The organism is Hominenteromicrobium sp. (genome assembly GCF_046974225.1).
Lineage (GTDB): Bacteria > Bacillota > Clostridia > Oscillospirales > Acutalibacteraceae > Hominenteromicrobium > Hominenteromicrobium mulieris.
Genome location: NZ_JBKWAE010000010.1, coordinates 57502 through 99404, shown reverse-complemented (window position 1 = coordinate 99404; position 41903 = coordinate 57502). Strand labels below are relative to the sequence as shown.

The window sequence follows — 41903 nt, the reverse complement described above, 5'->3', positions numbered from 1 at the left end:
CGGCAGCACGCCGCGGGCTTTCTCCGTTTTGAGCTCGAACGGCGGGATCATCACCGCAAAGCTGATCTTGCCGGAAACCGGCACGGAAACGCTGTACACGCGCTTGCCCTCCATGGCAGAAGCGACAAGACCGCCGGAGATTGCCGGGCTCGTGTTATCCGGGTGCCCTTCAATCTGCGCCGCAAGGTTAATGAGGTCGCTCTGCGACATCGGCGAGCCAAGCATGCGGTTCGCGCCCAAAATACCGGCCACGATGCACGCCGAAGAACTGCCGAGGCCACGCGCCATCGGAATGTTGTTTTCCTGAATGATATGCAGACCCGGCAGCGTTTTGCCGCAGATCTGGTACAAATGCCGCGCCGCCCAGTAAATGAGGTTCGTCTCATCGGTCGGCACTTTGATCTTGTCCGTCGTCGTAATCTTCAGCTCGTCCGCTTCTTCCATCCACACGCGGTTGCACATGGTCAGCGCAATGCCGAGCGAGTCAAAACCGGAGCCAAGGTTGGCACTGGTTGCCGGAATATCGATTCGGATCATAAAGCTTTCCCCTTTCCGCTTTTATCAATAATCGGAGATGCGAATACGGCCTTCAACCTTTACGCCGCGCGCTTCCAGCGCTGCCAGCTTATCGCTGAGTTCCTTCTCCGTAAGGTTTTCCACCGTAAAGCCCGCCTCACCCTGTACCGGTCTTTTCGCGAGCAGCGGCGTAATCTTACCGAAGACGTCCGCCGCCGTGTTCAGCGCCGTATCGCTGTCCTTGGCGGAAACGCGCACGAATGCGGACGTTTCCATGCTGCCGAAATCCGCCACGTAGTTCGGCTTTGCATCCTCCCAGAAGAGGTACTTGCGCGCCTTAAAGTGCTTCACACAGTCGATGACGTCCGCCACAACGGCACTCGCCGTGGGCAGCTTGCCCGCGCCTTTGCCGTAGAACACCACGTCGCCCGTCGCGTCGCCGCGCACCATAATGCCGTTGAATACATCGTCCACGCTCGCAAGTTGGCTGCCGCGGTGCACGAACATCGGGCAAACCATAATATGCACCTGTCCGTTTTCGAGCTTTTTCACAGAGCCGATGAGCTTAATAACACCGCCCCAAACGTCTGCAAAATCGACGTCCTGCAGCGTGATCTTCGTAATGCCCTCTGTGTAAACGGAATCCGGGTACACGTGCGTGCCGAACGCCAAAGACGCCAAAATGCAGATCTTGCGGCAGGCGTCCAGGCCCTCCACATCGGCGCTCGGGTTGCGCTCCGCGTAACCAAGCTGCTGTGCAAGCTTCAAAGCGTCTTCAAAGTTCATCTGCTCGCGGATCATCTTCGTCAAAATGAAGTTCGTCGTGCCGTTCAAAATACCGGCAATCTCCGTTACATCGTTTGCGGCAAGGCACTGGCTGATGGGGCGGATGATCGGAATGCCGCCGCCGACGCTCGCCTCAAACAGGAAGTTGAGGTTATTCGCCTGCGCGATTGCAAGGAGCTCCGCGCCCTTTTGTGCCACAAGCTCTTTATTGGAGGTCACAACGCTCTTGCCGTTTTCCAGACACGCCTTCACAAAGTCATACGCCGGGTGCAGGCCGCCCATCACTTCCACGACGATTTGCACCTCGGGGTCATTTAAAATGACGTTGAAATCCTTCGTAAAGCGGTCGCTGTACGGCAGGCCCGGGAACTCCTTTAAGTCCAGAATATATTTAACATGGATCTCTTCCTTCGCGCGCTTCGCGATGCTCGCCGCGTGAGAGGTAAGCACCTCCAAAACGCCGGAGCCGACCACGCCGTGGCCGAGAACTGCTATGTTTGCCATTTCCATTTTCCTTTCCACGCGGATTTAACCGACGATGCTGTCAATCTTAATAACGCCCTGCACCTCAAAAAGGCGCTTCAAAAGCTCATCAATCTCAATGCTCATGTTTTCGCTTCGCGCCGAGACCGAAACGAACGCTTTGCCCTTCACCGGAATATTCTGGTTAATGGTCAGAATGTTCGCGTTCGCCTTATAGAATACCGTCAAAAGGTTCACAAGCACGCCGGGCTTGTCGTTTAACACGACCTGCACCGTCATAATGGAGCCCGTTTCCTTTTTTGTATACGGAAAAACGGCGTTTTTATACTTATAATATACACTGCGGGAGATGCCCGCCATCTTGACCGCCTCTGAGGTGTTTGAGGCTTCGCCGGTCTCCAGAAGCTGGTTCACGCGGATGACCTTCTGGTATACCTCCGGCAGAACGGATTCGTCGATCAAAAGAAACGATGTATTTTCCATTGTCCACCACCTAAGTACGTTTGTATTGCGTCGATAAACAGTGTAGCACACTTTTCGGCAAAATTCAACCCAAATTTCTTTCCTTTCCCCCTTTTTCTTATTTTGATCTATCTCGTACAAAAAGCAACAGGACCCACTCTTAAAATGAGTGAGTCCTGCATAATACACGTTAAATTTTTATCATGGTCTGCATTCTGCAAACCGCTTTACGCCGCCGGTGTTTCCGGCTCTGTCGGCGGTTCCGGGGTAGGCTCTACCGGCGGTTCCGGGGTAGGCTCCGGCGTCGGTTCCGGGGTAGGCTCCGGCGTCGGGGCCGGCGTTGCGGTCGGGGCCAAGGTCGGCGTGGCCTCCGCCGTCGGCGATGCCGTAGGCTCCTCGCTCGGGGACGGGCTCGGCTCCATGCTCGGCTCTATGCTCGGCGACGGCGTTGCCGTGGCGCTCGTCCTTGCAATGTGGTCGGATCCTCCGTCACACGTCCTCGGAATGTTGTTCTGTGAATACCAGCCGTTTGCAATGTGCACGCAGTTCGGGCCGGGGCGCAGGCCGCTGTCGCGGCAGTAGGAAAGCTGCACCACATTGTCGCTCAGCACATAGCTGCCGCTGTGGAGGAAGTCGTAGTAGTTCGCTTCCATCCAGTCGATGATGCCGTTGTACATCTTCTTCGCGCTGTTCGTGTCGTAAATCTCTTCCTTATATTCGTGGCCGTTCCAGATGCCGCACACGAAAGCGGTCGTGCCGCCCATGTACCACACGTCGTTGCTGTCTTCGGTCGTACCGGTCTTGCCGATCTGGTCAAGGTCGTCGCGGCGCACCATATTTGCCGTGGGGTATGCATCCGTGTCCGTACCGTTGATCGGCAGGTGCAGCAGCTTATTCATAATGGTCGCCGTATCAAACGAGATTGCCTGCTCCTCGCTGTGATTCTGCTGGTAATCGTAGATCACGTTGCCTTCGTTATCCTCAATGCGGTACACGGTGTACGGGGTGTAATACTTGCCGCCGTTGCCGAAGATCTGGTACGCGCCGGTCATCTCGCGTACAGAGATACCGTTTGTCAAACCGCCGATGGCCACGCCGCCGACGTTGTAGGAGTCTTCCTCCGAAAGCGACGTGATGTGCAGGTTCTGCGTGAGGAACTGGTAACTTACAAGCGGCGACATCTGGTTGATGAGCTGTGCCACCGGGGCGTTCAGAGATTCCGTAATGGCCTGATCCACATTCACCGTACCGGCGAACGTACCTTCAAAGTTGTTCGGGCCCGCGCTGCCGTCATCAAAGTAGTTCGGCAGCGGCTCATCCTTCAGCACGGAGCCGTACGTGATGAGATTGTTCTCCAACGCCGGCGCATACACGCTGATGGGCTTAATGGAAGAACCCGGCTGGTTCGTGGAGTACGAAACGTTGTTCTGCACGCGGTTGCCGGTCTTTTTCAAAAGCTCGTTGTCATCGTTTGCCTGGTTCGTGTTCACGCAGAGGATTCTGCCGTCATACTCCATCAGGCACACGCCGCTCCAAATGCCGCTGTCGCTCGTAAACTCCTGCCAGTTGTTTTTCAGGTAGTTTTCAAACGCCTCCTGCATCGGCACATATTCGGCGGAGTAGATCTTGAGACCGCCGTTATAAATGAGGTCGATTGCCATGTCGCGGTCGAGGTTTGCATACTGCATAAGCAGGTCAACGGTGTCGTTGAACACCTCTTCCTCATACCAGTTCCACACCTCGGTGGAAACGCTCTGGGTATCGGTCTCCTCTTCTTCGTCGTCCATTTCAAAGTCCACGCCGCGCAGCTTCAGGTTTGCGGATTGCTCCATCGCCTCGTCGTACTCCGCGCGCGTGATACGCCCTTGGTCGTACATTTCGGAGATGACAAGCTCGCGGCGCTTGCGGTTCGCCTCCGGGTGGTAGAACACGCACAGCGCGGCCGGGTTTTGCGTCGTCGCGGCAATGGTCGCACACTCCGCAATGTTGCAGTCCCAAATGTCCTTGCCGAAGTAGCCCTTTGCCGCGGCTTCCACGCCGTAATAGCCGTTGCCGTAGTTGACAAGGTTCAGGTATGCTTCGAGAATTTCATCCTTAGTATACTTCTTTTCAAGGTTCAGCGCCATGAAGATTTCCTTCACCTTACGCATGACGCTCACCTGATTTTCACCCGTCAGGTTCTTGATAAGCTGCTGCGTGATGGTGGAGCCGCCGGCGGTATCGTTGCCGGTCGCCATGCCGTATACCGCGCCTAACGTACGCTTCCAGTCTACGCCGTGGTGCTCGTAAAAGCGCTTATCTTCGATTGAGATCATCGCTTCCTTCATAATGTCCGGAATCTGCGTGAAATCAACGCGCGTGCGGATCTCTTCGGCGTTATAGCGCAGGCGCTGCGTCCATTCCGCATTGTCCACGCTGTCTATGTGCAGGGAATCCGTCACATACATAAAGCTCGATTCCTTCAGTTTAAAGGAAGCAAGGCTTGCGTTCATCTCCACACCGTGGTAGCTCCAAATGACGGCCGCCACGCTCAAGCCCACAAGGCAACCGGTGATGATGCAGATGCAAAGCACCGTCTTGAGGAGCTTGCCGAACATGGTAAGCACCGCATGTGCCGTGCTGCCGGCCGCGCGGGCCGTTTCGCCGTCTGTACGGCCCATGGGTCTTCCGCTCGGCTGCGCCGTGTTGTACTTATTGATGTCTTTTTTCAGCACGTTTGACCTCCTGAAAAATCAAATTGCGCGGCAAAAGCGCACTTTGTCTGCATAAATTGGCAAACCTTGGCGATACTAAAGCCGCAGGGCAAATCCTACTTAGAAAGGATGTATAGTCATGAAAATGCGTCTTGAGTCCCTTATGCACGCCGCTCGGCAGCGGTACGGCGCATGGGCGGCGATCTTTATCCTTTTCGCCGCGCTGTGCACGCTCTCCGTGTTTTCCGCACGCGATGCCCGGGAAGCTACGGCAGACCCCGCAAAAGCAGAAAGCGACTCTTCCGTTTATTATAGCCCAAACGATGCGGCAAGTCAAGAAACCGACCGGGAGAGCGCCGCAAATTCAGCAAATTTTAAGGAATACGAAACATTCTTCACCGTGCGCGCCTATAACGGCTGCGTGGCTGTTTTCAAAGACGGAAACGATGTGCCCATTTACTGCATTGAAACGCCGCTTAGCAGCCTTACGGAGGAAGACCGCCGCCTGCTCGCCCGCGGCATTCGTGTCGAAACGCTCTCGGAAGCCTGCAAGCTGATTGAAGACTATGAATAAAACCGCAAAAAGAGGACGCCCGCTGCCGGACGTCCCCGATTTGCCTAAATGTCTTTTACTTCATGCTTTCTTCGTAGGACTTGATCATCTTTTTGACCATCTGGCCGCCGACAGAGCCCGCCTGGCGGGAGGTGAGGTCGCCGTTATAGCCCTGCTTGAGGTTGACGCCGACTTCGTTTGCGGCTTCCATCTTAAAGCGGTTCATCGCGTCCTGTGCTTCCGGTACCATCGTCTTATTGCTGCTGTTCATGTTTCATTCTCCTTTTTTCGGCGGCGCTTCACGCTGCGCCGCACTGCTTTTTTCGCGTTTGTTGTTCTTATTGTGCATGATGAAAGGAGCATTATGCGTGTCAATTTTTGCAAGAATGCGCAGTTTTTTGCGCCGCGCGGGAGAGAATATTCTCTCCCCTGTCCTTCTCCCGCTTCTCATTTTCGCGCTGAAAAATGAAAATTAAGCATTGCAGGCAAAATCATGCCGCAGCTGCCGCTCAAGGTCAAGCTCCATCGTCGCAGGGGCGTTATAAAGCACGGTCAGCGCATACGCGCGCATGTTTTTCACGTTTGCCGTGCCGCTTTCCAGCTTATCCATCACGTACTCGATATGCGCGTCATCCAAGCTCAAAAAGCGCTCTGCAACGTCCTGCCTGCGGTATTCGCTGCCGCCGATGCGCACCATGGGTGCTGTGCCGCAGCAAACATCCGTCATCAGCCGGATGAGCTCATCAAGCTTCGCTTTGTCTACTTTGTATTCCGAGAGAATGTCGTAATCGATATTTCCCTTAATACGATTAGAAAAGAAAGTCGCATCATATCCATCCGCAGATAGATCGTTCTCTCTTATTTCTGTCTTTTTATATTCAGTCTTACTTGCTGCGAAATCGTCGCACGGGTCGGCGCTGATTTCCCGCAAAGGGGGCTGCTGCAAAGCCGAACTGCCCGGTGCGGAAAACCCGCTCACCTCGGGCAGCGGCAGCACATAAATCGAATCCGGCCCGCCGATCTTATCCTTGCGGCGGCGGATAAGCCCGGCGCGTTCCAGCTCTTTATAGCGTCCCGTCACCTTATCGTGTCCCCAGCCGAAAAGCTCGCGCAGCTTTCGGTTTGTATAGTAGATATACACCTTGCCGTTTTCGTCGCGCCATTCGTTCTTTTTGGAAAGCCCCATGCGGTTTAAAAGCACGCAGTACAAAAGCTTGCCGCCATCCGAAAGCTTTTTATACGCCGGGTCTTCAAAAAGCACTTTAGGCATTTTGTAAAACAAATACGCGTTATCTTTCCACTTGTCTTCCCTGTTTATACGCCTGCACCTCCGTTTGCGTTCCTTTTCACGTGTCCATCCCCTTTTCGCTATCAAAAAGCCGCCGGTCAGAAAAGCAAAAGCTCCTCTGCCGACGGCATACAGCGATATTTTACGAATACGACCCGGTGCGGCAGGTCGTCCTCTTACTGTTTATTATAAGGATTCCGCCGCAAATGTCAAGTCAATTTAGAACATTTGTTTGTGATTTTGGCGGACATCTTTTCAAAAAAAGACCGCGCAGGGCGTTTTCGGCGCTGCGCGGTTCTTGAAATCCTGTTTGATCGATGGGTATTGAAATAGAAATCACTTGCCCCAGACTTCCTCGGCGATCTCCTTTACAAGCGCGAGCTTTGCCCACTGCTGCTCTTCCGTGAGCTTGTTACCGACCTCGCAGGAAGCAAAGCCGCACTGCGGGCTGAGGCAGAGGTTCCCGAGCGGCACATACTTTGCAGCCTCGTGAATGCGTGCGATGACGGCGTCCTTATCCTCAAGCTCCGGGCGCTTGGACGTAATCAGTCCCAAAACGACTTTTTTGCCCGGTGTGACGAAGCGCAGCGGCTCAAAACCGCCGGAACGCGCGTCATCGAACTCCAGATAATAGGCATCGACATTTTCATGCGCAAACAGGCGCTCTGCGACCGGCTCATAGCCGCCCCGGCTGGCCCAGGAGGAATTGTAGTTGCCGCGGCAAATGTGGGTTGCAACGGTGAGATCATCCGGTTTGCCCTCAAGTGCGAGGTTGTTGACCTTCAAAAGCTGATCCATGATGTCGCCCATCTTTTCCGGCTCCACGCCGAACACAAACGGCGCGGCGGGGTCTACGCAAACGCCCCAAGAGCAGTCATCAAGCTGCAGGTTGCGGCAGCCTGCGTCGTAGAGCTGCTTGATGAACGCCCGATAGATCTTTGCAACGTCCTCGAGCAGCTCTTCGCGGTTCGGGTAGATTTTATTCGTCGTCTCCGCGTTCATCGGGAAGATCATCTGCTCGTAGAACTGTGCCGGAGACGGAATGGTCTGCTTTGCGACGGTGTTTTCGTCCTCAAGCGCCTGCACAAACTGGAAGTGCTCCACAAAAGGGTGCGTACCCGTCAGCTTTAATTTGCCCGTAAGGTACGTGTCATCGACGACCGCAAGGACATCGTGGAACGGGATGCCGCCCTTGGGCGCGGCGTGGCTGACGCCCTCAAACCCCCACATAAAGTCGAGATACCATGTCTTGCGGCGGAATTCGCCGTCGGTGAGCAGCTTATAACCCGCCGCCTTCTGTTTTGCGACAAGATCGCGAATGGCGGTGTCTTCGGCTTCCTTCAGTGCTTCGTAAGTGGTTTTGCCGGCTTCATAATCGGCGCGAATCTTCTTCAAATCATCCGGGCGCAGAAAGCTGCCGACATAATCGTAACGGTACGGAAGTTTGATATTTTTCATGTTGATCACCTGCTGTTTGAGTTTGTGCTTACAGTATACAGGCAAATTTTCGCCTTGTAAAATACAAGAAAGAAGCGGTTTGCCATAGGTTTTTGCTATGACAAGCCACTTTCGGTTTGCATTATTGCATTGTGAACTTCTTTAAAGCGTCGATATAATATTGCGCAAACAAGCTCGGCTCCACGTTTTCGCGCGTGAGATAGCCGATTTCCATGTAATCGTCAAGATTGAGCGGCACGGCGACGATATTTTTGCCGTTTAGACTCTCGTTGATGACGCCGCTGCAAATGGTGTAGCCGTTCAGCCCGATGAGCAGATTGAACAGCGTTGCGCGGTCACAGACGTGGATGTCTTTGGCGCACTCAAGCGTGCTCTGAATTTCCTCGGAAAAATAAAACGCATTGTGGTCGCCCTGCTCATAGGAAAGGCGCGGGTACGGCGCTAAGTCCTCCAGTGTGACGCTTTTTCGCTTTGCAAGGGGATTTTCTGCACCCAAAAACACGTGCGGCCCCGCTTTGAACAGCGGGTGAAATCCCAGCCCGTGCGCCTTAATCGTCTTTTTTAAGACCGTCTCGTTGAACGGGTTTAAATACAAAACGCCGACTTCGCTTTTTAATAACGCCACGTCCTCGATGATCTCATACGTCTGCGTTTCGCGCAGGTGAAAATCGTACGTTTCGCCGCCGTGCTCCTTTAAAAGCGCCACGAAGGCCTCCACTGCGAACGAATAGTGCTGCGTGGAAACGCAAAAACGTCTGCGCACGGGCGCGCCGCCGAAATACCGCTCACGCATAAGGTCTAATTGGCTGTTCACCTGCCGCGCGTAGCCGAGAAATTCCTCGCCCTCCGGCGTTAAGGTCACGCCCTTGTTCGTGCGGCGGAAAAGCGTGACCTGCAATTCGTTTTCGAGCTCCTTAATCGACGCGGTGAGGCTGGGCTGCGCGATGAAAAGCCGCTTTGCCGCCGCGCTGATGGTACCCGTTTCCGCCACGGCAAGCACATATTGAATTTGCGTAAGCGTCATGCGTTCTCCCCGCTTTCGGTTCTGTTTTCCGCTTCCAGCCGTTTTAATACGCCCAGAATATCCTTGTAGCGCGCGATAACCTTTTGGTAGTTTTCGCGTCGGTGCGGAAAAAGGCAGTTCGTGCAGTCCTTGATGCCGTTTTCTTTATATTGAAACGCGCCGCCGCAGTTGCGGCCCAAAGCGTAAAGCGGGCAGTAGCAGAAAAGGCAATTGAAATTTTCCGGGTCCGCGCCCTTGTGGCAGGGAAAATACTCGCATTCTTTATGCGCAAAATAGCTGTAATTTTGAGACATATTGGCTCCTTTTAAGCGTACAGGGTACGCGTTTACGTGAACGTGAAGCTCGGGTTATGGTCGCGTTTATCGTCTCTTATGCTTTGTCTTCCATGGTTTTCACCATGTTTTTGATGCGCTTTGGGTCGAGACGCGGGCTGCCGTAGGGACGCAAGGCCAAAGCCATCAGCTTCATGGGGTTATCGTCCGCCGCAATGCGGTTAGAGCCCATTTTGCCGCAAATCGTGCAGCGGTGAATGACAGCCCACTCCCCGTTTTTGCGCACCCACACGCTGATGGGCTCCATGACGCCGTGGCACGCGGATGCGCGGTCGCCGGGCTCGTTATCCACATGGACGCTCGAAAGGCAGTACGGGCAATGGTTGCGGTGGTCACTGCCTGCGCCCTCGGGCAGAATTTCGCGCCCGCAGACCTTGCACGTGAACGGGTCTAAGCACGCATGTTTTTTGTAGTAGCCTTTTTCGTATTTTCTGCGCTTATTTTCACGGTTCACGGTCATATCCTCCTTTGTCGCCCGCGCCGCCCATCATGCGGGTAAGCTCCTCTATTTTTTCCAGTGGGAACGGCGGCATGGAAAGCGGCCGCCCGGCAATGGAAAGCAGCAAAACGGGGTCGTCCTCGTCCGAAACGGGCGTAGAGGCAATCTCGCCGCAAAGGCTGCACCGGCCTAAAATCTCCCAGCTGTCATCGGGCTTCACCCAAATGGAAATGGGCTGTAGCTTGCCGCCGCATTCGTAGCCCTCGCTGTCCGCTTCATGGATGGCGGTAAGGCAGCACGGGCAGTGGGCATATTCTTTTTCGGGCACGTTTTCCGCCGGCTCAAAGCCACAGGCAGGGCAGTGAAAACGCTTGGGGGTATATTCCATAGGGTCGTTTCCTCCTTGTTTTTCGGGAAAATATCTATAAAAATAAGTATAATATGAATCGCCGCATTCGTCAATTCCGTAAAGGGAAAAACGCCTTGCATTCCCGATAAAAAGGGACAATACCGCACATAAAACTTTCGACAGTGCGCGGTATTGCCCTTGGCAGATTGATCAAATCGGAATAGATGAGATCAGAATAACAGCTTACGCTCCCATAGAAATTTCTGCCGGTCTCATGGTTTTTTAAAAATTGTATTGATTTTAGCAGGGTATTGCAATATAATTTATAAATATAACTTGTTTTTCGACAAATAAGACGTTTTTTTGCGAGGTGCTCTATGACTACACAAGCTTTGCTGCAGCTTTCCGCCGACATTATAACGCGGTATTACAATAATGAGATCGAGCCGTTTCTGGCGGCCTGCCACCCGGACGTGCTGTGGATCGGCCCGGCAAATACGCAGATTATCCGCACGCGCGAAACGCTCATCGAGACGTTTGCCGAAGAGCACCACAACCTGCGCTTTGAGATGCACGACCTTGTGACCGTGCCGCTCATGACGCCCAGCAGCAAGGTCCTTGAGGTGCTGCTGTTTTATGACGTAGACACCATTTGGCCGGACAACAGCATGCAGCGTGTAAAGCAGCGCGTTCAGCTTTCGTGGGTGGTGGAAGGCGGGCAGCCGTTCATCCGCGTGTGTCACGTTTCCAATGCACTCGATTACGATGACCGCGATGTGATCTACCCCGTGCACTATGGAGAAGATCGTGTGCGCGTGGCGGTGCTTTCCGGCGAGGACCGCGCGCCGCGCATCGTTTTAAAGGGCGCGAACAAAGCCATGCTGTACCTGCGCCCCGCGTATATCGATTACTTAGAAACAAGTGGTATGCACACCTATATTCACACACAAAACGACATACGGGAATCGACCGAGCGACTGACGGCGATCGATAAGCGCTACCCGGGACTGTTTCTGCGCTGCCACGAAAGCTACCTTGTGAACCCCGACCGCGTGACGGAAATCACCCGCTTTCATTTGACGCTTATAAACGGCACCACTTTGCCCATTCCCGAAAAGAAGTACACGACCGTGAAAAAGCGACTCTCGGAGATGCTGGCGAAAGAGAAATAAATTTCCTCACCGTTCATGTGGTTTCCCTCACCCCCTATGGGCTCCCGGCAACACCGGGTTATTTTTAACATCTCGCACATAGGCAAAGCCTTATAAAGCGTCCATGTGTTCGACCTCCTTTACCGCGCTTTCATACAAAATACAGCACTTTACGAATTTTTAAATTTTTTTAAAAAAACACTTGCTTTTTTCGTTTAGCTGTTGTATAATAATTGAGCACTTGAGAAGTGAATATATCGCGGGGTGGAGCAGTTCGGTAGCTCGTCGGGCTCATAACCCGAAGGTCGTAGGTTCAAATCCTGCCCCCGCAACCAAAGGAAAAACCTCATTCAAACGAATGAGGTTTTTCCTTTGGAGTGAAATAAATCTCTTCGAGATTTGTGAAATGTGCTTCGCACGTAAAAGAACAACCTTCGGTTGTTGTGAAATGCCTGCGGGCGTGAGGAGATTTATTTCATTTCATATTGCGGCGAAGACGCAATATATCACAATGCACAGCACACTTGTGTGCGAAGCGTTATTTCACATTTTGCGTCAGCAAAATATTTCACTAAAAACAAACCGGTGGCGACTGCCCAGCCCCGACCGAGCCGGCAGGTGAGAACGTAGGAGATTATGGTGAAATTTGCCTTACGGCAAGTGAATTGTTCGCTCCGTGAACGTGAAAACCCCGATTCCGCACATGAAACGGATCGGGGTTTTGTTCTGTACTTATAAATCTCTGTATTTCTTTACGCGGCGGACTTTTTTGTTTTTACGGTTCATCAGGATGGCAAGGATAGCATACGCGGCAGCCAAGACCAGCAAAATGGTGGCCGTAACAATAAACCACGTGGAGGTGAGCACCTCCTGCCCCTGCTGCAAAACCTGCACGATTTCGCTGCGCTCCACGCTTTCCGCGGCGACGAGCGCAACGGTGGAAAGCTCCGTGCCGTTATAATAGAACGTAGCGGTACCGACGTAATCGCCCTTTTTGATGGGCGCTTTCACGCTTTCGGGCAGATCGAGCTTTGTGGTGATGGCGCCGCTTTCCAGACTGCTCGGCAGTGTTGCGGTGAGATTGCCCTGCGCCAGCACCTGCAGGCGGTCTTTGCCCCACGCGTATTTGAGGCTCACCTCGCCGAGAAGCTCGCCGTCCGTAACGAGCGTTTTGTTTTCGATATTCAAAAATGCCCAGCGGAACAGCGTCGCGGCATCGTACATTTCGCCGTGATAATCGATATGGTTGCCCTCGCTGTCGATATACGGGCTGCCCATGCACACGACAAGGTAACTGTACCCGTCATACGTAGCCGTGGCGGAAATGCAGTAGCCGGATTCATTCAAGGAGCCGGTCTTTACGCCGGTGGCATAGGTGTAATACTCATCGTCATAGCTCAAAAGCATGCGGTTCGTTGTGGTGACGGTGCGTTCCTCGCTTGTCATGTTCGTCGGCGGCTGCGTGTAATACGTCTGCGAGGTGACGTCCGTAAAATACGGCATTGTCAGCGCATACTCCGTAATGGTCGCCATCTCGCGCGCGGTGGTGTAGTGGTTTTCATCATACAGGCCGTGCGGGTTCACAAAATGCGTGTTCGTGCAGCCAAGCTCCGCGGCCTTCTTGTTCATCAGCTCCACACAGCTCATTTTGCCGTCACCGTCTTCGTCATACTGCGGGTCGTCGGCCGTGATATTCAAAGAATCCACATATTTTGCAAGCGTCAGCGCGGCATCATTGCCGGATGGCACCATCATCAGGTTCAAAAGTTCATAGATGGTAAAGCTTTCGCCCGTTTGAATTTCCGCCAAAGACGAGCCCGTGCCCTCAAGCTCCTCTGCAACGCTTTCCGGCACCGTAGTGCGCGTGTTTTGCAGGTCGCTGACCGTTTCCGCCGTGACGATATACGTCATGATCTTCGTCATGGAAGCCATGGGGCGGCGCTCGTCCGGATTATATGTATAGACAACGGTATCGGTGTCGAGGCTCACCATATAAATAGAAGCGCTGTTCGGGTCTGCGAGCTTATCGCACGGAAAGCCCATTTCGCTGCTTTTGGCCACGACCGTGTTTGTCGTAGTATTCGTTTCCGAAGTCGAGGTATCGGAAGCTGTGGAAGTTTCGCTCGCGGTGCTTTCGGCTGTATCGGCCAAAACGCCGGTCGTCAAAACGGAAAGCGACAGCAAAACGCTTGCGCATATCGATAAAAATTTATGTTTTCTCACTGTTTATCCTCCAACGGACATGATATAATACTGTTAACTATTTTATTATTATAGCACGGTTTGGCACCCCTGAAAAGGTGCTCGCCGGCAAATTCAGAAAAAAGTCAGATTAAAAATTTAAAAGGAGACGCTATGCAGCTTTTACATATTGCAGACCTGCACTTCGGCAGGCTTTTGTACGGTCGCAGCTTAATGGATGACCAGCGGCATTTTGTGCGGCAGTCGCTTTTGCCTGCGCTGGATGAATATAAGCCCGATGCGCTGCTCATTGCGGGCGATCTGTACGACCGGCAGATTGCCTCGGTCGACGCGATTCATTTATTCGACGAGCTCATCGATGCGCTGTGCGAACGGAGCATCCCCGCCGTCATCATTTCCGGCAACCACGACAGCCCGGACCGCATTGCGGTGGGCAAAAACCTGCTTGCGCGGCACGGCATCCATATCATCACGGAGCTTAAAGACGCGTTTACGCCGGTCGAGATCGGCAACATACAGATTTTCCCGCTGCCGTACTTTGAAAACGCTCAGATGCGCGATTTTTTAGGCGATGAAACGCTGCGCGGTGCAGGGGCCTGCATGCGCGCGGCGGTGGAAAAAATGGAAAAGGCGTTTGACCCCGCGAAAAAGCACGTTTTGGTCGCGCACTGCTTTGCGGCGGGGGCCTCCACCTCCGATTCCGAAAGCCGCATTTTCGTTGGCGGCGCGGGCGATGTGCCGACGGATGTCTTCTCCCCGTTTGACTATGCGGCGCTCGGGCACCTGCACGCGGCGCAAAGGGCAGGCGACACGGCGCGCTACGCGGGCTCACCGCTCAAATATTCCGTAGACGAAGCGCACCAGAAAAAAAGCATGACGCTCGTCACGCTCGGCGACACGGTGGAAACAACGTGCATCCCCGTAACCCCTCTGCACGACGTAAAGCGCATAGAGGGTACGTTTGCGGCGCTGCTCGAAAACGGACAGGCGGCGCCCAATGAAGACTATGTGGAAATTCTGCTCACCGACGACGAGCCGGTTTTCCGCCCGGCCGACCGACTGCGCCCCTATTACCCGAATGTACTCGGCGTGCGCAGCACGTGGTTTTTAAAGCAGCACACAGGCACGCAGGCGGAAGCCGATCTGCACAGCCGCAGCCGCGCGGAGCTTTTCCGCGGCTTTTTAAAGGAGGTCTGCGGTGAGGAAGCGCAGCCGGAGGACGAAGCGCTGCTTGCGGAAATTCTAAAGGAACTGGAGGGCGATGCAACGTGAGACCGATCCGTTTGGAGCTTTCGGCGTTTGGGCCGTATCTGGAGCACACCGTCATCGATTTTGAAAAGCTGAACGAAGCGGGGCTGTTCCTCATCACCGGACAGACGGGCGGCGGCAAAACGACGCTGCTCGACGCCATGAGCATCGCGCTCTTTTATAAATCGACGGGCGGGCGGCGCACGTTTCAAGATATGCGTTGTCTTGCCGCCGCGGACAGCGACCGCACCGAGGTCGTCTATCATTTTGCGCTCGGCGAAGACGAATATTGCTTCCGCCGCGCGCTGTACCGCCGCAAAAAGCGCGGCAGCGACGATTTTATCACCGAGGAAGAAAACGAGTGCAAGCGCCGCACGGCAGACGGCTGGGCGCTTGCCGCTTCGGGTGCGGCGCGCAATGTGACAGGATACGCGGAAAACCTGCTTTCCCTCACCGCCGAGCAATTTTCGCAGGTCATCGTGCTGCCGCAGGGCAAATTCATGCAGCTTCTGCGCGCGAATTCTACCGAAAAAGCAGCCATTTTGAAAACGCTTTTCTCCTGCGAGCTATGGGAACGCATCGCGATGAAATTTACGGAGCGCCAAAAAAAGCTGTACGCAAAGCGCGAAACATGCGAGACAAAACTGAAATCGCTGCTCGAAAAGCATGGCGCGGAGACCGCCGAGGCGCTCGCCGTGCAAACAGAAGCGCTTCGATCAGAATGCGCACGAACCGAAAAAGCGCTCGCCGCCGCGAAAGAAGCACTGACTCTCGCACAAAAGCAATACACCCGTGCACTGCAATTTGAGCAGTGCCAAAAAGCCGAGACCGATGCCGAAGCGCAGCTGAAAACCGCCGAAACGCGGGCAGCTTCCGCCAAAGCGCAGTATACGCGCGCCGAGCAGAACCGCGCGGGACTTACAAAGCTGACCGCCGAAAAGGACACGCTTTTAAAACGAAGCGAACAGCTGCGCGCAGAGCAGGAACGCAGCCTGCAAAAGGAGCAGCTTTTAAACGAACTGCGCGCCGAGGAGGAGCGCGAACGCGCCGTGCAGAAGCAGGCAGAGGACGACCGCCAAAAGCTGCCGGAGGTGCTGCGGCGAATCGCGGTAGGCGAAGCATTCACCGAAAAGGCCGATGCCGCAAAAGACCGGCTCGCGTCGCTCTTACAGACGCAGACCATCTTAAGCGAACAGCTTGCCGCGCTGAAAACGCGCAGTGACGCCGCCAAAGCCGAAGCGCAGTGCAAAAAATTGTGGGGAGCTGCCGAAGACGCGGCGCGCACCGCGCGGCTGACCGTCGTGGGGCAGGATAAGCTGCTCTCGGCGGCAGAAGCCAAGTGGAACCAAAACAGCGCCGCCGCGCTCGCCACAGGGCTCACGGACGGCACGCCCTGCCCCGTTTGCGGCGCGGTGCACCACCCCGTGCTCGCCGCGCCGTGCGCAGGCGAAACGACGAAAGAAGAACTTGATGCGCTGCGCAAAAAGCTTGAAGACCTGCGGCAGGAGCAAAGCCGCGCCGAGCAGACGGCCGCCGCCGCAAAAGCGCGGCACGAGGTCGCTTTCGCACAATTAAACGCCGCAAACGATGCCGCAAAAAGTATCACAGAAAGCGAAGAAGTGCTCACCGCGGCCTACATTGCGGCGCAAACGGCGCTCAACGAAGCGCAAAAGCTTGCAGCGCAGGCGCCGGCCGCACACAAGAAACTTGAGACACTCAAAGCGGAACGCGAAGCGCTTATGCAGGTCGAGAGCCGCCACAACGCCGCGCTTGCCGCCTGCCGCGCCGCTTTGGAAGAAAAGCGCCGCCAATTAAGCGCCATGGACGCCGTGCGCGATGCGGCGCAAATCACATTGGAGATGACCGAAATACAAAAGCGCATTCGTGTGCTCGAGCAGGAGACCGCAGCGCTTGAGGAAGCGTTCCACGCCGCGGAAAACACGCTTTCTGCCGCAAACGAGGCCGTAAAAGCTGCCGCACAGCAGATGTTCGCCGCAAAGGAAGCGAAAAATGCCCTCGGCGCAGCGCCGGAAAAGGACCTCCCGCAAAGCAAAGCGGAGCTGGACGCAAAAAGCACCGAAACGCAGACGCTTTCCGTGCAGCTTGGGCGCTTTGGCTCCGACCTGCGCACCATTACGGAAAGCGCCGCCGCCGTGCAGCAATACACGGAGGAAGCCGCCGCGCTCGACGTACAGTACAGCCGCGCAGCAAAGCTTGCGGGGTACGTGACCGGCCGCAGCAACGCCTTGCGCGTGCCGCTTTTGCAGTACGTGCTCGGCATGATGCTCGACGAGACCATTCAGAGCGCAAACCGCTTTTTCTCCGTTTTAAGCCGCGGGCGCTACGCCTTGCAGCACAAGCAGGGCAAAAGCGGCGCGGGCTACGGCGGGCTTGACATTGAGGTTTTGGACGGCATGAGCGGCACGTGCCGCTCCGTAGAGACACTTTCGGGCGGCGAGCAGTTTTTGGCATCCCTTTCCCTCGCGTTCGGGCTTTCGGACGTCGTGCAGAGCTACTCGGGCGCGGTGCGGCTCGATTCCATTTTCATCGACGAGGGCTTCGGCTCGCTCGATACCGACACGCTCGATACCGCCATGCGTGCGCTCGAGAGCATCCGCCAAAGCGGGCGCGTCGTCGGTATCATCTCTCACGTTTCGGAACTGCAAAGCCGCATCCCGACGATGATCCGCATTTGGAAGACCGCTTCGGGCTCCGCCGCAGCAAAAGTCATCGCGGAAGACTGAACCGTTTTTGAACAAAATGAAAAAGCAGAAATGCAAATTGCAAATCCGCCTTTATTATGCTATACTGAAAGCAACTAAGCGCAGGATTTTCTGCGCGGCCATGCAATGCTAAAAGAAAGGATTGCTTCCGGGCTCCTTCGGAAGTTTCGGTGAATGAATATGGTAAAGCTTTATGACGGCGGCGTTTACCTTGTGAACGGCACAGAGATCGTGCCGGAAGCCGCTGCACCCGAGACCTATCAAAAAGACACGGCAAAACAGGGTACCATTGCCTATTCCATTTTAAAAGCGCACAACACCGCAGAGGATATGCAGAACCTGCGCTTAAAATTTGATGCGCTCGCCTCGCACGACATCACGTTCGTCGGCATCATTCAGACGGCGCGCGCCTCCGGCATGGAGAAGTTCCCCATCCCCTACGTGCTCACAAACTGCCACAACAGCTTGTGCGCCGTGGGCGGCACCATCAACGAGGACGACCACGTGTTCGGCCTTTCCGCCGCACGCAAATACGGCGGCATTTATGTGCCGCCCCACATGGCGGTCATTCACCAGTACATGCGCGAGGCCATGGCGGGCTGCGGCAAAATGATTCTCGGCTCCGATTCCCACACGCGCTACGGTGCGCTCGGCACCATGGCCATCGGCGAAGGCGGCGGCGAGCTCGTCAAGCAGCTGCTCGAAAACACGTACGATGTCGCGTACCCCGGCGTTGTGGCGGTGTACCTCACCGGCAAGCCGCGCCCGGGCGTGGGCCCGCAGGACATCGCGCTTGCCATCATCGGCGCGGTGTTTAAAAACGGCTACGTAAAAAACAAGGTCATGGAGTTCGTCGGCCCCGGCATCAAGAGCATGACGACCGATTACCGCAACGGCGTGGACGTCATGACGACCGAGACCACATGTCTCACCTCCGTCTGGTGCACAGACGACGACACGAAGGCCTACCTTGCAAAGCACGGCCGCGCGGACGATTACCGCGAGTTAAAGCCGGCCGACGTGACATACTACGACGGCTTGGTCTATGTAGACCTTTCCACCGTAAAGCCGATGATCGCGCTGCCATTCCACCCGAGCAACGCGTTTGAGATTGACGAATTGAACGCGAATCTCGGCGACATCCTGCGCGAAGTAGAAAAGGAAGCCGCACGCTTGACGGAAGGCAAGGATATCGAATTCAGTCTGACGGATAAGATCACCCCAAAGGGTTTGCAGGTGCAGCAGGGCATCATTGCGGGCTGCGCGGGCGGCACATATACGAACGTCATGGCGGCAGCGCACATCTTAAAGGGCGCGCAGTGCGGTCAGGGCGAATTCACACTGGACGTCTACCCGTCCTCACAGCCGGTGTTTATGGACCTGCTCGCAAAGGGTGCCATTTCCGACCTCATGGCGACGGGCGCCATCGTGAAGACCGCATTCTGCGGCCCGTGCTTCGGCGCAGGTGATACACCGGCGAATAACGCGCTGAGCATCCGCCACGCCACACGCAACTTCCCGAACCGCGAAGGCTCCAAGCCGGGCGCAGGCCAACTGAGCGCCGTCGCACTCATGGACGCACGTTCTATCGCGGCAACGGCGGCAAACGGCGGCATTTTGACCTCCGCCGAAAAGTACGCGGACAACTACGAAGTGCCGGAATACAACTACGATGATTCCTCCTACCGCGCCCGCATTTACAACGGCTTCGGCAAGGCAGAGCCGGAGGATAAGCTCATCTACGGCCCGAACATCAAGGATTGGCCGGAGCAGGAGGCACTTGCGCAGAACATTCTGCTGCGCGTCTGCTCAAAGATCATGGATAAGGTCACAACGACCGACGAATTGATCCCGTCCGGCGAAACGTCTTCGTACCGCTCCAACCCACTGGGGCTTGCGGAGTTCACACTCTCCCGCCGCGACCCCGGTTACGTGCAGCGTGCAAAGGATGTCCGTGCACTCGAAAAAGCGAGACTTGCGGGCGAAGCACAAAGCGATGAAGCTCTGAAAAGCGCACTCGGGAAAGTGAAAAACATCCTGCCCGACGTCGATGAAAAGACAATCGAAATCGGCAGCGTCATTTACTGCGTGAAGCCCGGCGACGGCTCTGCGCGCGAGCAGGCAGCAAGCTGCCAGCGCGTCTTGGGCGGCCTTGCGAATATCTGCTCCGAGTATGCCACCAAGCGTTACCGCTCCAACGTGATGAACTGGGGCATGCTGCCGTTCCAGATGAAGAATGAGCCCGCCTTCGAGATCGGTGATTATATCCTCGTCCCGAACGTTTTGGACGCCATGGACGGCGATATGCAGAGCATTAAAGCGTATGTGCTCGGCGATGAAGTAAAGGAGATCGAGCTTTACATCGCCCCGATGACGGAAGACGAAAAGAAGATCGTCAAAGCCGGCTGCCTCATCAATTTCAACCGCAAGAATTAAAATAAAGCATAAGAAAACGGCGAGTCCTGTTCAGGATTTCGCCGTTTTCACGTCTTATAAACGTAAAAGTTTATAGGGTCTCGGGGCAAAGCCCTGAGGCGCTTTCCGCAGAAAACGAAATCTCATTGCGTTCGCAAAAATCAAGATGGGAGGACGGAACTTCCGGTGGACGTTCCGTCTGTGGGAGACCCGATCAGGGAGTCTCCCAAGGGCGGCATGCCGCCCGTTTGCTATACACCGCCTTATTGCTTGCTTTCAAAAAACGCAACAAACCGGTTCCAGTCCTCGCGGCTGAAATAGTGCAGACCGGGACGGCGGTGATAGCCGATGCGGCCCGCGTGCAGGTTAAAATCGTAGTCTTCCGACGTTTCTTCATAGGGAAATGCCTCCTTGTCCCCCGCTGCCGCCGCATAGCAGCTCAAAAGCTCGGACGCGGGGTCTGCCCAGTCGTCGCCCGCCGCAGACGCCACGTATACATAGCGCGGCGCAATGCTCGCGAGCAAGTAGTGCTGGTCAAACGGCAGCGCGTCCGTTTTGCCGACATACTGCCCGAACGATTCGCTGAACCAGAACGGAAACTGCCTATAAATATCGTCAAGCTGCTCGCCTTTTTTGCCGCGGAACAGCGCCGCACCGGCACAGCCGGAATCGTTCGAGTAGCCAAACGCGAAGCGGGTATCCAGCGCAGCAGTGAGCAGTGCCGTTTTGCCGAGGCGCGAATGCCCGCACACAACGGACTTTGCGCAGTCCAACCGCTCGTCGTGCTCGGCGTAATCCATGCAGCGCATCGCCGCCCACGCCCACAGTGCGATTTTACCCGCGTCATGCGGCGCGCGTTTGCCGTTTTCATACAGAACACCCGCAAGGCCGGAGGTGAAGTCGCCGTCGTCGCGCGTCACATCCTCATAGCCGAACGAAAGCACCGCAAAGCCGTTGTCGATGAGCTCCTCCGTCGGCATGTAGCGGTCCGGCACATCGCTTCTGAAATTGATGTGGACAAAAAACGGGTGCGCCCCCTCTGCGGTCGGCACAGCCAAATACACCGGGAACGCGAAATCTTTGCCGTTTACCACAACGCGAAACGTCAGCTTTTCCAGCGTCGCCTTGCCCGCGCAGAAATTATCCGCAACGCCGGGCTCCGCTTCCCAAACGAACGATTCCGGCGCCTTCGGCAAGCAGCCGTATTCCTCCCGCTGCAAAAGCTCCAACATCTCCGCGCGTGATTTTAAACGCGGCACATTCCTCTTTTTCAGTTCATCCAAAAACATACAAACGCCCCCTTTATGCGGTTATTGTAGCCGTCCTTTTAGGCATTTGTCAATCTTCAAAACCACCAAAAAAGCTGTCCTCTCTTTGTCAGAGAAGACAGCTTCGTTTTGTTTTACAGGCGTTTTACGCGCTTTCCTCTGCGTGCTCGAACTGGCTGTTGTAGAGGTTGGCGTAGAAGCCGTTTTTTGCGAGCAATTCTTCATGCGTGCCCTGCTCCACGATGTCGCCGTCCTTCATGCAGAGGATGAGGTCAGCATTGCGGATTGTCGAGAGGCGGTGCGCGATGATAAAGCTTGTGCGGCCGCGCATCAGGTTATCCATCGCAGTCTGGATGGAAAGCTCGGTGCGCGTATCGACGGAGCTTGTCGCTTCGTCAAGGATCATGATGCGGCTGTCGGACAAAATCGCACGGGCGATGGTGAGCAGCTGCTTTTGTCCCTGCGAGACATTCGTCGCTTCTTCATTGAGGATCGTGTTGTAGCCGTCCGGCAACGTGCGCACAAAGTGGTCAACCTGCGCCGCTTTTGCCGCCTGAATGACCTCCTCGTCCGTCGCGTCCAAGCGGCCGTAACGGATGTTCTCCATGATGGTGCCGCTGTAAAGCCACGTGTCCTGCAGAACCATGCCGAATTCTTTTCTGAGGTCGCCGCGGGCAAACTCCGTGATGTCCTTGCCGTCAAGGTAAATTCTGCCGGATTTTAAATCATGGAAGCGCATGAGAAGCTTTACCATAGTCGTTTTGCCTGCACCCGTCGGGCCGACAATAGCGATCTTCTGGCCCGCTTTCACATCGGCGGAGAAATCGTGGATGACAGTCTCATCGGTGTCTTCGTAACCGAAGCAAACATGGTCAAAGCGGATGTCGCCGCGGATATTGCTGTTTTCCACGGTGTATTTCGGTGTTTTTTCGACGATCTCAGGCTCATCAAGGAAATTGAAAATGCGCTCTGCCGCCGCCATGGTGCGCTGTACCTGACTTGAGATGCTTGCCATCTGGGTGATGGGCTGCGTGAAACTGCGCAGATACTGGATGAACGCCTGAATACCGCCGATGGTCATGCTGCCGCCTGCCGCCATAGATGCGCCCAAAATGCACACCACAACGTAGCCGAGATTGCCCACAAAGCCCATGATCGGCTGCATCAGGCCGGAGAGGAACTCCGACTTCCAGCCCGCGTTATAGAGCTTTTCGTTTTCGCACTCGAATTTCTCCATGGAGCGCGCTTCGCCGTTAAACGCCTTCACGACGACGTGCCCGCCGTACATTTCCTCCACGTGACCGTTCACCGCGCCGAGGTATTCCTGTTGGCCGACGAAATATTTCTGCGAGGATTTCACAATGCGTCCGACAAGCAGCAAAGAAATCGGGACGATGCACAGTGCGACAAGCGTCAACTGCCAGCTGATGGAAAGCATCATAATAAGCACACCGATGATGGAGCACACAGACGTGATAAGCTGCGTGATGCTCTGGTTAAGACTCTGGCTGAGCGTATCAACATCGTTCGTGATGCGGGAAAGCACGTCACCCTGACTCGTTTTGTGAAAATACGAGACGGGCAGGCGGTCGATTTTCTCCATAATGGCACGCCGCATGTTGTACGAGACCTTCGCCGAAACGCCGGACATCGTAAATCCCTGAATGTAGGAGAACAGCGCGCTCAACGCATATAACCCCACAAGGAACAGTAAAACTTTCGCAATATAGCCAAAGTCAATGCCCTCCGCAGCGCCGGTGATGATGCGCATCAAACCGGCCGTCAGCTCATCGGTCGCTTTTGCGAGGATCTTCGGGCCGACGATCGTGAACACGGTGGAAAGCGCCGCGAAAATGACGACGATGAGTATTTTAAACTTAAATGGGGAAAGATACGAAATAAGCTTTTTAAAGCTGCCTTTGAAGTCCTTGGCTTTTTCGGTGGGCATCATGCCTCTGCCGGGCCCGTGCGGACGCGGTGCGTTTCTTTTCGGTTCGCTCATGCCAATTCCTCCTTTGAAAGCTGACTTTCCGCAATCTCGCGGTATTCCGGGCACGTTTTCAAAAGCTCTTTGTGCGTGCCCTTGCCGACGATTTTGCCTTCGTCCAGCACTATGATCTGCTCGGCGTTCATGATGGTGGAAACGCGCTGCGCGACGATGAGCACGACAGCGTTTTCCGTGTATTTCGTCAGCGCACGGCGCAGCTTTGCATCCGTTTTGAAATCGAGCGCGGAGAAGCTATCGTCGAAAATATACACCGGCGCTTTTTTCACGAGCGCACGGGCAATGGCAAGGCGCTGCTTCTGGCCGCCGGAAACGTTGCTGCCGCCCTGCGCGATGGAGCTTTCCACGCCGTTCGGCAATTCGCTGACAAATTCCGTAGCCTGTGCGCAATCGAGCGCTGCCAGCACCTCGTTCACATCGGCGTCTTCCTTGCCGTACTTGATGTTGGAATCGATTGTGCCGGAGAACAGCATGGCCTTCTGCGGCACGTAGCCGATGTTATCGCGCAGTTCCTTTTGCGAAAGCGTGCGGATATCCTTGCCGTTCAGGTAAACTGCGCCGCCGGTGACATCGTAAAAACGCGGGATGAGGTTGATGAGCGTCGATTTTCCCGCACCCGTCGCGCCGATAAACGCCGTCGTTTGGCCGGGCTTGGCGGTAAACGAAATGTGGCTCAAGGTATCTTCCTCGGCGTTGCCGTAGCGGAAGGAAACGTCGTCAAAACGCAGCTCACCGCTTTCATTACCGAGTGTAACCGGGTTTTCCGGCTCTTTAATGGAAAGCTCCGTCGTCAGCACCTCCTGCACACGGTCTGCGGAAACCATGGCGCGCGGCACCATAATGAAGATCATCGAAATCATCAGGAACGACATGATGATCTGCATCGTGTACTGGATATACGCCATCATGTCGCCTACCTGCATGGTGGATTCCGCAATGGCGTGCCCACCCACCCACATGATGAGCAGCGTGACAAGATTCATGATGAGCATCATGATCGGCATTGTAACGCTCATCACGCGCTGGGTAAAGCGGTTTGTACGGGTGAGGTCTTCATTCGCCTTATCAAAGCGCGCCTCCTCGAATTTCTCATTTGTAAACGCGCGTACCACGAGCATGCCGCTCAAATTCTCGCGGCTGACGAGGTTTAATCTGTCCGTCAAACGCTGCAAGCTCTTGAATTTCGGCATTGCAACGTTTAAAAGTACGACGACAAGTCCCAGCAAAACGATGACCGCGAGCGCGATGATCCAGCTTAGTGAAACGCTTTTTTGCAGCGCGAAAATAATGCCGCCCACGCCCATGATCGGCGCGTAGCACATCAAACGCAGACCCATGGAAATAAGCATCTGCACCTGCGTCACGTCGTTCGTCGTGCGCGTGATAAGCGATGCGGTGGAAAATTTATCGAACTCCGTGTTGGAGAAGCTTTCCACCTTGCGGAACACATCGCTGCGCATCTGCTTTGCCACGCCGGACGAAATGCGCGACGCGAAGAAGCCGACGAGCATCGCCGCCAGCACGCCGAGCAGCGCAATGCCGAGCATCTCGAGACCCTTTATCACAATGTAGCGCACCTGCTTTGCGTCCAAATCGACGCCGAGTTCCTTATAGAACAGCTTTGTAAACGTTGCGCCCACCTGCGAGCCGATCATCGACTGCGCGTTTTCGGCTGAATCAATCGCTTCGCTGAACGTCTCTTTCGGCATCTGCTGTAACATGGGGATAACAGCATAAAGCTGACGCATGTCCATGTCCTGCACGCCGCTTTCGGTGTCCACCGCCTGGCCGGTCTGCGCGCCGTAATCCTTCAGGAACGTCATGAACGCATACGCCGCCTTACCGTAGGCATCGCCCACCGCCTGCACGTCTGCATCTTCGCTTAAAGCAACCGCATCCATGTCCTGGATATTCTCGTAGGTTTTCGCAAGCTTCGTCTCTTCATCGCTGCCGTGCTCCACGGGCGTGTAGGCGTTTTTGAACGTCCCCGCCTCCGCGTCGTTCATAAACAGCGTCAATAAGTCAACGGCCTGTTGGTTCAAAACCGCAGGTGCAGCCTCATCCACGCCGCCAAGCTGAATGCCGGTGTTCACAATGTCGCTCATCAGGTTCGGTAATGTCAAGTCACACATCGCCTGCCCGAAAAGCAGCAGAATGCACGCCAGCACCAGCGCCGCAAACGGCTTTAGGTACGTTTTCAGCAATTTCATTCGGTTTTCTCCTTTCTCATCTCCGGGTATCTGCCTGTCTCGGTAAAGTTTTCAAGGTTTCGCCGTATTTGCTCCATGACGCGGTGGAAGACCTGCATGTCTTCCGGGCTGACACCGGCGCACATTTTTTCATAATATTCATGCTTCAGCTCTCTGCACCGCTTAACAGCCGGCTCGGCCTTCGGCAACAAAACCAAATGTACCATGCGACGGTCGCTTTGGTCCGGTTTTGTTTCAATCCATCCGCCGCGCACAAGGTGGTCTACCGCCTTACTCATCAACGAGCGCGAAACACCCATGCGCCGCGCAATGCGCCCGGCCGTATCGACCTTTGTTGTGGAAAGGCACATGATCACACCGGATTCCACCGCGGAAAGGTCTTCATCCGCCAGCACCTTGCGCAGCTCCGTATGGATGATGCGCGCGATCTGCGTTAAGTGCTCCGCAAGCCCGTCGTGAAACGGCACGGCCGTACACGCTTGCTCGTCTCGCTTCATTCCTCGCACCTCCTGTTGCTTACTGCTGAACATCGCCAAAAGTTCTTAACGATGTCCATTTCCAAAAAACAGTTTAAAACTGAATTGTTCATTTTTGAACTGTTAAGGAATGAACATATTATAGACCGACAAAAACAAAAAAGCAATGACTATTTTGTGAATAAAGCTGCCAAATTATATTTCAGAAAACCATATAGCCGAAAAGAAAAAAGACCCGCAAACACAGCGAACTGCATTTGCGGATCTTGAATCAGACAATTATAAGGTGAAGCTAAATTACTTCAGCTCGACCTCAGCGCCAGCCTCGGTGAGCTTCGTCTTAAGAGCCTCAGCGTCGTCCTTGGAAACGCCTTCCTTAATGGTCTTCGGAGCCTCGTCAACCATAGCCTTAGCTTCCTTCAGGCCCAGGCCGGTAGCTTCCTTAACAACCTTGATAACGTTGATCTTGTTTGCGCCAGCAGACTTCAGAACAACGTCGAACTCGGTCTTCTCTTCAGCAGCCGGAGCAGCAGCGCCAGCGCCAGCGACCATAACCGGAGCAGCAGCGGAAACGCCGAACTCCTCTTCGATAGCCTTGACCAGCTCGTTGAGCTCGAGAACGGTCATGGACTTGATTTCTTCAACAAACTTTGCGATATCAGCCATTGTAATATCCTCCTAAAATTTTAAATTGAAAATTATCCTGCAAACTTATGCAGTTTCCTGAGCCTTTGCAACTTCACTAAGTGCAATAGCAAGGCCACGCGGGCCGGATACGAGAACGCTAAGCAGCATCTGAACAAGACCTTCCTTGCTCGGGAGATCTGCGATTGCAGCGATCTCTGCCGGAGACATGACCTTACCGTCCATGTAGCCGGACTTAATCACGAACTTACCGTCGGAATCCTTTGCAAACTTGTTCAGGATTCTTGCCGGAGCGATCTGATCCTCGTGAGAAACAGCCAGAGCGGTTGTGCCTTCGAGAACCTCGGACATACCCTCGATCTCGGTGCCTTCGATAGCACGCTTGAGAAGAGTATTCTTAACGACAGTGTACTCAACGCCGGCTTCACGCAGTTCCTTACGAAGCTTTGTGTCGGCCTCTGCAGTGATACCCTTGTAGTCTACGACAACACCGGATACGCTGTTAGCGACCTTATCCTTCAGCTGAGCAACAATTGCCTGCTTTGTTTCCAAAACGCTTTTACTGGGCAAAATATTCACCTCGCCTTTCAGTTATGATTTGGAAAAGCGCCAAAATGAACGATTTTCCTCGGTGCGAAAACTAAAAATGCCTTCCCACTTACCGCGGGAAGGCATAAAAAGTACAAAGTAACTTTTCCGCTCCCTCGGCAGGCGGTAAAACCTTTCAGCCCGGAAAACCGGTGCACCTGCTGTCTTAGGTAAACAGCTTTGTAATTATAGCATGGCAGAAGAACTCTGTCAAGCCTTAAATTTAAGATTCAGACGAATCTTAACCAACCTTGTTCGGGTTGATCTTCACGCCCGGGCCCATCGTTGCAGCAACAACGCAGGAACGGATGTACTGGCCCTTAGCAGCAGCCGGCTTTGCCTTGTTGATGGCTTCCAGCAGCGTGTTGAAGTTTTCCGTCAGCTTCTCTGTGCCAAAGGAAATCTTGCCGATCGGGCAGTGGATGATGTTGGTCTTGTCGAGACGATACTCGATCTTACCGGCCTTCGCTTCGGTGATTGCACGTGCAATGTCCGGAGCAACGGTGCCGGCCTTCGGGTTCGGCATGAGGCCGCGCGGGCCAAGGATCTTACCGAGACGGCCAACCATACCCATCATATCCGGGGTCGTGATGAGGACGTCAAAGTCCATCCAGCCTTCGGACTGGATCTTCTGGATCATATCATTGCCGCCGACGAATTCAGCACCGGCTGCACGAGCCTCGTCTTCCTTCTCCGGCTTGCAGATTGCGAGCACGCGGACGGTCTTGCCCGTGCCGTGCGGCAGGACGATAGCACCGCGAACCTGCTGGTCTGCATGACGGCCGTCAACGCCCAGCTTTACGTGGACTTCAACGGTTTCGTCGAACTTTGCTGTACCAGTCTTGACACAGAGGTCAAGCGCTTCCTGCGTATCATAAAGGCGGCTGCGCTCGATGAGCTTTGCGCCATCGACATACTTTTTACCGTGTTTCATTCATGTTCCTCCTAAAGTGGTAGATATCGGATTCTCAGAGAGTTTCCTCCCACCCGGGTAAAATCAAATCAATCGACTACTTCGATGCCCATGCTGCGTGCAGTACCGGCGATCATGCTCATAGCACTCTCGATGGATGCAGCGTTGAGATCAGGCATTTTCTGCTCGGCGATCTTCTTTACCTGCTCGCGGGTAATCTTTGCGACCTTTGTCTTGTTCGGTGTGCCCGAAGCTGTTTCGATGCCGCAAGCCTTCTTAATAAGAACTGCTGCAGGCGGCGTCTTTGTTACAAAGGTAAAGGAACGGTCTGCGTATACTGTGATGACGACCGGGATGATAAGACCAGCGTCGCCCTTGGTGCGCTCGTTAAATTCCTTTGTAAATGCCATGATGTTAACACCGTGCTGACCGAGAGCCGGACCAACCGGTGGTGCCGGGGTAGCTTTACCGGCAGGTATCTGGAGCTTAATAAAGCCCGTAACCTTCTGAGCCATTTGTTTGCACCTCCAAAATTCGTGGTTGATGGCGGAACGTCCGTGAAAATTCAGGCGTTCCTCCCACAGGGGGACGTATCCCCCTCAATAAAAAGCGGATTACCGCAATTTACCGTGTGTTATTCCACCGGCTCCGCCTGGTCAAGTTCCAGGTCAACCGGGGTTTCACGTCCGAACATCGAAACCATGACGCGAATGTGGTTCTTGTCCACATCAATCTCTTCCACTGTTCCGATAAAGCCCTCAAGCGGGCCGTCGGTAATCTGGACGCTGTCACCGACATTGTAGGAGACTTCGACATTCCTCGTCTCCACACCGAGTCGCTCCACTTCTTCATCCGTGAGCGGAATCGGCTTGGAAGACGGGCCGACGAAGCCCGTGCAGCCGCGGATATTGCGAACCGCGTACCACGATTCATCCGTGAGGATCATCTTTACAATGACGTAACCCGGAAAAATCTTGCGTTCCACTTCCTTGGTCTTGCCGTTTGCGGCAACTTCTGTGACCTTTTCGGTGGGTACGCGAATCTCAAAAATCAAATTCTGTAAAGAGTGGTTTTCCACCGTCTTCTCCAGATTTGACGCAACCTTGTTCTCATACCCGGAATAGGTATGAACAACATACCATTTTGCTTCGTCCGACATTTCGATTCCTCCGCTTCTCAAATAAACGCGTGATCATTCACGCTGCTTATTTCGCCACTTGCATGACGAGACCCAGCAAATTCATGAAGACGGTATCCAGCAGGAAAATGAAGAGACCAAGCAGGATGATCGTCGCAAGAACGACACCCACATTTTTGAAAACGTTCTTCGGCGTAGGCCAAACGATCTTTTTGATCTCGCCCTTGCAGTCGCGGAAAAACTTTCCCGCTTTCTTCGTAAAGCGAACAAAGCCGTTTTCTTTTTTTGCTTTTTCGGCCATAACTTCGTTCCTCGCTTTACTTCGTCTCTCTGTGGAGCGTGTGCTTCTTGCAGAATCTGCAGTACTTGTTCATCTCAAGTCTGTCGGGATCATTCTTCTTGTTCTTCTTTGTGTTGTAGTTGCGCTGTTTGCATTCAGTGCAAGCTAAAACGACCTTTACTCTCATGACGGCACCTCCCGTTTTACGGAAAAAATTTGGGATGTTCTCCCAGCCTCCCTCAAAATTTGGGCGCAAAAAAATAGCCCCCAACTTGAGGTATACCTATAATAGCATAGGATATACGCCGCTGTCAAGAGCTATTTTGAGATTTTATGCGGTTTTTCAGTTGCTCAGGCGTGCCTCCACCTTTTTGCCCTTCTTCTTTTCCTTTTCGGGCTTGATGTTCTTGCCGATGAGTTTTCTGGAGTGCTTATACACCTTCTGCAGGTCGCAGCCGTCCGTAAAGTTCGCGATGATATTCCGGATGGCCGCCTCGTCCTTAATATTATTCAGAACGCCGAACTGAATGACTGCACGGGTGTCCATATCACCCGCGGCGTACATGTCGCAGAAAATGGTGCACATGCGCTTCATGGGCTCGCTGTCCTTATAGTTCTTCGCAAGATTCTCGCACTTCGGTGCAACCTTCTCAGCAGCAAACAGTGCCGTGCGCACCTGACCGTACACGATGCGTTCCTTGTTCATTTCGTCGCGCAGCTCCGGGAACACCGGCACCAAGCGGTTGAGAAAGAACTGCGGATCCGCGTTGTTCTCTTCGTCCTTCTTGCGGCGCTTCTTCGCGGTCTGCACGAGCTCGCGGCGCTTAGAGCCCTGCACGAGCTCAAGAAAGTCGTTCGCGATGCTCTCCGCGTCCTGCATGGTGTTTTCACCTTCATCGAACAGCCACATGGAAAGCTGACGCCAGTCGCCCGGCTCCTTCGGGGTCTTCATCGTCGCGCTGCGCAGCACAAAGCGCCGCTGCTTCGTCTCATAGAAAAGGCCGTAGGCCACTTCGCCCGTCGTAAACATCACGCCGCGGCCGTTGTCGGTCTCCAGCGCCACAGCTTCGCCAAAGCCCTGCTCATTTAACGCTGCCTGCAATTTTTCCTGTATCAGTTCAAAAGCTTTCTGCTCCAAGTTATGATCACTCCGTTACATTAGTAATTTAGAGTATAGCACAGTTTTCGCGCATTGTCTATGAAAAATCCATGAATTCCCGGAAACTTATTTTTTATCGGAACATAAATCCATTGCCATCGTGCATTTTATATGCTAATATATGCTCGTATTGAAAATATGCGGGCTCGGCCCGCAACAGAAATGAAGGAAATCGATTATGACAGAATACGGCGGCGCTGCCGCTTTAAAACAGAATAACCTCGCCGCTCTGCGCAGCGCGCTGTACCACACGGATTTCGCCACAAAAAAAGAGCTTGCCGAGCAATGCAGGTTAAGCCTTGCAGCCTGTACGGCGCTCCTCGGCGAGATGATCGACGACGGACAGGTGCTGGAGCTCGCCTTTGCCGCATCGAACGGCGGCCGTCCCGCGCGCCGCTTTTCCATCAACCCAAACTACGCGCACATTTTGTGCCTGTATACCGCTAATAACGACGTGGAAAGGAGCGGCATCGCCTTGCGCGTGTGCGATTTAAAGGGAAACAGCTTGCAGGAAAAATTCTGCCCGCTCAACGACATTCTGCCGGAGGATCTCACGTTGTTCATCACACAGATGGTGCAGGCAGATCCGCTCATCCGCGCAGTCGGCATCGGCATTTCCGGCGTCACCGACCGCGAAGGCGCCATTGAATCCCTTGCGTTCCCGGCGTTAAACGGCTTCAACCCGAAAAAGGTACTCGAAGAACAGCTCGGCATCACGGTCATCACGGAAAACGACATGCACTTCACGTCCTACGGCTTTTACGTGCGCAACCCCTGCGACCACCCGTACTCCCTTTCCGTTCTCTACTGGCCGAGCCACCGCAGCGCCGGTGCGGGCACCGTGGTGGACGGACACATCATCGTCGGCAGTACAAAATATGCGGGCGAGCTCATCAGTCTGCCGCTCATCAACTCCACCGCTACAAAAGTCGAGACCGTCTCGCGCATGATTCACGGCGAAAATATCGTGCCGCTGATGCAGACCGCCGCCGTGTGCACCATCGCGCTTCTGAACCCGGACATCCTCTTCCTCACCGGCTCTGCCACCTTAAACGTGCGCGAAAAAGACATCATCGATTACTGCAAGCAGAGCATCCCGGAAAACCACATGCCCGTTTTCCGTATGCAGGCAGACATCCACGAGGAATACATGACCGGTATCTTCTCTCTGACGCGTCAGGCTTTGAAATTCAAACATTGAGCCTCTTTTTGAAATGTACAGACAACGCTCTTTAAAATTTCCTAAATCTCATAAAAACTTTTCTGCTGCTTTTTTGCAAAATGTTTAAAAAGGGGCTTTACAAACGGAAGCGAATGTGATAAGATACCTTTTGTCAGAAAGTGACGAAAGTGTCCGATCCAAAAGGGATGAAGGACAACGGGGAGTTTATACGGGCGCGACACGCTGGGGATTTGCCCACACCGCACCCATAAATGAAGAAGACAGGACAAAGCGTTTTCAGATGCGCTTTGTCCTGTTTTTCGTTTTACAAAATCATTTCTTTACAATCTGCGCCGCTTCGCGTGCCAGCGCCTCAATGGCGTCAAAATCTCCGGCGTCCAACAGCCCCCCCGGCACCATCCAGCTGCCGCCGCAGCACAGCACGTTCGGCAGCGCAAGGTACTGCGCCGCGTTCTGCGCGCTGATACCGCCGGTGGGCATGAATTTCATATTGCCGTAAGGACCGCCGAGGGCCTTCAGCATTTTCACGCCGCCCACAACCTCCGCCGGGAACAGCTTCACAAAATCGAGTCCCATGCGCATGCAGGCTTCCACCTCCGTCGGTGTCGCGCAGCCGGGGATGACCGGCACACGGTGCGCAATGCACCAGTGCACGACCTCCGGGTTCGTGCCCGGACTGATAATCGCGGAAGCGCCCGCCTTCACGGCGCGCTCTGCGGTCTTTACGTTCAAAACCGTACCGGCGCACACGCACACGTCCGGCACCTCTACCTTAATACGGCGAATGGCTTCCTCCGCCGCGTCTGTGCGGAACGTCACCTCCGCCGCGGGCAGCCCGCCTTTTTTCAGCGCCAGCGCCAGCGGCACTGCTTTTTCCGCATCGTTGATCTGAATAACGGGGATGATCCCGATCGATTTTAACGTTTCCCGAAAATTCATAGAACACCCTCCCGGTGATTTTTTTCAATTTATTGTATCATGCGCCGCAAAACTTTGCAATATATCCCCATTTCAAAAGAATTCCGTTTTATTTCAAATTTGAGCTTGACAAATGAAATAACATTCGATATTTTATCCTCATCAGCTGAACCACACCCGGGAGGAAACTATGGCAAGAACACCGCGCATCACGGCGGAAATGCTGCTTGAGGCAGGCGCCGCCATCACACTGGAAAAAGGCGCAGATGCACTCAATGTCCGCAGTGTCGCCGCTAAACTCAATTGCTCTGTGCAGCCCGTTTTCCGCAACTTCGGCAGCATGGAAACATTCCGCCGCGCCGTCATCGAATATTTAGACGGCACATATCAATCCTTCGTCGCGCAGTACCTCGATAAATCGGACTACCTGTTCACGATCAGCCTTGCGCACATTCTGCTCGCCCGCGATCGGCGCAATCTGTTCGGCGTCCTGTTTTTATCGAACGAATACGGCAGCCGCACCGTGCCGCAGATCATCTCGAGCCCGTGGAACCGCGAGGCCATCGACTGCACGGCGGTGCAGTACGGGCTCACCGTAAAAGAAGCCGAAGCCGTTTATCGCGACGTGCGATTTTATACATTCGGCATCGCCGAAGCGCTGTACGCGGGTTCACTTATTGCGGAGGAAAATGAGCTGCGGCAGTTGCTGCGCGGCGCCATCCGCAAATTCTGCGCAAAATAACGCAGTGTTCTCATTTAAAGAATTTGGAGAAAAAACATGGACATCAATGCACAAAACAAAGAAAAATATTTGGAAGACTTAAAAAATTGGCTTTGCGAGCTCGAAAGCACCCCGCTCGAAGAAATGGGCGCGTTTTTCCGCAAGCGCCTGCCGGAATACGAAGCACGCATGACAAAATTCTGGGGCGAAGACTACAAGCAGTTCGCCCGCGCTGTGCCAGAAAGCGCCAAGCGCATTTTAGACCTCGGCTGCGGCACAGGATTGGAGCTCGACGCGCTCTACAATTTGCGCACGGATATTTCCGTCATCGGCATTGACCTTTCGCCCGATATGCTCGACGTCCTCATGAAAAAGCATGGGGATAAGGACCTCACGCTGCTGTGCGGCAGCTACTTTGCCGTGCCGTTCCCCGGTGCGTTCGACGCTGTCATCTCGTTTGAATCGCTGCACCACTTTCTGCCGGAGAAAAAGCGCCGGCTTTTCAAACGCATCTATGACTGTCTCACGCCCGGCGGCATGTTTGTAAACGGCGATTACTTCGCCTGCTGTGACGAAGAAGAAAACCTGCTGCGCGAAACGTGGAGCCGCAAGCGCCGCAAAGAAAGCATTCCCGACGACGCGTTCGTCCACTTCGACATCCCGCTCACAAAAGAGCACGAAGCTGCACTGTTAAAAGAAGTCGGCTTCACCGTCACGGTAGAAAACGGTAACGATTGTTTGATTATAAAAGCGGTGAAATAACGCACAGCGAAGCGACGAATAAAGTTTTTGATCCAACTTTTTTCAAAAAGTTGGTGGGGTCTCGGGGGCAAAGCCCTGAGGTGCGCTCCGCAGAGCGCGAAACCCATTTGCCTAACCTAAAACCAGGAAGGCAGGAGCGAACTTCCAGTGGACGTTCGCTCCGCAGGAAACCCAGTTGCATGGGTTTCCTGATAGGCGGTCAAAAAACCGCCTATTTAAAGCGCCGCACCCACGCTTTCCTGCGTGAGTGCGGCGTTGCTATTCGTTTTACTTCTCCGCGCTCGGTGCACTTACGCTGAAGATCGCACCTCTAACGCCGTCCAGCTTCACGGTTGTGCCGGAGCGCAGCAGGTCGGTCGCGTGCGCCGCGCCGACGATGGCCGGTTTATCCAGCGCCATGGCGGCGATGGCTGCGTGAGAGTTCACACCGTCCATTTCCGTCACAATACCCGAAGCCTGACGGATCAGCGGCATCGTTGCGTTCGTGGTCTTCGGCAGCACCAGAATATCGCCCCTGCGGAACTTCTGCAGCGCTTCCTCCTCCGTTTTGCACACGCACAGCGGGCCGCAGGTACTCAGCTCGTTCACAACGGTGCCGGAGACAAGCACGTCGCCCACAAGGTGTACCTTCAACATGTTCGTCGTGCCGGAAATGCCCAGCGGGATACCCGCCGTGATAACGGCAATGTCGCCCGCCTGCACAAGCCCGTGCTCCTCCGCAACTGCAACAATGTGCTCAAACAGCTCGTCGGTGCTGGTCTTTTCCTCCAGCATCACGGGGATTACGCCCCAGGAAAGGCCCATCTGGTTCAGTACCTTGCGGTCGGTCGTGCCGCTGATGATTGGGCACGCCGGGCGGAATTTCGAAATCATGCGCGCCGTAAAGCCTGTTTTCGATACGGTCATGATGGCCACCGCACCGAGGTCGTGCGCCGTCGTGCACGTTGCGTGCGAAATGGCAGAGGTCACGTCCTTTTGCACCGGCACATCCCACTGCTCCAGCTGACGCACGTAGTCGATGTCGTTTTCGGTGCGCTCCGCAATGCGGACCATCGTGCGCACGGCCTCCACCGGGTACGCGCCTGCGGCCGTCTCGCCGCTCAGCATAATGGCGCTCGTGCCGTCGTAGATCGCGTTCGCCACGTCGGTCGCCTCCGCACGCGTCGGGCGCGGATTCTTGATCATGGAGTCGAGCATCTGCGTCGCCGTAATGACCTGCTTGCCGGCGACATACGCTTTGTGAATGAGCTGCTTTTGCAGCACCGGGATTTCCTCCATCGGGATCTCGACGCCAAGGTCGCCGCGCGCCACCATAATGCCGTCCGAAACGCGGATGATGTCGTCGATGTTCTCCACGCCGTCCGTGTTCTCAATCTTCGCGATGATGCGAATGTCGCGGCAGTTGTTTTTTTCAAGCTCGTTGCGGATCATCACAATATCCTCTGCCGAGCGCGTGAACGAGGCGGCGATAAACTCAAAATCTTCCTTCACGCAGAATTCAAGATCTGCGCGGTCTTTTTCGCTGATATACGGCATGGAAAGCGTCACGCCCGGCACATTGATGCCCTTATAAGACGTGATGGGGCCGTCATTCAAAAGGCGGCACTCAATGTCCGTGTCTGTCACCTTTTCCACGATCATTTCAATGAGGCCGTCGTCGATGAGGATATGCGAGCCGCGGTGTACGTCCTTCGGCAGGTCCTTAAACGTGATAGAGCAGCCTTCCGCGTCGCCGGGGCGCTCGTTCGTCGTCAGTGTGTACTTCTGCCCGTGGGTCAGCATCACCTTTTCGGCAAACTTCCCCGTGCGGATCTCCGGGCCCTTCGTGTCGAGCAGAATGGCGACCGGCACGTCAAGCTCTTTTCGCAGCTTTTTCACCATATCGGCGCGGCGCTTTTGCTCCTCATGCGTGCCGTGCGACATATTCAGGCGCGCCACGTTCATGCCGCTCAAAATCAGCTCGCGCAGCACAGCCTCGTCATCGGTAGAAGGACCCAGCGTACATACGATCTTGGTTTTTCTCATCTATATCGACCCCTTTCATTTTCGCAGACTCCATGGCCTGCACATCAGTGTGGGCTATTTTTTCTTATTATAGCTGAAAAAAGAAAGGGAAGTCAATATGACGGCTAATAATTAAAAAAGTAACAGGCTACTTGTTGAAAATGACTCGCTTTTTCACACCGGAAGTCATATTTTTCACTTTTGCCGTGCGAGAAAGTATCCTTTTCTGCATTTCGCAGATCGGCAGAGGCAGCAAAGCAAGGATTGCCACGATGCCCCACTGTGTCAAGGTCAGCGGTACGGAGCCAAACAGCGCCGCCGCTTGCGGAAACACGACCACGCCCGCCATCAATGCCGAGCAAATCAAAAACGATACGTTCAGCCCCCGGTTTTTAAACATGCCGCGTCCCAAAACCGGCCCCGTACTGCGCATATTATAGCTGTGCACGAGCTGCGAAAGGCTTAGGACCGCAAACGCCATCGTGCGCCCCACGGCGGGCTGCATGGGATCGGCGTCAAAAAACACGCGTCCCACCGTGAACGCCAAAAGCGCCAGCGCGCCGATCATCATACCCTCCGCCGCCATTGCAAAACCGAGCCCGTTTGAAAACGCACTGCTGTCCCGCGCGGTAGGTGGGCGGCGCATCACGTCGCCCTGCGGCGGGTCACTGCCCAGTGCCAGCGCAGGCAAAGAGTCCGTCACAAGGTTCACCCATAATAATTGCGCCGGCAAAAGCGGCGTCGGCGTGCGCAGCAAAAACGACACAAGCACCACCAAGATCTCGCCGATGTTGCACGACATCAAAAAATGGATGGTCTTGCGGATGTTGCCGTACACCGTCCGCCCCTCCCGCACGGCGGAAACAATCGTCGCAAAGTTGTCGTCCGTCAATACCATGTCGGCGGCGTTTTTCGCGACCTCCGTGCCGTTTTTGCCCATCGCGCAGCCGATGTCCGCCGCTTTCAGGGCAGGCGCGTCGTTCACACCGTCGCCCGTCATGGCCGTGACGAGCTTCAGCCTGCGAAACGCCTTGATAATGCGCATTTTGTGCGCCGGAGAGACCCGCGCGTACACGGAACACGTCTGCACCGTCTGCAAAAGCGCGTCGTCCGAAAGGCTTTCCAGCTCCGCACCCGTCATCACAGCTTTATTTTCAATGCCGAGCCGCCCGGCAATGGCTGAGGCCGTAGCGGGTTGGTCGCCGGTGATCATCACGGGGCGAATGCCCGCACGCTTGCACTCGGAGACCGCCTCCGCCGCCTCCGGGCGCGGGGGATCCTCCAGCCCGATAAGTCCCAAAAAGCACAGCCCGTTTTCCGCCGCATCGTCCGTCTCGGGGCAAGCTTCCGTGCGCTTTTCCGCTGCCGCCAGAACACGCAGCGCGTCGTTTGCCATGTCGCGGTTTTTTGCGCTCAGTGCCGCCCGCATCTCGGGTGTTAACGTAACGTTCTTCCCGTTTAAAAGCACATACGTACAGCGCGGTAAAATCGCCTCCGGCGCGCCCTTTGTGATGACCCTGTATCCGCCCTCCGTTCGCAGTACGACTGTCATACGGCGGCGTTCTGCCGTAAACGGCACCTCAGCCGCTTTCACGCGCTGCTTTTGCAGACGCTCCCAGTCCGATACCGCCGCGACAATCGCCGTTTCGGTCGGGTCACCGAGCAGCTTCTCGTCGCTGCCCTCCACGCTCGTGCACAGCGCCGCCGCAGATAACAAAGCGTCTCTATCCTGTCCGTTCAGCTCGCCCGCCGCACCCGCGCAGCGCACTACCGTCATTTTGTTCTGCGTCAGCGTGCCGGTTTTGTCGGAGCAAATGACCTCGCAGCTGCCAAGCGTCTCCACGGCAGGCAAATGCCGAATGATGGCTCGCTTTGCCGCCATGCGCCGCACGCCGAGCGCCAAGACGATCGTCACCACGGCAGGCAGACCCTCGGGTATCGCCGCCACCGCAAGGCTGATGGAGATCATGAACATTTCAAGCGGTTCTGCCTTTTGGATAAGCCCGATCAAAAAAATCACCGCACATATTCCAAGCACCAAAAGCCCGATGAGCTTGCCCGTGCGCCGCAGCCGCAGCTTTAACGGCGTGTCGGGTGTTTCTTCGTCGCCGAGCATCGCCGCAATGCGACCCATTTCGGTTTGCATGCCCGTTGCGGTCACAATGCCCGCGCCCTGCCCGGCAGAGATGCCCGTGCCGGAAAACAGCATGTTTTTGCGCTCCGCCGCGCTGCACATTTCGTCACATACCGCATTCGCACTCTTGCCGCTCGGCACGGATTCCCCCGTCAGCGCGCTTTCCTCGGCCTGCAAATGCATGCTCTCCAAAAGCCGCAGGTCGGCGGGCACCACGTCTCCCGCGCGGATATATACGACGTCCCCCGGCACGAGTGCTTCGGCGGAAATGACCGCGCGTTTGCCGTCCCGCAGCACATCGGCGTGCGGCGCAGAAAGCGTGCGCAACGCTTCCAACGCCCGTTCTGCCTTCGCCTCCTGCACCGTGCCGACGAACGCGTTCGCAATGACGATGCCCAAAATCAGCAGCGGGTCGGCCAGATTCGCTTCCCCCTGCATGCACGAGACGGCAAACGACACTGCCGACGCGATGAGCAGAATGAGCACCATAAAATCGCCGAACTGCAGCATAAATTTCTTTGCGAAGCTCGTTTTCTTCCCCTTTTGCAGCCGATTCTCACCGTAAACGCCGAGCCGCTTTTTCGCTTCGGATCCGCTCAGTCCGCGCCCCGCGTCGCTTTGAAGGGTTTTCACAGCCGCCTCCGCCGTCATGGCATAGAATTTTGCTTCCGCTATGGGTTTTGACATTTTCCTGCCCCCTTTTCCGGTAATTCTATGCGCGGGCGCGTCCGTTTAGAATTTTGAAAGAATTCTTTCATAGAAATCCACTGGCATTTTTAGAAAAACTGCAGTATACTATAACTCAATCAAAGCATTGGAGGTTTACTAAGATGAGTTTTCCCGGCATCCCGTCGCTTGACGCCGCCGTCATGGCCTTTATACAGACGCACTTTCATAACACCGTGACCGATACAGTCTTCCCCATCATCACATCGCTCGGCGAAGCGGGCATTGGGTGGATCGTCCTTTCGCTCGTTTTGCTCTGCTTTAAAAAAACGCGCCGCACCGGTGGTTTGGTGCTTATCGCCATGACGGTCACGCTGCTTTTCGGCGAACTGACGCTGAAAAACATCATCTGCCGCCTACGCCCGTGCAACGTGTTCACGAATTTCCCGATGCTCATCGCGCGCCCCACGTCCTATTCGTTCCCCTCGGGCCACACATCGTCAAGCTTTGCCGCAGCGCTTATTTTGACGCTCCGCCACAAAAAAGTCGGCTGGCTCGCGTACATTCCGGCAGTGCTCATCGCGTTCTCCCGCATTTTTCTTTTTGTCCACTACCCTACCGATGTCCTCGCCGGCATCCTCCTCGGCACCCTCGCCGCCCTCCTCACCTACTTTGCCGCCAAGGCGATTCAAAAGCGACAGGCAGAGAAGCGCACGGCACAAATTTGAACCGTTTATTTCGACCGATAAAAGCAGCGCGCAGGTTTCACAGCCTACGCGCTTTTTCTATCTCTGTTCAGTTCTTTCTTGTCAGTTCTTTCTTGTCAATTCTTTCTTGTCAATTCTTCCAACACTTTCCGTACATTATGCGCGGCGTCTTCCTGAATTTCAATGACCTTTGCACCGGCGTGCTTTGCTACGTCCCGCAGGTCGCACGCGATGGCGGTGTGGTACGAACAGCCGATGACAAGGAACACGTCGCCGGGCTTTAATTCAGCCGTCCTTTCGTATGCTTTCACATAGTTCGGCGCGGGGTCACCGTACAGCACGGGCTTATTATAAAGCGCCCACGCCTTGTCCATTTCGTCGTCCTCCGGCAGGCCGCCGTGCAGCTCCAGTGCGTCGCTGCCCGCTTTTTTATGCAGCCCGTCAATGTTCATCGTAATGACCGGCACCTTGTATTCCGCCAGTGCAAAATGCGCGTCGTTCGGCTCCGCGCCGTTCATATTCGCTTTCAATTCGCGAATGACCTCGTTATACGCCTCGTGGTGATGCTCCGCGAACGTGCGGAACAGCTTTTCGCGCACGTCGGGTCGCTCCATAAATGTCGGAATGTTGCTCTGCTTGCTGATGCCCGCGCCCGTAAACGCCAGAATTTTCATAAAGACCGCCTCCTTGGCTCTCAATTTAAAGGAACGGCGCAGATTTTAAGCCTGCGCCGTTCTTTTTATATAAATTCAATTTTACTGCGCTTTGCCGATCTCCAAGGCTTTTCTATTGAAACCGAGCATATCCGCTTTTCTTGCGGGAATACACTTTTGCAGCGCCTTATCGAGCGTTTCTTCCGTGCAGAACGCAAGCTCCTTGCGCAGCTTGCCGACCAAGATGATGTTTGCAAGGCCTTTCAGTCCGTTTTCCTCCGCCAGTTTTGATGCCGGGACATAGAAAACGGTCACGTCGTCGCGCTCTACACGCTCGTCGATGAGGCTGCTGTCGAGTAAGATCGTGCCGCCGGGCTCGACCTCGTTCACGAACTTATCGAGTGACGGGCGGTTCATGGCGATGAGCACGTTCGGATTCGTCACAAGCGGCGAGCCGATGGGTTCATCGGAGAGACAAATGCTGCAATTCGCGGTGCCGCCGCGCATCTCCGGGCCGTAGGACGGCAGCCAAGAGAGCTCCCTGCCCTCGATGAGGCCTGCATACGCCACAACTTTACCGGCGAACAAAATGCCCTGACCGCCGAAACCGGCAAAAACGATGTTCAAGTCTTTCATTTCAGCCTGTCCCCCTTTGTGCCGTCTTTATACACGCCGAGCGGGTAGTACGGAACCATGTTCTTTTCGAGCCAATCGAGCGCCTCAACCGGCGACATGCCCCAGTTCGTCGGACAGGTGGAAAGCACCTCTACAATGGAGTAGCCTTTGCCCTCAATCTGGTTCTGGAACGCCTTTTTGATTGCCTTTTTTGCGATATTGACATTCTTCACGTTATCGACGGTCACGCGCTGTGCAAGCGCCACGCCGTCCAGTGTGGAGAGCATTTCGCAAATGCGCACCGGATAACCTGCCGTGTTGACATCACGGCCGTACGGGGTGGTCTGCGTGACCTGATTCGGCAGGGATGTCGGCGCCATCTGGCCGCCTGTCATGCCGTAAATTGCATTGTTTACAAAGATAACGGTGATGTTTTCGCCGCGCGTTGCCGCGTGGACGGTCTCCGCCGTACCGATGGCCGCAAGGTCGCCGTCGCCCTGATAGGTGAACACAACGTCCTCCGGCTTTGCGCGCTTGATGCCTGTTGCGACCGCTTGGGCTCTGCCGTGCGGCGCCTGCACCATATCGCAGGTGAAATAATCGTAGCACATAACGGAGCAGCCGACCGAGGCCACGCCGACCGTTTTGCCGTCGATGCCGAGTTCTTCTATCGCTTCCGCAACAAGGCGGTGAATGATGCCGTGCGTGCAGCCGGGGCAATAATGCAGCGGCGCGT

39 protein-coding genes, 1 tRNA gene and 1 other annotated feature (1 of these 41 running past the window's edge) are annotated in these 41903 nt (G+C 54.9%); of the genes, 10 read left to right on the top strand and 30 right to left on the bottom strand.

Annotated elements, in window-relative coordinates; all coding sequences use genetic code 11:
• From thrB to ACLTX1_RS08995, 4 genes are all read right to left on the bottom strand, one after another.
• The coding region (gene thrB, locus ACLTX1_RS09010; RefSeq protein WP_412330805.1) for a homoserine kinase at positions 1-537 on the bottom strand (537 nt) is incomplete at its 3' end.
• 24 nt (positions 538-561) lie between these two features.
• A complete protein-coding gene (locus tag ACLTX1_RS09005) occupies positions 562-1806 on the bottom strand; it encodes a homoserine dehydrogenase (RefSeq protein ID WP_176820338.1) in 1245 nt (414 codons plus the stop codon).
• Between the two features lie 24 nt (positions 1807-1830).
• A complete protein-coding gene (locus ACLTX1_RS09000) occupies positions 1831-2268 on the bottom strand; it encodes an ACT domain-containing protein (RefSeq protein WP_308448902.1) in 438 nt (145 codons plus the stop codon).
• Positions 2269-2474: 206 nt separating this feature from the next.
• Positions 2475-4961 (bottom strand): transglycosylase domain-containing protein, encoded by a 2487-nt coding sequence (locus ACLTX1_RS08995; RefSeq protein WP_412330804.1) that lies wholly within the window; start codon positions 4959-4961, stop codon positions 2475-2477.
• 118 nt (positions 4962-5079) lie between these two features.
• Here ACLTX1_RS08995 and ACLTX1_RS08990 point away from each other — a divergent pair, with 118 nt between their 5' ends.
• Complete coding sequence (locus ACLTX1_RS08990; protein WP_412330803.1) at positions 5080-5514, top strand: hypothetical protein; 435 nt, start codon at positions 5080-5082, stop codon at positions 5512-5514.
• Positions 5515-5569: 55 nt separating this feature from the next.
• Here the strand turns inward: ACLTX1_RS08990 and ACLTX1_RS08985 are convergent, their stop codons facing one another.
• The 7 genes from ACLTX1_RS08985 to ACLTX1_RS08955 form a co-directional block, all read right to left on the bottom strand.
• Positions 5570-5764 carry an alpha/beta-type small acid-soluble spore protein gene (locus ACLTX1_RS08985; RefSeq protein ID WP_176820334.1) on the bottom strand — a complete coding sequence of 65 codons (195 nt, stop codon included), beginning with the start codon at positions 5762-5764 and terminating at the stop codon, positions 5570-5572.
• A gap of 201 nt (positions 5765-5965) precedes the next feature.
• Positions 5966-6775, bottom strand: a complete 810-nt coding sequence (locus ACLTX1_RS08980) for a DUF6017 domain-containing protein (protein ID WP_412330802.1) — start codon at positions 6773-6775, stop codon at positions 5966-5968.
• A 342-nt stretch (positions 6776-7117) separates the two neighbouring features.
• On the bottom strand, positions 7118-8239 hold the full coding sequence (locus ACLTX1_RS08975) for a 5-methyltetrahydropteroyltriglutamate--homocysteine S-methyltransferase (RefSeq protein WP_412330801.1): 1122 nt from the start codon (positions 8237-8239) through the stop codon (positions 7118-7120).
• 121 nt (positions 8240-8360) lie between these two features.
• The gene (locus tag ACLTX1_RS08970; protein ID WP_412330800.1) at positions 8361-9263 is read right to left on the bottom strand and encodes a LysR family transcriptional regulator; all 903 of its coding nucleotides are present in this window, start codon (positions 9261-9263) and stop codon (positions 8361-8363) included.
• A complete protein-coding gene (locus ACLTX1_RS08965; RefSeq protein WP_176820330.1) occupies positions 9260-9556 on the bottom strand; it encodes a cysteine-rich small domain-containing protein in 297 nt (98 codons plus the stop codon). The genes ACLTX1_RS08970 and ACLTX1_RS08965 overlap by 4 nt, the downstream gene beginning before the upstream one ends.
• A gap of 76 nt (positions 9557-9632) precedes the next feature.
• On the bottom strand, positions 9633-10049 hold the full coding sequence (locus tag ACLTX1_RS08960; protein ID WP_412330799.1) for an RNHCP domain-containing protein: 417 nt from the start codon (positions 10047-10049) through the stop codon (positions 9633-9635).
• Entirely contained in the window at positions 10039-10422 is a 384-nt protein-coding gene (locus ACLTX1_RS08955; protein WP_412330798.1) for an RNHCP domain-containing protein, read from the bottom strand. The genes ACLTX1_RS08960 and ACLTX1_RS08955 overlap by 11 nt, the downstream gene beginning before the upstream one ends.
• Before the next feature lie 338 nt (positions 10423-10760).
• Here ACLTX1_RS08955 and ACLTX1_RS08950 point away from each other — a divergent pair, with 338 nt between their 5' ends.
• Positions 10761-11555: a LytTR family DNA-binding domain-containing protein gene (locus ACLTX1_RS08950; protein WP_343284855.1), complete on the top strand. Its 795-nt coding sequence runs from the start codon at positions 10761-10763 to the stop codon at positions 11553-11555.
• 237 nt (positions 11556-11792) lie between these two features.
• Positions 11793-11869, top strand: a tRNA-Met gene (locus ACLTX1_RS08945).
• 397 nt (positions 11870-12266) lie between these two features.
• Here ACLTX1_RS08945 and ACLTX1_RS08940 read toward each other — a convergent pair.
• Entirely contained in the window at positions 12267-13757 is a 1491-nt protein-coding gene (locus tag ACLTX1_RS08940; RefSeq protein WP_412330797.1) for a D-alanyl-D-alanine carboxypeptidase family protein, read from the bottom strand.
• 132 nt (positions 13758-13889) lie between these two features.
• On the opposite strand from ACLTX1_RS08940, the gene ACLTX1_RS08935 reads away from it, so the two are divergent.
• From ACLTX1_RS08935 to ACLTX1_RS08925, 3 genes are all read left to right on the top strand, one after another.
• On the top strand, positions 13890-15008 hold the full coding sequence (locus ACLTX1_RS08935) for an exonuclease SbcCD subunit D (RefSeq protein WP_412330796.1): 1119 nt from the start codon (positions 13890-13892) through the stop codon (positions 15006-15008).
• A complete protein-coding gene (locus ACLTX1_RS08930; protein WP_412330795.1) occupies positions 15005-17728 on the top strand; it encodes an SbcC/MukB-like Walker B domain-containing protein in 2724 nt (907 codons plus the stop codon). The genes ACLTX1_RS08935 and ACLTX1_RS08930 overlap by 4 nt, the downstream gene beginning before the upstream one ends.
• Positions 17729-17887: 159 nt before the next feature.
• Positions 17888-20143, top strand: a complete 2256-nt coding sequence (locus ACLTX1_RS08925; protein ID WP_308449024.1) for a hydratase — start codon at positions 17888-17890, stop codon at positions 20141-20143.
• 242 nt (positions 20144-20385) lie between these two features.
• Here ACLTX1_RS08925 and ACLTX1_RS08920 read toward each other — a convergent pair whose 3' ends face one another.
• The 12 genes from ACLTX1_RS08920 to ACLTX1_RS08865 all read right to left on the bottom strand — a co-directional run bounded on the left by ACLTX1_RS08920 (position 20386) and on the right by ACLTX1_RS08865 (position 30783).
• Positions 20386-21411 carry a hypothetical protein gene (locus ACLTX1_RS08920; protein ID WP_308448912.1) on the bottom strand — a complete coding sequence of 342 codons (1026 nt, stop codon included), beginning with the start codon at positions 21409-21411 and terminating at the stop codon, positions 20386-20388.
• Positions 21412-21535: 124 nt separating this feature from the next.
• On the bottom strand, positions 21536-23392 hold the full coding sequence (locus tag ACLTX1_RS08915) for an ABC transporter ATP-binding protein (RefSeq protein WP_176820377.1): 1857 nt from the start codon (positions 23390-23392) through the stop codon (positions 21536-21538).
• On the bottom strand, positions 23389-25605 hold the full coding sequence (locus ACLTX1_RS08910) for an ABC transporter ATP-binding protein (RefSeq protein ID WP_412330794.1): 2217 nt from the start codon (positions 25603-25605) through the stop codon (positions 23389-23391). Before ACLTX1_RS08910 ends, ACLTX1_RS08915 begins: the two co-directional genes overlap by 4 nt.
• The gene (locus tag ACLTX1_RS08905; RefSeq protein WP_395507329.1) at positions 25602-26102 is read right to left on the bottom strand and encodes a MarR family winged helix-turn-helix transcriptional regulator; all 501 of its coding nucleotides are present in this window, start codon (positions 26100-26102) and stop codon (positions 25602-25604) included. Before ACLTX1_RS08905 ends, ACLTX1_RS08910 begins: the two co-directional genes overlap by 4 nt.
• A 276-nt stretch (positions 26103-26378) precedes the next feature.
• Positions 26379-26747 carry a 50S ribosomal protein L7/L12 gene (gene rplL / locus ACLTX1_RS08900; protein ID WP_176820374.1) on the bottom strand — a complete coding sequence of 123 codons (369 nt, stop codon included), beginning with the start codon at positions 26745-26747 and terminating at the stop codon, positions 26379-26381.
• 45 nt (positions 26748-26792) lie between these two features.
• The gene (gene rplJ, locus ACLTX1_RS08895; protein WP_176820373.1) at positions 26793-27296 is read right to left on the bottom strand and encodes a 50S ribosomal protein L10; all 504 of its coding nucleotides are present in this window, start codon (positions 27294-27296) and stop codon (positions 26793-26795) included.
• Between the two features lie 63 nt (positions 27297-27359).
• Positions 27360-27503 (bottom strand) — a sequence feature (ribosomal protein L10 leader region).
• 52 nt (positions 27504-27555) lie between these two features.
• Positions 27556-28248 (bottom strand): 50S ribosomal protein L1, encoded by a 693-nt coding sequence (gene rplA, locus ACLTX1_RS08890; protein ID WP_176820372.1) that lies wholly within the window; start codon positions 28246-28248, stop codon positions 27556-27558.
• 68 nt (positions 28249-28316) lie between these two features.
• Positions 28317-28742, bottom strand: coding sequence for a 50S ribosomal protein L11 (rplK, locus tag ACLTX1_RS08885; protein ID WP_176820371.1), 426 nt, complete (start codon positions 28740-28742; stop codon positions 28317-28319).
• 119 nt (positions 28743-28861) lie between these two features.
• Positions 28862-29386 carry a transcription termination/antitermination protein NusG gene (nusG, locus tag ACLTX1_RS08880; protein ID WP_176820370.1) on the bottom strand — a complete coding sequence of 175 codons (525 nt, stop codon included), beginning with the start codon at positions 29384-29386 and terminating at the stop codon, positions 28862-28864.
• 46 nt (positions 29387-29432) lie between these two features.
• On the bottom strand, positions 29433-29666 hold the full coding sequence (secE, locus tag ACLTX1_RS08875; protein WP_176820369.1) for a preprotein translocase subunit SecE: 234 nt from the start codon (positions 29664-29666) through the stop codon (positions 29433-29435).
• 16 nt (positions 29667-29682) lie between these two features.
• Positions 29683-29832 (bottom strand): 50S ribosomal protein L33, encoded by a 150-nt coding sequence (gene rpmG, locus ACLTX1_RS08870; RefSeq protein WP_176820368.1) that lies wholly within the window; start codon positions 29830-29832, stop codon positions 29683-29685.
• Between the two features lie 156 nt (positions 29833-29988).
• A complete protein-coding gene (locus ACLTX1_RS08865) occupies positions 29989-30783 on the bottom strand; it encodes a hypothetical protein (protein ID WP_412330793.1) in 795 nt (264 codons plus the stop codon).
• Positions 30784-30982: 199 nt separating this feature from the next.
• On the opposite strand from ACLTX1_RS08865, the gene ACLTX1_RS08860 reads away from it, so the two are divergent.
• Entirely contained in the window at positions 30983-32005 is a 1023-nt protein-coding gene (locus tag ACLTX1_RS08860; RefSeq protein ID WP_412266756.1) for an ROK family protein, read from the top strand.
• Positions 32006-32299: 294 nt separating this feature from the next.
• Here ACLTX1_RS08860 and ACLTX1_RS08855 read toward each other — a convergent pair whose 3' ends face one another.
• Entirely contained in the window at positions 32300-32926 is a 627-nt protein-coding gene (locus tag ACLTX1_RS08855; RefSeq protein WP_412330792.1) for a bifunctional 4-hydroxy-2-oxoglutarate aldolase/2-dehydro-3-deoxy-phosphogluconate aldolase, read from the bottom strand.
• A 169-nt stretch (positions 32927-33095) separates the two neighbouring features.
• Between ACLTX1_RS08855 and ACLTX1_RS08850 the strand changes: the two genes are divergently transcribed.
• Positions 33096-33647 (top strand): TetR/AcrR family transcriptional regulator, encoded by a 552-nt coding sequence (locus ACLTX1_RS08850; protein WP_343284862.1) that lies wholly within the window; start codon positions 33096-33098, stop codon positions 33645-33647.
• A 36-nt stretch (positions 33648-33683) separates the two neighbouring features.
• Positions 33684-34388, top strand: a complete 705-nt coding sequence (locus tag ACLTX1_RS08845) for a class I SAM-dependent methyltransferase (RefSeq protein ID WP_412330791.1) — start codon at positions 33684-33686, stop codon at positions 34386-34388.
• 267 nt (positions 34389-34655) lie between these two features.
• Here ACLTX1_RS08845 and pyk read toward each other — a convergent pair whose 3' ends face one another.
• Positions 34656-36413 (bottom strand): pyruvate kinase, encoded by a 1758-nt coding sequence (gene pyk / locus ACLTX1_RS08840; protein ID WP_395507334.1) that lies wholly within the window; start codon positions 36411-36413, stop codon positions 34656-34658.
• Positions 36414-36540: 127 nt separating this feature from the next.
• Positions 36541-39213, bottom strand: coding sequence for a calcium-translocating P-type ATPase, PMCA-type (locus ACLTX1_RS08835; RefSeq protein WP_343284865.1), 2673 nt, complete (start codon positions 39211-39213; stop codon positions 36541-36543).
• A gap of 143 nt (positions 39214-39356) precedes the next feature.
• On the opposite strand from ACLTX1_RS08835, the gene ACLTX1_RS08830 reads away from it, so the two are divergent.
• Positions 39357-39920 (top strand): phosphatase PAP2 family protein, encoded by a 564-nt coding sequence (locus ACLTX1_RS08830; protein ID WP_412330790.1) that lies wholly within the window; start codon positions 39357-39359, stop codon positions 39918-39920.
• 95 nt (positions 39921-40015) lie between these two features.
• Here ACLTX1_RS08830 and ACLTX1_RS08825 read toward each other — a convergent pair whose 3' ends face one another.
• The 3 genes from ACLTX1_RS08825 to ACLTX1_RS08815 all read right to left on the bottom strand — a co-directional run.
• Positions 40016-40573, bottom strand: a complete 558-nt coding sequence (locus tag ACLTX1_RS08825; protein ID WP_316686867.1) for a Sir2 family NAD-dependent protein deacetylase — start codon at positions 40571-40573, stop codon at positions 40016-40018.
• Between the two features lie 81 nt (positions 40574-40654).
• On the bottom strand, positions 40655-41188 hold the full coding sequence (locus tag ACLTX1_RS08820) for a 2-oxoacid:acceptor oxidoreductase family protein (protein ID WP_176820005.1): 534 nt from the start codon (positions 41186-41188) through the stop codon (positions 40655-40657).
• A protein-coding gene (locus ACLTX1_RS08815; RefSeq protein ID WP_176820004.1) for a thiamine pyrophosphate-dependent enzyme crosses the window boundary here: on the bottom strand, positions 41185-41903 show its 3' portion. The gene runs 37 nt beyond the window's last position; the window shows 719 of its 756 coding nt (coding positions 38-756); its start codon lies off the right edge, out of view; its stop codon occupies positions 41185-41187. The genes ACLTX1_RS08820 and ACLTX1_RS08815 overlap by 4 nt, the downstream gene beginning before the upstream one ends.

Bases quoted from the DNA above. Each gene is read 5' to 3' on its own strand.
- ACLTX1_RS09005 (WP_176820338.1), bottom strand. From the start codon at position 1,806: ATGGCAAACATAGCAGTTCTCGGCCACGGCGTGGTCGGCTCCGGCGTT.
- ACLTX1_RS09000 (WP_308448902.1), bottom strand. From the start codon at position 2,268: ATGGAAAATACATCGTTTCTTTTGATCGACGAATCCGTTCTGCCGGAG.
- ACLTX1_RS08990 (WP_412330803.1), top strand. From the start codon at position 5,080: ATGAAAATGCGTCTTGAGTCCCTTATGCACGCCGCTCGGCAGCGGTAC.
- ACLTX1_RS08985 (WP_176820334.1), bottom strand. From the start codon at position 5,764: ATGAACAGCAGCAATAAGACGATGGTACCGGAAGCACAGGACGCGATG.
- ACLTX1_RS08975 (WP_412330801.1), bottom strand. From the start codon at position 8,239: ATGAAAAATATCAAACTTCCGTACCGTTACGATTATGTCGGCAGCTTT.
- ACLTX1_RS08970 (WP_412330800.1), bottom strand. From the start codon at position 9,263: ATGACGCTTACGCAAATTCAATATGTGCTTGCCGTGGCGGAAACGGGT.
- ACLTX1_RS08965 (WP_176820330.1), bottom strand. From the start codon at position 9,556: ATGTCTCAAAATTACAGCTATTTTGCGCATAAAGAATGCGAGTATTTT.
- ACLTX1_RS08955 (WP_412330798.1), bottom strand. From the start codon at position 10,422: ATGGAATATACCCCCAAGCGTTTTCACTGCCCTGCCTGTGGCTTTGAG.
- ACLTX1_RS08950 (WP_343284855.1), top strand. From the start codon at position 10,761: ATGACTACACAAGCTTTGCTGCAGCTTTCCGCCGACATTATAACGCGG.
- ACLTX1_RS08935 (WP_412330796.1), top strand. From the start codon at position 13,890: ATGCAGCTTTTACATATTGCAGACCTGCACTTCGGCAGGCTTTTGTAC.
- ACLTX1_RS08925 (WP_308449024.1), top strand. From the start codon at position 17,888: ATGGTAAAGCTTTATGACGGCGGCGTTTACCTTGTGAACGGCACAGAG.
- ACLTX1_RS08920 (WP_308448912.1), bottom strand. From the start codon at position 21,411: ATGTTTTTGGATGAACTGAAAAAGAGGAATGTGCCGCGTTTAAAATCA.
- ACLTX1_RS08915 (WP_176820377.1), bottom strand. From the start codon at position 23,392: ATGAGCGAACCGAAAAGAAACGCACCGCGTCCGCACGGGCCCGGCAGA.
- ACLTX1_RS08910 (WP_412330794.1), bottom strand. From the start codon at position 25,605: ATGAAATTGCTGAAAACGTACCTAAAGCCGTTTGCGGCGCTGGTGCTG.
- ACLTX1_RS08905 (WP_395507329.1), bottom strand. From the start codon at position 26,102: ATGAAGCGAGACGAGCAAGCGTGTACGGCCGTGCCGTTTCACGACGGG.
- rplL (WP_176820374.1), bottom strand. From the start codon at position 26,747: ATGGCTGATATCGCAAAGTTTGTTGAAGAAATCAAGTCCATGACCGTT.
- rplA (WP_176820372.1), bottom strand. From the start codon at position 28,248: ATGAAACACGGTAAAAAGTATGTCGATGGCGCAAAGCTCATCGAGCGC.
- rplK (WP_176820371.1), bottom strand. From the start codon at position 28,742: ATGGCTCAGAAGGTTACGGGCTTTATTAAGCTCCAGATACCTGCCGGT.
- nusG (WP_176820370.1), bottom strand. From the start codon at position 29,386: ATGTCGGACGAAGCAAAATGGTATGTTGTTCATACCTATTCCGGGTAT.
- secE (WP_176820369.1), bottom strand. From the start codon at position 29,666: ATGGCCGAAAAAGCAAAAAAAGAAAACGGCTTTGTTCGCTTTACGAAG.
- rpmG (WP_176820368.1), bottom strand. From the start codon at position 29,832: ATGAGAGTAAAGGTCGTTTTAGCTTGCACTGAATGCAAACAGCGCAAC.
- ACLTX1_RS08860 (WP_412266756.1), top strand. From the start codon at position 30,983: ATGACAGAATACGGCGGCGCTGCCGCTTTAAAACAGAATAACCTCGCC.
- ACLTX1_RS08855 (WP_412330792.1), bottom strand. From the start codon at position 32,926: ATGAATTTTCGGGAAACGTTAAAATCGATCGGGATCATCCCCGTTATT.
- ACLTX1_RS08850 (WP_343284862.1), top strand. From the start codon at position 33,096: ATGGCAAGAACACCGCGCATCACGGCGGAAATGCTGCTTGAGGCAGGC.
- ACLTX1_RS08845 (WP_412330791.1), top strand. From the start codon at position 33,684: ATGGACATCAATGCACAAAACAAAGAAAAATATTTGGAAGACTTAAAA.
- pyk (WP_395507334.1), bottom strand. From the start codon at position 36,413: ATGAGAAAAACCAAGATCGTATGTACGCTGGGTCCTTCTACCGATGAC.
- ACLTX1_RS08835 (WP_343284865.1), bottom strand. From the start codon at position 39,213: ATGTCAAAACCCATAGCGGAAGCAAAATTCTATGCCATGACGGCGGAG.
- ACLTX1_RS08830 (WP_412330790.1), top strand. From the start codon at position 39,357: ATGAGTTTTCCCGGCATCCCGTCGCTTGACGCCGCCGTCATGGCCTTT.
- ACLTX1_RS08825 (WP_316686867.1), bottom strand. From the start codon at position 40,573: ATGAAAATTCTGGCGTTTACGGGCGCGGGCATCAGCAAGCAGAGCAAC.
- ACLTX1_RS08820 (WP_176820005.1), bottom strand. From the start codon at position 41,188: ATGAAAGACTTGAACATCGTTTTTGCCGGTTTCGGCGGTCAGGGCATT.